This window comes from Microbacterium sp. NPDC003461 (assembly GCF_053588335.1).
This window is the reverse complement of record NZ_JBSFPT010000001.1, coordinates 224,482-267,322: the sequence shown is the minus strand read 5'-3', so window position 1 is coordinate 267,322 and position 42,841 is coordinate 224,482. Positions and strand designations below refer to the sequence as shown.

General features: G+C 72.9%; 39 protein-coding genes, 2 tRNA genes and 3 pseudogenes (1 of these 44 cut by a window edge). 13 read left to right on the top strand and 31 right to left on the bottom strand.

Features of this window, described 5'->3' with window-relative positions:
- Positions 1-229: pseudogene (locus tag ACWDR7_RS01300) on the bottom strand (IS256 family transposase); the annotation flags it as partial.
- 104 nt (positions 230-333) lie between these two features.
- Here ACWDR7_RS01300 and ACWDR7_RS01295 point away from each other — a divergent pair.
- On the top strand, positions 334-1,401 hold the full coding sequence (locus ACWDR7_RS01295; protein WP_449853119.1) for a tyrosine-type recombinase/integrase: 1,068 nt from the start codon (positions 334-336) through the stop codon (positions 1,399-1,401).
- A gap of 79 nt (positions 1,402-1,480) precedes the next feature.
- Here ACWDR7_RS01295 and ACWDR7_RS01290 read toward each other — a convergent pair.
- The 3 genes from ACWDR7_RS01290 to ACWDR7_RS01280 form a co-directional block, all read right to left on the bottom strand.
- A tRNA-Leu gene (locus tag ACWDR7_RS01290) sits at positions 1,481-1,566 on the bottom strand.
- A gap of 86 nt (positions 1,567-1,652) precedes the next feature.
- Positions 1,653-2,744, bottom strand: a complete 1,092-nt coding sequence (locus tag ACWDR7_RS01285) for a VIT1/CCC1 transporter family protein (protein ID WP_449853118.1) — start codon at positions 2,742-2,744, stop codon at positions 1,653-1,655.
- Between the two features lie 206 nt (positions 2,745-2,950).
- A complete protein-coding gene (locus tag ACWDR7_RS01280) occupies positions 2,951-4,696 on the bottom strand; it encodes a DEAD/DEAH box helicase (protein ID WP_449853117.1) in 1,746 nt (581 codons plus the stop codon).
- Positions 4,697-4,749: 53 nt separating this feature from the next.
- Here ACWDR7_RS01280 and ACWDR7_RS01275 point away from each other — a divergent pair, with 53 nt between their 5' ends.
- Entirely contained in the window at positions 4,750-5,589 is an 840-nt protein-coding gene (locus ACWDR7_RS01275; protein ID WP_449853116.1) for an SGNH/GDSL hydrolase family protein, read from the top strand.
- A 6-nt stretch (positions 5,590-5,595) separates the two neighbouring features.
- On the opposite strand, the pseudogene ACWDR7_RS01270 reads toward ACWDR7_RS01275, so the two are convergent.
- Positions 5,596-5,712, bottom strand: a pseudogene (locus tag ACWDR7_RS01270) (TrmH family RNA methyltransferase); the annotation flags it as partial.
- Positions 5,713-5,751: 39 nt separating this feature from the next.
- A pseudogene (locus ACWDR7_RS01265) lies at positions 5,752-5,976 on the bottom strand (MarR family transcriptional regulator); the annotation flags it as partial.
- Between the two features lie 279 nt (positions 5,977-6,255).
- Between ACWDR7_RS01265 and ACWDR7_RS01260 the strand changes: the two are divergent.
- From ACWDR7_RS01260 to poxB, 3 genes are all read left to right on the top strand, one after another.
- Positions 6,256-6,885, top strand: coding sequence for a hypothetical protein (locus tag ACWDR7_RS01260; RefSeq protein WP_449853115.1), 630 nt, complete (start codon positions 6,256-6,258; stop codon positions 6,883-6,885).
- Between the two features lie 70 nt (positions 6,886-6,955).
- Positions 6,956-7,321 (top strand): YchJ family protein, encoded by a 366-nt coding sequence (locus ACWDR7_RS01255; protein ID WP_449853114.1) that lies wholly within the window; start codon positions 6,956-6,958, stop codon positions 7,319-7,321.
- An 85-nt stretch (positions 7,322-7,406) separates the two neighbouring features.
- Positions 7,407-9,131 (top strand): ubiquinone-dependent pyruvate dehydrogenase, encoded by a 1,725-nt coding sequence (gene poxB / locus ACWDR7_RS01250; protein ID WP_449853113.1) that lies wholly within the window; start codon positions 7,407-7,409, stop codon positions 9,129-9,131.
- A gap of 6 nt (positions 9,132-9,137) precedes the next feature.
- On the opposite strand, the gene dcd is transcribed toward poxB, so the two are convergent.
- A complete protein-coding gene (gene dcd, locus ACWDR7_RS01245) occupies positions 9,138-9,731 on the bottom strand; it encodes a dCTP deaminase (protein ID WP_449853112.1) in 594 nt (197 codons plus the stop codon).
- 131 nt (positions 9,732-9,862) lie between these two features.
- Here dcd and ACWDR7_RS01240 point away from each other — a divergent pair, with 131 nt between their 5' ends.
- Positions 9,863-10,351, top strand: a complete 489-nt coding sequence (locus ACWDR7_RS01240) for a hypothetical protein (RefSeq protein ID WP_449853111.1) — start codon at positions 9,863-9,865, stop codon at positions 10,349-10,351.
- Positions 10,352-10,456: 105 nt separating this feature from the next.
- Positions 10,457-10,530 (top strand) — tRNA-Gly (locus tag ACWDR7_RS01235).
- A 39-nt stretch (positions 10,531-10,569) separates the two neighbouring features.
- Here ACWDR7_RS01235 and ACWDR7_RS01230 read toward each other — a convergent pair.
- Positions 10,570-11,967, bottom strand: a complete 1,398-nt coding sequence (locus tag ACWDR7_RS01230) for a GmrSD restriction endonuclease domain-containing protein (protein WP_449853110.1) — start codon at positions 11,965-11,967, stop codon at positions 10,570-10,572.
- Between the two features lie 108 nt (positions 11,968-12,075).
- On the opposite strand from ACWDR7_RS01230, the gene ACWDR7_RS01225 reads away from it, so the two are divergent.
- The 3 genes from ACWDR7_RS01225 (at position 12,076) to ACWDR7_RS01215 (ending at position 13,687) form a co-directional block, all read left to right on the top strand.
- Positions 12,076-12,486, top strand: coding sequence for a nitroreductase/quinone reductase family protein (locus tag ACWDR7_RS01225; protein ID WP_449853109.1), 411 nt, complete (start codon positions 12,076-12,078; stop codon positions 12,484-12,486).
- A gap of 232 nt (positions 12,487-12,718) precedes the next feature.
- Positions 12,719-13,336: a flavodoxin family protein gene (locus ACWDR7_RS01220; RefSeq protein ID WP_449853108.1), complete on the top strand. Its 618-nt coding sequence runs from the start codon at positions 12,719-12,721 to the stop codon at positions 13,334-13,336.
- A 24-nt stretch (positions 13,337-13,360) separates the two neighbouring features.
- Positions 13,361-13,687, top strand: coding sequence for a hypothetical protein (locus ACWDR7_RS01215; protein ID WP_449853107.1), 327 nt, complete (start codon positions 13,361-13,363; stop codon positions 13,685-13,687).
- A gap of 8 nt (positions 13,688-13,695) precedes the next feature.
- Here the strand turns inward: ACWDR7_RS01215 and ACWDR7_RS01210 are convergent, their stop codons facing one another.
- The 4 genes from ACWDR7_RS01210 to ACWDR7_RS01195 all read right to left on the bottom strand — a co-directional run bounded on the left by ACWDR7_RS01210 (position 13,696) and on the right by ACWDR7_RS01195 (position 18,931).
- Entirely contained in the window at positions 13,696-15,189 is a 1,494-nt protein-coding gene (locus ACWDR7_RS01210) for a carboxylesterase/lipase family protein (RefSeq protein WP_449853106.1), read from the bottom strand.
- 44 nt (positions 15,190-15,233) lie between these two features.
- Positions 15,234-16,148, bottom strand: a complete 915-nt coding sequence (locus tag ACWDR7_RS01205) for an EamA family transporter (RefSeq protein WP_449853105.1) — start codon at positions 16,146-16,148, stop codon at positions 15,234-15,236.
- Entirely contained in the window at positions 16,148-17,434 is a 1,287-nt protein-coding gene (locus tag ACWDR7_RS01200) for a serine hydrolase domain-containing protein (protein ID WP_449853104.1), read from the bottom strand. Before ACWDR7_RS01200 ends, ACWDR7_RS01205 begins: the two co-directional genes overlap by 1 nt.
- Positions 17,435-17,560: 126 nt before the next feature.
- Positions 17,561-18,931: an ATP-dependent DNA helicase gene (locus ACWDR7_RS01195; protein ID WP_449853103.1), complete on the bottom strand. Its 1,371-nt coding sequence runs from the start codon at positions 18,929-18,931 to the stop codon at positions 17,561-17,563.
- A gap of 96 nt (positions 18,932-19,027) precedes the next feature.
- On the opposite strand from ACWDR7_RS01195, the gene ACWDR7_RS01190 reads away from it, so the two are divergent.
- Complete coding sequence (locus ACWDR7_RS01190; protein WP_449853102.1) at positions 19,028-20,155, top strand: hypothetical protein; 1,128 nt, start codon at positions 19,028-19,030, stop codon at positions 20,153-20,155.
- Between the two features lie 43 nt (positions 20,156-20,198).
- Here the strand turns inward: ACWDR7_RS01190 and ACWDR7_RS01185 are convergent, their stop codons facing one another.
- The 18 genes from ACWDR7_RS01185 to ACWDR7_RS01100 all read right to left on the bottom strand — a co-directional run bounded on the left by ACWDR7_RS01185 (position 20,199) and on the right by ACWDR7_RS01100 (position 39,213).
- On the bottom strand, positions 20,199-22,166 hold the full coding sequence (locus ACWDR7_RS01185; protein ID WP_449853101.1) for a cytochrome c oxidase assembly protein: 1,968 nt from the start codon (positions 22,164-22,166) through the stop codon (positions 20,199-20,201).
- Between the two features lie 77 nt (positions 22,167-22,243).
- The gene (locus ACWDR7_RS01180; protein ID WP_261166787.1) at positions 22,244-22,531 is read right to left on the bottom strand and encodes an HU family DNA-binding protein; all 288 of its coding nucleotides are present in this window, start codon (positions 22,529-22,531) and stop codon (positions 22,244-22,246) included.
- A gap of 193 nt (positions 22,532-22,724) precedes the next feature.
- Positions 22,725-23,855 (bottom strand): alpha/beta hydrolase, encoded by a 1,131-nt coding sequence (locus ACWDR7_RS01175; protein ID WP_449853100.1) that lies wholly within the window; start codon positions 23,853-23,855, stop codon positions 22,725-22,727.
- Between the two features lie 126 nt (positions 23,856-23,981).
- Entirely contained in the window at positions 23,982-24,287 is a 306-nt protein-coding gene (gene rpsN, locus ACWDR7_RS01170) for a 30S ribosomal protein S14 (RefSeq protein WP_449853099.1), read from the bottom strand.
- 3 nt (positions 24,288-24,290) lie between these two features.
- Positions 24,291-24,461: a 50S ribosomal protein L33 gene (gene rpmG, locus ACWDR7_RS01165; RefSeq protein WP_067026508.1), complete on the bottom strand. Its 171-nt coding sequence runs from the start codon at positions 24,459-24,461 to the stop codon at positions 24,291-24,293.
- Positions 24,461-24,697, bottom strand: coding sequence for a 50S ribosomal protein L28 (gene rpmB, locus ACWDR7_RS01160; protein ID WP_261166782.1), 237 nt, complete (start codon positions 24,695-24,697; stop codon positions 24,461-24,463). Before rpmB ends, rpmG begins: the two co-directional genes overlap by 1 nt.
- Before the next feature lie 550 nt (positions 24,698-25,247).
- A complete protein-coding gene (locus ACWDR7_RS01155; protein WP_449853098.1) occupies positions 25,248-25,922 on the bottom strand; it encodes a DNA-3-methyladenine glycosylase in 675 nt (224 codons plus the stop codon).
- Positions 25,919-27,322 carry a hypothetical protein gene (locus ACWDR7_RS01150; RefSeq protein WP_449853097.1) on the bottom strand — a complete coding sequence of 468 codons (1,404 nt, stop codon included), beginning with the start codon at positions 27,320-27,322 and terminating at the stop codon, positions 25,919-25,921. The genes ACWDR7_RS01155 and ACWDR7_RS01150 overlap by 4 nt, the downstream gene beginning before the upstream one ends.
- Positions 27,312-28,079 carry a TIGR03943 family putative permease subunit gene (locus ACWDR7_RS01145; RefSeq protein ID WP_449853096.1) on the bottom strand — a complete coding sequence of 256 codons (768 nt, stop codon included), beginning with the start codon at positions 28,077-28,079 and terminating at the stop codon, positions 27,312-27,314. Before ACWDR7_RS01145 ends, ACWDR7_RS01150 begins: the two co-directional genes overlap by 11 nt.
- The gene (locus ACWDR7_RS01140) at positions 28,072-29,082 is read right to left on the bottom strand and encodes a permease (protein WP_449853095.1); all 1,011 of its coding nucleotides are present in this window, start codon (positions 29,080-29,082) and stop codon (positions 28,072-28,074) included. The genes ACWDR7_RS01145 and ACWDR7_RS01140 overlap by 8 nt, the downstream gene beginning before the upstream one ends.
- 61 nt (positions 29,083-29,143) lie before the next feature.
- The gene (locus ACWDR7_RS01135) at positions 29,144-29,551 is read right to left on the bottom strand and encodes a Fur family transcriptional regulator (protein WP_449853094.1); all 408 of its coding nucleotides are present in this window, start codon (positions 29,549-29,551) and stop codon (positions 29,144-29,146) included.
- A gap of 10 nt (positions 29,552-29,561) precedes the next feature.
- The gene (locus ACWDR7_RS01130) at positions 29,562-30,449 is read right to left on the bottom strand and encodes a metal ABC transporter permease (RefSeq protein ID WP_449853093.1); all 888 of its coding nucleotides are present in this window, start codon (positions 30,447-30,449) and stop codon (positions 29,562-29,564) included.
- On the bottom strand, positions 30,446-31,261 hold the full coding sequence (locus tag ACWDR7_RS01125) for a metal ABC transporter ATP-binding protein (protein WP_449853092.1): 816 nt from the start codon (positions 31,259-31,261) through the stop codon (positions 30,446-30,448). Before ACWDR7_RS01125 ends, ACWDR7_RS01130 begins: the two co-directional genes overlap by 4 nt.
- Positions 31,262-31,393: 132 nt before the next feature.
- Positions 31,394-32,374 carry a metal ABC transporter solute-binding protein, Zn/Mn family gene (locus ACWDR7_RS01120; RefSeq protein WP_449853091.1) on the bottom strand — a complete coding sequence of 327 codons (981 nt, stop codon included), beginning with the start codon at positions 32,372-32,374 and terminating at the stop codon, positions 31,394-31,396.
- A gap of 48 nt (positions 32,375-32,422) precedes the next feature.
- The gene (locus tag ACWDR7_RS01115) at positions 32,423-35,650 is read right to left on the bottom strand and encodes a DEAD/DEAH box helicase (RefSeq protein ID WP_449853090.1); all 3,228 of its coding nucleotides are present in this window, start codon (positions 35,648-35,650) and stop codon (positions 32,423-32,425) included.
- A gap of 113 nt (positions 35,651-35,763) precedes the next feature.
- Positions 35,764-37,092, bottom strand: a complete 1,329-nt coding sequence (locus ACWDR7_RS01110) for a dihydrolipoamide acetyltransferase family protein (RefSeq protein ID WP_449853132.1) — start codon at positions 37,090-37,092, stop codon at positions 35,764-35,766.
- Positions 37,093-37,096: 4 nt separating this feature from the next.
- A complete protein-coding gene (locus ACWDR7_RS01105) occupies positions 37,097-38,062 on the bottom strand; it encodes an alpha-ketoacid dehydrogenase subunit beta (protein ID WP_449853131.1) in 966 nt (321 codons plus the stop codon).
- 11 nt (positions 38,063-38,073) lie between these two features.
- On the bottom strand, positions 38,074-39,213 hold the full coding sequence (locus tag ACWDR7_RS01100; protein WP_449853089.1) for a thiamine pyrophosphate-dependent dehydrogenase E1 component subunit alpha: 1,140 nt from the start codon (positions 39,211-39,213) through the stop codon (positions 38,074-38,076).
- Between the two features lie 129 nt (positions 39,214-39,342).
- Here ACWDR7_RS01100 and ACWDR7_RS01095 point away from each other — a divergent pair, with 129 nt between their 5' ends.
- Entirely contained in the window at positions 39,343-41,034 is a 1,692-nt protein-coding gene (locus ACWDR7_RS01095; RefSeq protein ID WP_449853088.1) for an AMP-binding protein, read from the top strand.
- Positions 41,035-41,073: 39 nt separating this feature from the next.
- On the opposite strand, the gene ACWDR7_RS01090 is transcribed toward ACWDR7_RS01095, so the two are convergent.
- Entirely contained in the window at positions 41,074-42,135 is a 1,062-nt protein-coding gene (locus ACWDR7_RS01090) for a histidinol-phosphate transaminase (protein WP_449853087.1), read from the bottom strand.
- A gap of 98 nt (positions 42,136-42,233) precedes the next feature.
- Here ACWDR7_RS01090 and ACWDR7_RS01085 point away from each other — a divergent pair, with 98 nt between their 5' ends.
- On the top strand, positions 42,234-42,841 hold the 5' portion of the coding sequence (locus tag ACWDR7_RS01085) for a hypothetical protein (protein WP_449853086.1). 64 nt of this gene lie beyond the right edge of the window; 608 of the gene's 672 nt are visible here — the first part of the coding sequence; it begins with the start codon at positions 42,234-42,236; its stop codon lies beyond the right edge, outside the window.

Genomic DNA, 42,841 nt, shown 5'->3' with positions numbered 1-42,841 from the left:
TTACGGCGCGCTTCACGCGCCTGCTTGTCGATCGCCAATGTGGTGCTTCCTTTCGTAAGGAGACCCACCCCTTACACACACCATTTGACAGGCTCCAGACAGCGTCTGCGTCCGCGGACAGCAGCGCGTTGATCATCGTCTGCAGCAGCTGCCGCATCAGATCCGGCGACGCCTCAGCGAGGGCTTCACCGAGCAGGCCAGCACGGTCGACAATGTGAGGAGCGGTCATCGTGATGACTCCATTCGAGAGGGTTGTAGGAGATTCCTCGAAGGATCACACGGTGACCGCGCCCACGTTCACGACGAGGCCGACCACCGAGCAGTTACACCACTATGCGGGACGCCACTAACGACGCCTTGCAGGAGGCGTTGAAGCAGCGGAAGCAGAACGAGAAGTTCGGCAACAACGTGCCCACGGTGGGCACCTACGCGGATGAATGGGCGGCAGGGCTCAAGCTCGCGGCGTCCACGATCAAGGGATACAAGAAGATCATCCGCAACCACATCCGCCCCCAGTTCGGCAGTATCCGGCTCGACAAGCTCACCGCCACGAGGATCGCGCGCCACTACCGCGACCTCGAAGACCACGGCCGCCGCGACGAGTACGGCAAAGGCGAGCCGCTGTCGGCCAACAGCGTCCACAAGGTGCATGTCGTGCTCGGTGCGATCCTCGACGCGGCGATAGACGACGGGCACCTGACGGTGAACCCGGCGAAGAAGAAGCGCACCGTGAAGCCCCCGAAGTCCAGCGAGGTACGGGCGCAGAAACCCGAGATCGCGACGTGGACGGCCGAGCAGTTGCAGACCTTCCTCACCTGGAACCGCGACACCCTCGAAGACGAACTGTTCCCACTATGGAGACTCATCGCCTACACAGGCATGCGCCGCTCAGAAGCACTCGCCCTCAAGTGGTCGGACATCAACGCGAAGACGATGCGAGTCAGCATCCGCCGCGCCGTCGATACCGACGACTGGACGAAGACGAAGACCACCAAGACCGGACAAGCCCGCGTCATCGACGTGGACGCCGAAACCCTCAAGGTGCTTGCTTCCTACAAGGTCACCCGCGCTGAGGTGTCGTTCGAGCTGGCGAAGGCCGACGCCTACGTCTTCGGAGACGACGACGGGAAGCTCCGCTCACCCGACGCGATGACCAGCCGGTGGGATCGCCGCCTCAAGTGGGCGACCGCGAGGTTCGACTCCCTGCACCGCGTCACGATCAAGGGCCTGCGTCACACCCACGCGACCCTGCTGCTGGAACTCGGGGAGCATCCCAAGGTCGTGCAGGAGCGGTTGGGGCACTCAACGATCACGACGACGATGAACATCTACTCCCACGTCACCCCAACCATGCAACGCTCGGCAGTAGACCGCTTCGCCGCCCACCTCGGCAAGGCCTAGCACTTTTTCTAGCACTTCCGACGCGAAAGACCCCCAACCCGGAGAACTAAATCCCAGGTCAGGGGCCATTTCAGTCGCGTGCGCGAGGGGGGACTTGAACCCCCACGCCCTAATACGGGCACTAGCACCTCAAGCTAGCGCGTCTACCTATTCCGCCACCCGCGCATTGGGTGTGATCCGCACTGCGGACCGAGGAACAACGTTACCACGATCCCCACCCGATCCCCGCACCGGGCCGACGCCCGGGCGCGTCACGCCATGCTCACCCCGAAGAGCAGGCCCAGCAGGTACGTCACGGCGGCGGCACCGAAGCCGATGCCGAGCTGGCGCAGCGCGCGCGGGATCGGCGACGCACCCGACAGCAGACCGACCGTGCCGCCCGTGAGCAGCAGGGCGATCCCCACGAGGACGAGCGCGATGACGACGGCCGGGATGCCGGAGAGGCCGAAGATCCACGGCAGCACGGGGATGATCGCGCCGGAGGCGAAGAACAGGAAGCTCGACCACGCGGCCCGGAAGGCCCCGCCGACCACCTCGTGCGCGTCGATCGCGTGCGGCCCGGTCGGCATCGTGCCGGCGTGCGCGGCCTCGATCACGCGCCGCGCGTGCTCCGCCGCCTCCTGCTCGCTCTGCCCGCGCGTGCGGTAGACGAGGGCGAGCTCGTTGGCGTCGATGTCGAGGTCGGGCAGGTAGCGGTCGCCGAAGTCGCTCGGCTCGGTCGCGTCGAGCATCTCGCGCTGCGAGCGCACCGAGACGAACTCCCCCGCGCCCATCGACAGCGCGCCGGCGAGGAGGCCGGCGATGCCGCTGAAGAGCACGAAGTGCGGCGCGGCGCCGGTCGCGCCGATGCCCATGACGAGCGCGAGATTGCTCACGAGCCCGTCGTTGGCGCCGAAGACGGCGGCGCGGAACGTGCCCGACAGCCGCCGACGGCTGCGGGCCGCAAGCCCCCGCACGACCTCGTGGTGGATCTTCTCGTCCGCGCGCATGGCGGGCGTGGCGAACGGATCCTTGTCGTACGGCGAGCGGCTCTCGGCCATCTGCGCGAGCGCGAGGGTGAAGACGGAGTCGAAGCGCGCGGCCATCCAGCCCGTGAAGCGGTCGGCGAGCCGGGCACGCGGGAGCTTGGGCGGCATGCCGCCCAGCAGCCGCACCCAGTGCTCCTCGTGGCGCTGCTCGGCCCGCTCGAGCTCGAGCAGGATCTCGCGCTCCTCGCCCTCGCGCAGCCGCGCGAGACGGCGGTACACCGCGGCCTCCGCGCGCTCGTCCGCGATGTACTGGGCGAACCGGCGCCGGTCGGCGGCGGTCGGGGCGTTCGGGGTCTGGGATGGGGCGTCGCTCACCGCACAACGCTATCCGCGGGCCGCCGCGCTCCCCGGCCCGGGAGGCCGGATTGACAGCATTTCGGGGATCCGAACGGCGGATCGGCCGCTGACCGCGGGCGCTTCGAGAGGAGATCCCCACTCCCGAGGACCGAACCCCGCCGATCCGTCCTCTCGAACCGGGATCCCCTCCCGAACCGAGCCGCACCCCCGCGCCGGACGAGCGACTACGAGTGCACTCGGCGGCGGAGCACCTGGATGCGCTTCTGCAGCTGCGCCACCGTGGCCTGCGCGACCGCGGGGCCGCCGCACGTGCGGCGCAGCTCGGCGTGGATCGCGCCGTGCGGCTGGCCGGTCTGGCGCGCGTAGACGCCGACGAGGCTGTTGAGCAGCTGCCGCTGCTCCTTGAGCGTGCGGTGCAGCGGCTCGGGCAGCGTCGTGGTGACCTCGCCCTCCTGCTCGCGGGACTCGCGCGCCTGGCGGTGCTTGGACTGCCGCTGCACGCGCTGCATGAGCAGCTCGTGCACGTGCTCGGGCTCGAGCAGGCCGGGAAGGCCGATGAACTCCTGCTCCTCCTCGGTGCCGGGCACCGCGAGCTGGCCGAACTCCTTGCCCTCGAACACGACCCGGTCGAAGTGCGCGACCGATCCGAGCGCCTGGAACGACCCCTCCTCCATCAGCGCGTCGGAGGCCTTTTCCTCGCGCTCGGCGGCCTCGAGCAGCGAGTCGTCGAGGCCGTCCTCGTCCTTCTCGCCGCGGTCGAGCACGTGGTCGCGCTGGCGCTCCATCTCGCTCGCGTGCGCCATCAGCACCGGCACGTGGGGCAGGAACACACTCGCGGCCTCGCCGCGGCGGCGAGCGCGCACGAAGCGGCCGATGGCCTGCGCGAAGAACAGCGGGGTCGACGACGACGTGGCGTAGACGCCCACCGCGAGGCGGGGCACGTCCACGCCCTCCGACACCATGCGCACGGCGACCATCCAGCGGTCGTCGCTCTCGCTGAACCGCTCGATCCGCCGCGACGCCTCGACGTCGTCGGAGAGGACGACCGTCGCCCGCTTGCCCGTGATCGAGTGCAGCAGCTTGGCGTAGGCGCGCGCGGCGGTCTGGTCGGTCGCGAGCACGAGGCCGCCCGCGTCGGGCACATGGTGGCGGATCTCCGTGAGCCGCGCATCCGCCGACCGCAGCACCGCCGACATCCACTCGCCGTTCGGATCGAGCGCCGTGCGCCACGCCTGCGCCGTGACGTCCTTGATGTTGTCCTGGCCCAGGTGCGCCTCGAGCTCGTCGCCGGCGCGCGTGCGCCACTTCATGTGCCCCGAGTACACGTGGAACAGCACGGGCCGCACGACGCCGTCGGCGAGCGCGCGGCCGTAGCCGTACGCGTAGTCGGTGACCGAGGTGCGCCGGCCCTGCTCGTCGGGCGCGTACTCGACGAACGGGATCGGCGCGTCGTCGCTGCGGAACGGCGTGCCGCTCAGCAGCAGGCGCCGCGTGGCGGGCTCATACGCCTCGCGGATCGCATCGCCCCAGCTGAGCGCGTCGCCGCCGTGGTGCACCTCGTCGAGGATGACGAGGGTGCGGGCGCGCTCGGTGAGGGCGCGGTGCACGATCGCCTTGGCGGCGACCTGCGCGTAGGTGACGACGACGCCGTGGTACTGGCGGGACGGGGCGGTGTGGCTGTTGCGGAAGGCAGGATCGAGGCGGATGTTCACGCGAGCGGCCGCGTCGGCCCACTGCGTCTTGAGGTGCTCGGTGGGCGCGACGACGATGATCTGGTCGATGACGTCCTCGTGCCGCAGCTTGCGCGCGAGCGTGAGGGCGAACGTCGTCTTGCCGGCGCCGGGCGTGGCGGCCACGAGGAAGTCGCGCTTGCCGGCCGCCTCGTAGGCGTCGAGGGCCTCCTGCTGCCAGGCCCTGAGGCTTCCCGCGGTGCCCCAGGGCGCTCTCTGCGGAAAGGACGGTGACAGCACCCATCCACGATAAGCGAGGCCGCCGACACGGCGCTCCGCGTAGTCTTCCTGTCATGAGCGACACGACTTCCTCCCGGACTCCCGACGTCGCCAACGAGGGCCCGCATCCCTGGCGCCGCTTCGTCGCGGTGGGCGACTCGTTCACCGAGGGCATCGGCGACCCCGAGCCCGACTCGCCCGGCGGGCACCGCGGCTGGGCGGATCGCGTCGCCGACGTGCTCGCGAGCCAGGTCGACGACTTCGCCTACGCCAACCTCGCCGTGCGCGGCAAGCTCATCCGCCAGATCGCCGCCGAGCAGCTCGACGCCGCCGTCGCGCTGCAGCCCGACCTCGTCACGCTCTGCGCCGGCGGCAACGACGTGCTGCGGCCCGGCACCGACCCGGACGAGATCGCCGTGCTCTTCGACGAGGCCGTGGCGAAGCTCGCCGGCACGGGAGCCGCGGTCGTCATCTTCACGGGCTTCGACGTGGGCTGGAACCCCGTCTTCCGTGCGCTGCGCGGCCGGATCGCGATCTACAACGAGAACATGCGGGCGGTCGCCGAGCGCCACGACGCGATCGTCGCGGATCTGTGGGCGCTGAAGGAGATCCAGGACGCGCGGTTCTGGTCGCCCGACCGCCTGCACCTGAACCCGCTGGGGCACCACGAGGTCGCCCGCATGGTGCTGCGCACGCTGAACGTGCCGAACGACCTGCAGCCGATGCAGCCCGACCCCCTGCCCGAGCGCAAGTGGACCGAGGCGCGCCGCGACGACCTCGTGTGGGCGCGCACGCATCTCGTGCCGTGGGTGCTGCGGCGCCTGCGCCACCAGTCCTCGGGCGACCACATCCTGCCCAAGCGCCCCGAGGCGCTGCCGGTGCTCAGCCCCCCGTCGGCCGCGGCCGAGGACTGAACCGGATCAGCGCCGGGCGAAGCGCAGCGCCCACAGGGCGACGGCGGCGGCCGAGGCGACGTTGAGGGAGTCGACGCCGCCGGCCATGGGGATCGTCACGGTCGTGTCGGCCACGGCGTGCGCACCGTGCTCGGTGAGGGCGATGAGGGTGCGGCGCGCGTCGCGCGGGTCGGCCTCGCGGCGGGCCAGGCCCAGGTGCACGGCGGTCTGGATGACGCGGCTCGCGCGCGGCTGATCGATGTGCAGCCGGTCGGCCAGGTCGCCGACCGAGAGCGGCGTGCCCGCGTCCGAGAGCACCTCGAGCATGCGCACGCGGGTGGCCGAGCGGCCGAGGCCCCCGGGACCCTCGGGGCGCGTGCCGCGGCGGCGGGCGAGCTCCTCGCGCATGTCGCCCAGGTCGTCGGGCGTCACGGCGCCCCACGACATCGGGCCGCGCCGGCGCCCGTGCCCGTGCGGCCCGTGCGACGCACCGTCGGGGCCGGGGCGGCCGGCGACGGGACGCAGCCCACGCAGGCGCGCGAGCGCGGCGGCGATCTGGTCAGCGGGATCGGGCGCAGTCACGTCTCCACGATACATGCCACTTGACATGCACTTGAGACGCATGTCATAGTGCATGCATATGCCACGTGACATGAAACTCCCAACCCGATCCCGGAAGGATCTGCCATGAGCACCCACGACACGCACACCCCCGACCACCCCGACCGTCCGCTGGCCTTCTGGCTCAAGGCGGTCGATCGCCTCGTCTCGCGCGAGATCGACGCCGCCTTCGCCGACGAGCCCATCGACCGCCGGCACTGGCGCATCCTGAACCGCATCGACGGATCGGCGCGCGTTCCGGCGATCGACGACCACCCCGAGCTCTTCGCGCACCTGGCGGGGCTGGGCTGGATCGCCCTCGACGACGGCGGCTGGTCCCTCACCGGGGCCGGCCGAGCCGCCAAAGAGCACCTCGCCGAGAAGGTCGCCGCCGTCCGCGCCCGCGTCGCCGGCGCGGCGCCGGCCGAGGACCTCGACACGACCCTGCGCACGCTCGAGGCCATCGCCCGCGCGCTCGGCTGGAGCGAGGAGGACGGGATGCCCGAGCGCCCGCACCGCCACCACCGCGAGCACGACCACGACCACGGCCGTGGCCACGACCACGGCGGCATGCGCCCGCACCCGCGATGGGGCCGCCACCTCGGCGCACCCGACGCCGACCAGCCGGAGCATCCCTTTCGACGCGGGCGGATGAGGGCGCACCGCGCCTTCGAGCGCGGCTTCCTCGCCGGCTTCGACCGCGGCCGCGCCGCCTGATGCGCGGGCACGCACCGCCCGGCGATGCCCCGGACCCTCCCGGCCCGGGGCATCGCCGTACGCTGGATCGGTGAGCTTCGCGCGCGCCTGCCCCTGCGGATCCGGCGATCCGTACCCGTCCTGCTGCGGGGCGCTGCACACCGGGGCGCGGCATGCGCAGACGCCCGAGCAGCTCATGCGCTCGCGCTACAGCGCCTTCGCCGTGGGCGACGCCGACTACCTGCTGCGCACGTGGCACCCGCACACGCGCCCGGCCGCGCTCGACCTGGATGACGGCACGGAATGGACAGGGCTCGAGATCCGCGAGGCGGCGGGCGACGAGGTGCTCTTCACGGCCCGCTACCGCACGCCAGACGGGCCGGGCGCGATGACGGAGCGCAGCCGCTTCGCGGTGCGCGGCGGCCGCTGGGTCTACGTCGACGGCGATACCGCCTGACGCTCGACCCCGCGGCGCCCTGCCGCCCCGCGCCGCCCGCCCCACCCGGGAGTAGCCTCGAAGCAGGCCGATCAGGGGGTTCCGCATGACCACAGTCGCAGAGAACATCGTCGCCACCCTCCGCGCCAACGGCGTGGAGCGCGTGTACGGCATCCCGGGAGATTCGCTCAACGGGTTCACCGACGCGCTGCGCCGGGACGGCACGATCCGATGGATGCACGTGCGCCACGAGGAGTCCGCCGCCTTCGCCGCCGCGGCCGACGCGGCGCTGACGGGCGAGCTGGCGGTCGTGGCGGGATCGTGCGGGCCCGGCAACCTGCACCTCATCAACGGGCTCTTCGACGCGCATCGCTCGCGCGTGCCGGTGCTCGCGATCGCGGCGCACATCCCGACGTCCGAGATCGGCACCAACTATTTCCAGGAGACGCACCCGCAGGAGCTGTTCCGCGAGTGCAGCTCGTATGTGGAGTACGTGGCCGACCCCGCCCAGATGCCGCGCGTGCTCGAGATCGCGATGCGGACGGCCGTCGAGGAGCAGGGGGTCGCGGTCGTCGTGATCCCCGGCGACGTCGCCCTCGCCGACGCCGTGTCGAACCGCACCTCCGTCATCCGGCGCGCGAACCCCACCGTCGTCCCGAGCGACGCCGAACTCGATCGGGCCGCCGAGCTGCTCAACGCCGCCAAGCGCGTGACGATCCTCGCCGGCGCCGGCGCGGCGGGCAGCCACGACGAGGTCATCGCGCTCGCGGATCGCCTGAACGCGCCGATCGTGCACGCCCTGCGCGGCAAGGAGCACATCGAGTACGACAACCCCTTCGACGTGGGCATGACGGGCCTGCTCGGCTTCGCCTCGGGCTACCGCGCCATGGACGCCTCCGACGCCGTGCTCATGCTCGGCACCGACTTCCCGTACCCGCAGTTCTATCCGGATCACGCCAAGACGATCCAGGTCGACATCCGCGGCTCGCAGCTGGGCAGGCGCCACCCGCTCGATCTCGGGCTCGTGGGCGATGTCGGCGCGACCGCCGCCGCGCTCGTGCCGCGCCTGGCCGAGGGCCGCGATCGCTCGCACCTCGACGACGCGCGCGACCACTACCTGCGCACGCGGGCCAAGCTCGACGAGCTGGCCGTGCCGCGGCGCGGATCGGAGCCGATCCACCCGCAGTACCTCACGCGGCTGATCGACGAGGCCGCCGCGGACGACGCCGTCTTCACCGCCGATGTGGGATCGCCCACCGTGTGGGCGGCGCGCTACCTCGCGATGAACGGCCGGCGCCGGCTCATCGGATCGTTCAGCCACGGCTCGATGGCCAACGCGCTGATGCACGGCATCGGCGCGCAGACGGCGGCGCCCGGCCGCCAGGTGGTCGCGCTCGCGGGCGACGGCGGGCTCGCGATGATGCTGGGCGAGCTCATCACGCTCACGCAGAACGAGCTGCCGGTGAAGACCGTCGTCTACAACAACGCGTCGCTCAACTTCGTCGAGCTCGAGATGAAGGCGGCCGGCTTCGTCACCTACGGCACGGGCCTGACCAACCCGAACTTCGCCGACGTGGCCGCGGCGCTCGGCATCCGCGGCATCCGCGTCGAGCGCTCGGACGAGCTGCCGGATGCCGTGGCCGAGTTCCTGGCCCACGACGGGCCGGCCGTGCTCGACGTCGTCACCGAGCGCCAGGAGCTGTCGATGCCGCCGAACGTCACGGCCAAGCAGGTGGGCGGCTTCGCCCTGTATGCGCTGCGCACCGTGATGTCGGGCCGCGGCGACGAGCTGCTCGACCTCGCGCGGGCGAACTGGCGCCAGCTGCTCTGACGCGCCTCAGTCGTGCGCGCCGAGCGAGACGTCGGTGCGGTGGAACGACTGGAACGAGCGCGACGCGGTGGGGCCGCGCTGCCCCTGGTAGCGGTTGCCGTAGGGGCCGGAGCCGTAGGGGTTCTCGGCGGGCGAGGTGAGCCGGAAGAAGCACAGCTGCCCGATCTTCATGCCCGGCCACAGCTTGATCGGCAGCGTCGCGACGTTCGACAGCTCGAGCGTGACGTGACCGGAGAAGCCCGGATCGATGAACCCTGCGGTCGAGTGCGTCAGCAGGCCGAGGCGGCCGAGCGACGACTTGCCCTCCAGCCGCGCAGCGATGTCGTCGGGCAGCGTGACGGTCTCGAACGTCGAGCCGAGCACGAACTCCCCCGGGTGCAGCACGAACGGCTCGTCCGCCGCGACCTCCACGAGGCGCGTGAGGTCGGGCTGGTCCTCGGCCGGATCGATGAACGGGTACTTGTGGTTGTCGAAGAGCCGGAAGAACCGGTCGATCCGCACATCCACGCTCGACGGCTGGACCATCGCGAGATCCAGCGGATCCAGCCCGATCCGGCCCGAGTCGAGTTCGGCCTTGATGTCGCGATCCGAGAGCAGCACGGCACCAGCCTAGACGGCACGCCCGCGCGCTCGCGTGACACATCCGGCCCGGTGCGTCAAGCGGGAGGCGCCCGGCGCCGCGAGCGCGTTACATCGATAGTCGAGCGCCGAACGTCCGGAAGGAGACGCACATGTCGCAGGAGCAGAACCCGACGAGCACCCCGGGTGCGAAGAAGACGCCGAGCACGGTGGACGCCGCGAAGGAGGCGGCCGCGGAGGTCGCGGGCGCGGCGCGCGCCGAGGCCGCCGCCGCGTCGGAGGATGCCGCGGCGAAGGTCGAGGAGGCCAAGGAGCAGGCGAGCGAGACCGCCGCCAAGGCCGAGGCGGGCATGAAGGACCAGGCCGCCACCGGCCAGCACAGGGTGGCCGAGGGCCTGCGCGCGGCCGGCGACAAGGTCGGCTCGCTCGCCGAGGGCGAGGGCGTCGTGAGCGGCGTGGCCGGCAAGGCGTCGCAGGGCCTGAAGCAGGCGTCGGAGTGGGTGTCGAACCGCGACCCCGACACGATGCTCACCCGGGCGAAGTCCTTCGCCCGCCGCAAGCCGTGGGTCGTCGCGGGCATCGGCGCCGCGGCCCTGCTCGTGCTGAACACGCTGCGCAAGGCGGTGTCAGGCAAGCGCTGATCGCCGCGAGGGCCGGCGCCTTCGCGGGCGCCGGCCCTCGGCGTGCGCCCTGCGACCGGCCGGGCGGACGCTGTTATGCTGGCTGACACGCGCTCCGGCGCGTGCGGGGCTGTAGTTCAATGGCAGAACTTCTGCTTCCCAAGCAGACAGCGCGGGTTCGATTCCCGTCAGCCCCTCCACTTCTCAGACGCGATGTCCGGCGGGTCACCTCCGCTGCCTCACTCGCAGCCGATGCCGTCGCCGTCTCGGTCGAGCTTGCGCGAGTAGCCGGGCTGGCCCTCGTAGATGGGCGCCGCCCCGGCCGCGCGCACGGCGTCGCAGTTGGCGTAGGAGACCTCGACCGGCGGGGCCGGTGCGGGCGGGGCGGGCTCCGGAGCCGGCGGGGCCGGCGCAGGCACGGGAGCCGGAGGAGCGGGCGCGGGGGCTGGAGGAGCCGGAGCAGGCTCGACGACGGGCTCGGGTGCCGGCGCCGGCGGCTGGGCCGCGTATGCCGACGTGAGCGCGGGCTCGTCCGGGCAGTCGGCGAGAACCCGCGCGATGGCGTCGTGTTCCGCCTGCGTCACCCACAGGCCGTACGTCGCCTTCACCGACACCTGGCGCGCGACGTAGGCGCAGCGGAACGCCCTGTTCTTCGGCAGCCAGGTCGCCGCGTCGCCGTCGCCCTTCTGGGCATTGGCCGCGCCGTCCACGGCGAGCAGGTTCAAGGGGTCGTTCGCGAACGACGCACGCTGATCCGGCGTCAGCTGCTGGGCGCCCTTCTGCCACGCGTCCGAGAGCGACACGACGTGGTCGATCTGCACCAGCGACGACGTGTCCTGCCCGCGGACGAACGCGATGGTCGAGCCGGTGAACGGATCGGCGAGCACGCCCGACATCACCTTGCACGGCCCCGACCGAACGACGTCCGCGAGGTCCCTCGCCAGAACGTCGTTGCGGGTGTCGCAGCCGTTGCGGTCGACGTCCAGCCACCGCTGCCCGAACTGGTCGCGGTCGTAACCGGTCTTCGGCGCGCGCCCCTTCACCTCGAGCGTCGCCAGAACCGCGAGAGCCGTCCGATCCGCGGTGGCCCCGGCGTCGGCGACCGTCGTGGTCTCCCCCTCGAACGCCACATCGGTGATCTCCTCGTCCACCGGCTCCGCCGTGACACTCGGAGTCGGCGACGGCGTCGGAGCGGCCGTCGCCGACGGCGGGGCGTCCTCGGCCGCCACGGGCTCCGGATCGCTCGGATAGATCGTCGTCGCGACCGTCCCCGTGACCATGAACATCGCCGCCGCGGCCGCGGTCACGGCCAGTGCCGCGCGCCGGGAGCGCAGCCGCAGCCACGTCGGCGTGCCCCTCACCAGCCCGACGATCGCGGTGATCAGCACCACGAGCGAGATGAGGGTGAACAGCGGCGACAGCACGATCCCGATCACCACGCCGACGAGCCCGATGACGACCCACAGCCACACCGGCACGCGTCGGGTTCGCGTCTCGGGCTGCACCGCGGGCGGCGGCATCATCCCGACGGCAGGCGGCGGCGTGACCTCCTCGGTCCATCGGGCGCCATCCCAGAAGCGGCTCCGGTCAGGATCCTGCGGGTCCGGGTACCACCCGGCGGGAGGGTCGAACCCCATCGTCTTTCGCCTTTCGCGCCGATTGCCAGAAAGCCCTATCGGCGGCCCGCGCCAGGGCGTAAGGCGTATCCGCCCGCGCCCACCCCGCGCGGGAGTACCGTGGCGCGCATGGCGGACTTCAACCAGCGGATCATTGACGAGTTCCGGGCGAACGGCGGCAACGTCGCGACCATGGGATTCGGCAGGGGGCTCGTGCTGCTGCACCACATCGGCGCGAAGAGCGGCACGGAGCGCGTCGCGCCCCTCGCGGCGCGGCGGCACGCGCCGGACGTGTGGCACGTCGTCGGATCGAAGGGCGGGGCGCCCGAGCACCCGGCCTGGTACCACAACCTGCTCGCGCACCCCGATGTCGAGATCGAGACGCCCGACGAGGGCGTCGTGCCCGTGCGGGCGCGGGATCTGCCGCGCGAGGAGCGTGACGAGGCGTGGCGGCAGCTCACAGAGATGAACTCGGGCTTCGCCGAGTACGAGCGCCGCACCGACCGCGTCATCCCCGTCGTCGAGCTGCGCCGCCGCTGACGCGGTCGTCGGATCGCCCGCGCCCTCGCCGGAGCCCGGCGCGCTCGGATGACGCATCCGACCCTCGTGGCCACACCCGGCCCAGCGATCCGACGACTGGGCACCGGGATCCGACGACCGAGCAGCACGCGGATCTGCCGGCAACCGCGAACCCGGCCGCGGATGGTAGCGATCACCCGGCCCGCGCGAAAGCGCATGGGCACCCGCGCGCCCGCGGCGTAGCGTCGGGCTCATGGCGGACAACGAGATCACGGCACTCGCACTGAACTGCACCCTCAAGCCGTCGCCGGCGGAGTCGAGCACGCACGTCATGGCGCGCCAGCTGCTCGAGCGGCTCGCGGCGCACGGCATCGACGGGCACGAGCTGCGCCTCGTCGACCACGACATCGCGCCCGGTGTGCAGGCCGACATGGGCGAGGGCGACGCGTGGCCCGAGATCCGGCAGCAGGTGCTCGATGCCGACGTCCTCGTCTTCGTGACGCCGACGTGGCTCGGTCAGCACTCGAGCGTGGCACAGCGGGCGCTCGAGCGGCTGGACGCCGAGCTGTCGGCGACGGACGAGCAGGGGCGGCCGATCCTGTGGGACAAGGTCGCGATCGCCGGCGTCGTGGGCAACGAGGACGGCGCCCACCACATCTCCGCGATCCTGTTCCAGGCGCTGGGCGACATCGGCTTCACGATCCCCGCGCAGGCGGCCGTGTACTGGAACGGCGAGGCGATGAGCACCACCGACTACAAGGACCTGCCCGAGACGCCGCCGTCGGTGGCCTCCACGATGGACGGCGCGGCCCGCAACGCCGCCCACCTCGCCCGCCTGCTGCGCTCCCGCGCGTACCCCGCGGCTTCCTGACCGGCCAGAGGCGAGGAGGATCGGATGAGCACCCCCGGCGGTCCCGACGACCCCACGCTCATGCGCAACCAGCCGGTGCTGCAGTCGCCCAGGCGCCGCTGGTGGCTGATCCCCGGCCTGCTGCTGGCCGCCGCCGGCATCGCGTCGCTCGCGGCCGCGCTGCCGCTCGGCCCGGCGCTGGCCGGCACGGGGATCGGCATCGTCGCGGCGGCGGCGATCGCCATGGTCGTCGTCGCCTTCGCGGTGCGCCGGCCGGTGGTGCGCAATCGCGTGCTGGCCGCACTCATGGCGCTCGCGGCGCTCGTGTCGATCGTGCTGCTCGTCATCCTGCTCGGCGCCACCCGCGTCTGAGCACGGGCTCAGACGAGCGGCATCAGGCCCGCGTAGGCGCGGCGCGAGTCGTGCGTGCCCGCGCCGTCGAACACGCGCGCGACGTCGCCGTCCGACCACCGCCGCCAGTCGACGCGACCCTCGCGGATGAACGACAGCGCCGCCCCGTGGTACGCCCGCGCCAGCGACTCCGGCGGGTTCGGCCCCGCCACCCGATCCACCTGCGGCGCACCGAGCACGTCGAAGAAGAACGGCACGTCGAGGCAGTGCATCGCCCAGTGCCGCGTGGGCGAGACCCACGAGAACGCGTAGACCCACGTGTCGGGCGACGCCGCTCGCGCCCGCGCGGCGCGCACGACGTCGCGGCGCATCGTGGTGTCGCTCACGAACCGGCCGAGCAGCCGCCGCGGGCCGCGGGCGCGCAGCTCGGCGTTTGCCGCCAGGTACGCGCGGCGCCGCTCGCCCCGCAGCCCGAGCACGCGCAGCAGCAGCGGCAGCGGCACGAGCCGCACCGCCCGCGGCAGGTCGTCGGCGATCATCGAGAACTCGTCGTCCATCCCGCCGACGACGAGCGGCTTGTCCGACCCCGTGCCCGCGGCGAGCGACGCGATCGTGGGCCGCACGATCAGCTCGCCGTCGACCGAGGGGCCGATGTTCGGGATCCCGCCGTCCAGCGCGCGGCGCAGCGCGCCCAGCCCGCCGCTGAGGGGATTCGGCAGCAGATCGTGCAGCCGCTCGGGCGGCACGGCGGCGAACGCGGCCGCGGTGGGGCCGGCGACGCCCGCCGCGGCCGCGACCGCGCGCGAGACCGACTGCGCCGCCTCCTCGGGGATCGTCACGGCGGTGGGCGACATGCTCCAGGCGTGGCGGAAGAGGTGCTGCGCGGCGGGCATGCCCAGCAGCGTGAGCACCGCGCCGCCGCCCGCCGACTGCCCCGCGAGCGTCACCCGATCCGGGTCGCCCCCGAACGCCGCGATGTTGCGCTGCACCCACTCCAGCGCCAGCAGCCAGTCGCGCACGCCGCGGTTGGTCGCGCCGTCGCTCACCCAGCCGAAGCCGTCGAAGCCGATCCGGTACGAGATCGCCACCGTCACGACGCCGTCGCGGGCGAACGGCGCGCCGTCGTACCAGGGCGAGGCGGGCGAGCCCGACACGTATCCCCCGCCGTGGATGTACACGAGCACCGGAAGCCGCGCGTCCGGCCCCAGCGACGGCGTGAAGACGTTGAGGTTGAGGATGTCGTCGCCGGGGATCGACGGCTCGGGGATGAGCGTCACACCGGTGTCGCCGCGCTGCGGGGTGGCGCCGGGCCGCGTCGCGTCGCGCACGCCGTCCCAGGCCTCGGCCGGCTCGGGCGCCGCGAACCGCCGCTCCCCCACCGGCGGGCGCCCGTACGGCACGCCGAGGAACACCGCGCACTCGCCGCGCCAGGCCCCGCGCAGACGCCCCATGTCGACGCGCACCTCGGGCGCGCTGCGCTCGGTCGTGGTCCGCGTCGCGTCGTCGGTGTGGGATCCCGTCACACCGCGACGCTACGGGGCGCGGCGACGCCGCCGCAAGGCGGGCGTCAGGCCACCGGCTCCACCGTGGGCGCGCGATCGTCCCTCGCGCGCGCCGCCCACACCGCGCCGGCGCTCGCGACGACGACGAGCGCGATGCCGGCGATCTCGAGCCACTCCAGTCGCTGGCCCAGGATGAGGAAGCCGGCGAGCGCGGCGGTGGCCGGGCCGAGGCTCATGAGCACGCCGAACGCCGACTCGCTGAGGCGCCGCAGCGCCGCCAGCTCGGCCGCGTACGGGATGGTGGACGACAGCAGCGCGACGGCGGCGCCCAGCGCCAGCAGCGAGGGATCGAGCAGCGCGGCGCCCGCATCGACGATGCCGAAGGGCAGGGCGAGCACCGCGCCGACCGCGATCGCGAGCGCGAGCCCGTCGAGCCGCGGGAAAGCGCGGCCCACGGCGGCGCTGCCGCGGATGTAGCCCGCCCAGCTCACGGCCGCCACGAGCGCGAAGGCCACGCCGACCGGGTCGAGCTCGCCCCACCCGCCGGCGCCGAGCGCCGCCACGCCGGCGAGCGCGAGCCCCGCCCACAGCCAGGCCGCGCGGCCGCGGGCCAGCGCGACCGAGAGCGCGAGCGGCCCGAGCACCTCGATCGTGACCGTCACGCCCAGATCCAGGCGCTCGAGCGCGAGGTAGAACGTGCCGTTCATGAGGGCGAGCACGGCGCCGAAGCGCACGACCGCGGCCCAGTCCGACCGCGAGCGCCCGCGCAGCGACGGGCGGGCGATGGCGAGCAGGATGAGCGCCGAGAACACCAGGCGCAGCATCACGATGCCGAGCGGGCCGGCGTGCGGGAACAGCAGCACGGCGATCGACGCGCCGATCTCCTGGCAGGCCAGCCCGAGCACGACGAGGCCGAGTGCGACGGGGGCGCCCTGCCGCGCCGCGGCGCCCCCGTCGTGGTGCACCGGCGGCGCGGCCACTAGCCGATCGGGCAGATCGCGCTGGCGGCGACCGCCTCGTGCATCGACTCCGCCGTCCACGGCAGCCCGAACTCCGGCTGCGTCTGGCCGGAGGCGGCCGGCGCCTTCGAGGCGATGGCCGCCAGCTCGCGACCGAGCAGGCCGACGATCCCGCCCTCCGAGGCCGAGTTGTTCAGCACGACCGCCACTGCCATCCCCGTGGCCGGATCGGCCCACACGCTCGCGGCGTAGCCGGGGATGGACCCCTGCTGCCCGAGGAGCGTGCCGGCCTGGAAGGCGCCCCCGCCGTACTGGAACCAGGTGTCGGCGTCGGGGTTGACGGGGAGGTTGTGGTCGAAGCGGCCGTTGTCCTTCTCCGCGAGCGAGTTCGCGGCCAGGATCTGGCCGTAGCGCCCGAGGTCGCCGATGGTCGAGACGACGCCCGAGTCGGTGAAGCCCACGCTCGCCGAGAGCTCGCTGTAGTCGGCGGGCGCCACGCATCCGGCGTCGCGGTCGGCCTGGGACGAGACATAGCCCGGCAGATGACGGGACGTCGTCGACGGCACGGCGGCCGCGTCGCCCGGCAGCGCCGTCTGCCGCAGCCCGCCCGGCTCGAACACGTACTGGTTCATCAGCGTGGACGCGCGGTGGCCAGACGCGTTCTCCAGCGCCTGACCGAGCAGCAGGTAGGCCACATCCGAGTCGCGGTACGCCGCGCCCGGCACGCCGCGCTCCTGAGCGAGGCCGTAGGAGGCGAGCTCGCGGGGGTTCCACTCCCGGGCGGGGGTGGTGTAGACGGCGTCGGCGGCCGTGCTCCACGACTCACCCAGCCCGCTCGTGCCGTCGCACAGCTGCTGCAGCGTGATGTCGCCCGGATCCTCCGCGGCCAGGTCGGGGACGCTGGGCACGTGCTCGGTGATCGAGTCGCCGAGGTCGAGCGTGCCCTCCTTCGCCAGGTCGTACAGCACGTCGCACGTCATCGCCCGCGTGACGTCGCCGATCCGGAACGACATGTCGGTCGTCACCTCGGATCCGGCGCCCTCCGGCTCGGTCGTGCCCACGCCGGCCACCCACGTGCCGCTCCACGGCACCCAGACGCCGACGATCGCGCCGGTTGCGCCCGAGGCCTGCACGGCATGGTCGACGGCCCCGCGCAGCTGGTCGACGGTCTCGCCCGGCAGCTCGGCCTCGACCTGCGACGGCAGCGCGACGTCTGCGGCCCGCGACTCCGAGCACGCCGTCAGCGCCAGACCGATCGCCATCAGCGCCGAGAGCGCGGCCGCGCCGCGCCGTGCCTTGCTCCGCATTCCACTCCCTCGGTCCGGAAACTCGAGTCTAAGCCGTGGCGGCCGTCCCTCCCCGCGAACCCGCCCTCGATCCGCGAACCCGCCCCGGATCGGGCGCGGGCTCGGCGAGCGGGCGCGGGCTCGGCGTCAGCTCACGCGCATCTGGGCGCCCTGGCGCTCCCACACGCCGCGCATGAAGCGGCGGACGTCCTCGTCGACGCGGATGTCGCTCGGCCGCAGCGGGCGGGTCAGGTAGAGGCCGTCGAGCGAGGTGAGCCGGCTGAGCGCCACATAGGTCTGGCCGGGGGCGAAGGCGCCGGCGCCGAGGTCGACGATGGCGCGATCGTAGGTCTTGCCCTGCGACTTGTGGATCGTCACCGCCCACGCCAGGCGCAGCGGGAACTGGGTGAACTCGGCCACGACCTCGCGCGTGAGCTTGCGGGTGTGCGGGTCGTACGCGTAGCGGTACTTCTCCCACACCGAGGGCTCCACCTCGAACTCCTCGTGGTCCACCTCCACCCGCACCGTGTCGCCCACGATCTTCGTGACGGTGCCGATCGTGCCGTTCACCCAGCGCGGCGGCTCGCCCTTGGCGCCCGCGTCGTTGCGCAGGAACATCACCTGCGCCCCGACCTTCAGCTTCAGCTCCTCGTCGGCCGGGTACGCGTCGCCGCGGCCGAAGTCGCCGCTGATGTCGGCCCGCGCCTTCTGCTCGCGCCCCGGCAGCTGGGCCAGGTGCTTGGCGTTGATCGCGTTCACGCGGTCGTTGCGCGTGGCGAGCGTGATGACCGGATCGTGCGGATCGTCCGGCGGCGTGCGCGCGCCCGTGGCGTTCAGGACGTCGGCGATCTCCTTCGTCACCCGCCCATAGCGCACGGCGTTCAGCATCGCCTTGAATCCGTCGTCCGACTGGCGGTGGATATGGGTGAGCTCGCGGATGTGCAGATCGGCCCCGTGCCTGCCGAGGTCGATCAGCCCGTCGGACGCCGGCGCCTGCCCCGCCCACACGTGCGCGTCGAAGAACCAGAACGAGCGGTAGTGATCGGCGATGTACCGCGCCTCGTCGCCGCGCGGCGGCACGGGCGCCAGCTGGTACGGGTCGCCGAACATCACGATCTGCACGCCGCCGAACGGCTCCGCCCGCCGCCCCCGCGCCTGCCGCAGGGCCCGGTCGATCCCGTCCATGAGATCCGCGTTCACCATCGAGATCTCGTCGATCACGAGCGTGTCGATCGCGTTCAGGATCTTGCGGGTGGCCTCGTTCTGATCCAGGTCGCTGTCGGCGATCAGGCCGATCGGCAGGCGGAAGAGCGAGTGGATCGTCTGCCCCTCCACGTTGAGCGCGGCCACGCCGGTGGGCGCGCAGATCGCGATCTGCTTGCTCGTGTTCCACGTGAGATGGCGCAGGAGGGTGGACTTGCCGGTGCCGGCGCGACCCGTGATGAAGACGTGCTCGCGCGTGTCCTCGATGAGGCGGAACAGGGCTTCCTGCTCCGCGGACAGGACGGGCGCGCTCACCCGTCCATGCTAGGGCGCGCGGGCGGCGCATCTCGGTCGCATATCGACCGGGGCGATGCCCAGGCGTCGCGCAAGCGGCGTTCATAGACTGTCGCCATGCAGCAGGGGGAGCGGGGCGAGACGGCACTGGCCGACCCGCCGGCGGGCGCCGTCGCCGCCCCCGCGGCACCGTCACCCCGCAGGTGGACGGGCCTGGAGATCGCGATGACGGTCGTGATCGGCGCGCTGCTGATCGCGGCGATCGCCGCCGGGTTCGCCTCGCTGTACCGCGGCTTCTGGGGCCCGAGCGCGTTCGCCGAGCGATACGTGCAGCTGATCGCCGAGGGCCGGGCGGCCGACGCGCTGGCCGTCGACGGCGTGGCCGTCGACACCGCCGAGCTCGAGGCGGCGGGCCTGCCCGCCTCCGCGCACGACGCCCTGCTGCGCTCCACCGCGCTCGGCTACGACCTCACCGACATCCACGCGGTCGAGGAGCGACAGGTCGACGGCGACACCGAGGTCACGGTCGCGTACCGGATCGACGGCACGACGGCCGAGTCCACCTTCCGGATCTCCCCGTCCGGCTGGAGCGGCCTCGTGCCGGCGTGGAGCTTCGCCCGCAGCCCCCTCGCCGTCGTGCAGGTGGGGGTGCACGGCTCCATGAGCTTCGCCGTGAACGGGTTCGAGATCGACAAGCGCCAGGTCTCCCCCGACGGCGTCGACGCGGATCCGCTCGCGCCCGTGTCGCTGCTCGCCTTCGCGCCGGGCATCTACGAGGTCTCCGTCGACACGCCCACCACCGCCGCCGAGCCGCAGCGCGCCCTGGTGGACGAGCCGCTCACGGCGACCGCCTTCGACCTGCAGGCCGCGCCGACGCCCGAGTTCCTCGACGTCGTCGCGGAGCAGGTGAGCAGCTTCCTCACCGCGCAGTGCGCCTCGCAGCAGGTGCTGCAGCCGGCCGGGTGCCCCTTCTGGGTGTCGCTGGAGAACCGCCTGGCCGCCGGCACCCTGCCCACCTGGTCGGTCGTGCAGGAGCCGCCGATCGAGCTGGTCCCGGACGGCGCGTACTGGCGCATCGCCGAGGCGAGCGGCCTCGCCCACATCGAGATGGACGTGCAGTCCATCGCCACCGGCCGCATCACCCACGTCTCGGAGGACGTGCCGTTCACGATCGACGGCACCGTCGAGATCCTCGCCGACGGCACGGCGCAGATCCGGATCGGCGCCCCGCTGCTCGAGGGCTGACGCCCCACGCCCGGCCCGGGGCGTCGCGGCTGGATGCCCGCGGCTAGATGCCCGCGCGCTGGTCGCGCTCCGCGAGCGCCGCGAGCCGGGCGTTGTACGCCTCGAGCTCGGCGTCGCCCGTGCGGTCGGCGTGACGGTCGCTGCGCCGCTGCTGCCGCTCGTCGCTGCGGCTCCACTGGATCGCGACCGTGATGGCCGTGATGAGCGTGGGTATCTCGCCGATCGACCACGCGATCCCGCCGCCGATGTACTGGTCCTCCAGCGGCGTGGGGCCCCAGGTGCGGCCCATCGCGCCGTACCACTCGGCCACCATGAGGCCCGTCTGGCTCATGATGGCGATGCCGAAGAAGGCGTGCATCGCCATCACGACGATGAGCGTGACGAGCCGGCCCGCGTAGGGCAGTCGGTACGGCACGGGATCGATGCCGACGAGCGACAGCACGAACAGATAGCCCGAGATGAGGAAGTGCGCGACCATCCACTCGTGGCCGAGGTGGTCGTACAGGCTCCACCGGAACAGGTCGCTGAAGTAGAACAGCCACAGCGATCCGATGAAGATGCCCGCCGCCACGAGCGGATGCGTCAGCACGCGCGCGACGGGGCTGTGCACAGCCCACAGGATCCACTCGCGCGCACCACGCGATCCGTCCTCGCGACGATGGATGGCGCGGGCCGCAAGCGTGACGGGCGCGCCGGGCACGAGCAGCAGCGGGATCGCCATGCTCAGCAGCATGTGCAGCAGCATGTGCGCGCTGAACAGGTAGTGGCCGTACGCGTTGAGCGGCCCGTTGGTCACCCAGATGAGCAGCAGCATGCCCAGCACCCACAGCGCCGTGCGGTACAGCGACCACGCGTCGCCGCGGCGGCGCAGCCGCCACACGCCGGCCAGGTAGAACGCGATGCCGAAGACGCCCACGAGCAGCCACAGCGGGTCGAGCTCCCACTCGGTGAGCAGCCGCGCGGGGGTGAGCTCGGGGGGCAGCGGCGCCTCGGAGAGGATCTCGGCGGGCGTCTGCGCGAGCGGCGCGTCCTCGCCGACGGGCGGGGCGGATCGGGCGAGGGCGGCGGCGGCGCCCGAGGCGATGCCCATGAGCGCGAGCTCGAGGGCGATCACCCACCAGAACGCGCCGCGGCGCTCGCGGGCGATGAGCCGCGCGCGGTACCAGGCGCCGAGCGCGCCCATCGCGAGCAGCGCGACGATCTTGACGCTCATGACGATGCCGTAGGGCGTCGTGACGAGCTGAACCGGCGAGGTGAGCGCGGCGAACGAGCGGATGACGCCGCTGGCCGCGACGAGCAGGAACGCCACGAGCGCGATCGACGAGTAGCGCTCCAGCACCGTGCGCACGCGGTCGGCCTCGAGGAGCGGCCGCACCACGACGAGCAGCAGCAGGCCGCCGAGCCACGCCGCGGCGCCGAGGATGTGGATCGCCATGGTCGTGACGACGAGCCCGTGCGTGGCGAGGTCGCCCGAGTGCCCCTGGGTGGCCATCGGCAGGAGCGAGACCGCGGCCAGCGCGGCCGTGAGGAGGGTGGGGATCCAGCCCCGCACCGCGAAGGCGAGGACCGTGACGAGCGCGGCGACGACCGTCGTGATCAGCCACGTGCGGCCGAGCTCGGTGTCGACGAGGAACCGGCCCAGCTGCGCGCCGAACTCCGGACCGGCGCTCAGCTGCGCGTTGAACACGTCGAGGAAGGTGAGGAAGGCCACCGTGCCCGACGCCACGGTGAACACGGCGGCGCCGATCGAGGCGGTGTCGAGCGAGGCGTCGAACTCCCGCTCGCCCTGACGCATGGCGAACAGCGCCAGCACGAGCGAGCCGAGCATCGCCGCGGCCGAGAGGTTCACGAGCAGCTTGGCCACCGGCAGGCCCCACCGCACGAGGGGCCCGGCGTCGCCGATCGCCAGGGGATCCGCCCCGCCCGCGAAGGCGAGCGCCCACGCGACGGCCGCGACGGCGGCGAGGAGCAGGATCGCCGGGCCGGCGACGCGCAGGAGGCGGGGAGTCACCCGATCAGCCTATTTCGCGCCGCCTGAACGAAGACGCGAAAAGGGCCGCCCCGGAGGGCGGCCCTGGGAACGCGGTCTTACTTGACGGCGCTCTTCAGCTTCGAGCCGGCGGTCACCTTGACGCGCTTGCCGGCCGGGATCTTGATCTCGGCGCCGGTCTGCGGGTTGCGGCCGGTGCGAGCGGCGGTCTCGACCTGCTCGAAGGCGATCCAGCCGGGGATCGAGACCTTCGAGCCCTTGGCGACGGCCTCGGACACGGTCGTGAAGAGCGCGTCGAGCACGCCCGAGACGGCGGCCTGGCTCTGACCGGTCGCGCTCGCGATGCTCGCAACGAGCTCGGTCTTGGTGATGTTCTTGTCGGCCATGTCATCCTCCAGCGGCGAAGGACGCCGCAGAACGTGGTGTTATCGGCCGGGAGCGGTTGCCCCCGGGTGGTCGTTCGACCGCCTTGAATGTATCAACGAGCCCCGGCATTCCGCGGATTTTCGCGGCTTTTGCCGCAATCCGGGCGGCGTGTCGCCCCCGCGGCGTGACGGATGTGACGGATGAGGCCGCCCGTCAGTCGTGCAGCAGACGCAGCGCGGCCACGACGTCGCGGTGCCAGCGGCGCGCGGCGGGCAGCACCCCGGCGTACACCGCGGCGTCGTGCGGCACGCCCAGGTACTGCACCGCGCTGGCCTCGACGCCGGCCTCGCGCAGCGCCGCCGCGTACGCCGCGCCGTCGCCCCGCAGCGGGTCGTACTCGGCCGTGAAGACCACGGCGGGCGGCAGCCCGGCCAGCGACGCGGCCCGGATCGGCGAGGCCAGCGGGTTCTTCGCGTCGCGCCGGTGCGGCAGGTACGTGCGCGCGACGGAGAGGAGCTCGCGCGCCATGATGATGGTCGGGATGCCGAGCGCGCGCGTGGCGGCGAAGTCGATGTGGCGGCCGGTGAGATCGACCACCGGCACCTCGAGCAGCTGGCCGCGCAGGGGCAGGGCGTCCCTGTCGCGGTTGGCCAGGGCCACGGCGGCGGCGATGTTGCCACCGGCCGACGTGCCCTGCAGGGCGACCCGGCCCGCGTCGAACCCGAGCTCGTCGGCCCGGTCGAAGAGCCAGCGCAGCGCGGCGAGCCCCTGCTCCACCTGGGTGGGGAACCTCTGCTCGGGAGCGAGCGCGTAGTCGACCGCCACCATCGCCACGCGGGCCTCGGCCGCGCGCCGCCGGTTCACGGCGTCGGTCGTGGGGAAATCGATCCCGCCGATCCGGAACGCGCCTCCGAAGAACGTCAGGCAGGCGGGGATCGGCCCCTCGGCGGCGATGTCCCAGTCGGCCGTCGGGTAGTAGACGCGCACCCGCACATCGGGGTAGCCCTCGACCGGCACGACGTGCTCGGCCGTGCGCACCTCCGGGCCCGGCACGCCCGACTTCGCGAGCTCCTTGCGATCCCAGTTCCTCGCCTGGCGCCGGTGCGCTGCGCGCCGTTGCGAGGCGTGCGGGCGGTGCTCCCTGATGGCCTTCTGCGTCTCGGCGCGGGCGGCACGGCGCGCGACGTCCTTCTCGGCGGGGCTGGCCGCCTCCACGCCCTGCTCGGCCGTCGGCCGCATGAACCAGGGCCAGCCCAGACGCGTCTTCAGGCGGCGCAGCGCCTGGGAGACCCAGTACTTGCGCTCGCGCCTCAGTCGCTCGGCGAAGAGCGGATCCAGCTGCATACGCCGATGCTATCGGCGCGGCGATGGGGCCGCCGACGCGAAAGGGCGGGACCTCCCGGAGGAGATCCCGCCCTTGTCGCTGCTCTGGTGCTTACCAGGACGACGGTGCCGCCAAAGTCGAGCTGATTACCAGCTCGACTTGGTCACGCCGGGCAGCTCGCCACGGTGCGCCATGTCGCGGAAGCGCACACGCGAGATGCCGAACTTCGTCAGCACACCGCGGGGGCGGCCGTCGATGGCGTCACGCGAACGCACGCGCACCGGCGAGGCGTTGCGGGGCAGCTTCTGCAGGCCGACGCGGGCGGCCTCGCGCTCGTCGTCCGACGCGTTCGGGTCGACGAGCGTCTTCTTCAGCTGCGCGCGCTGCTCGGCGTAGCGGGCCACGATGACCTTGCGCTGCTCGTTACGCGCGATCTTGCTCTTCTTGGCCATGGATCAACGCTCCTCTCGGAACTCGACGTGCTTGCGGACGACCGGGTCGTACTTCTTCAGCACGAGGCGATCGGGGTTGTTGCGGCGGTTCTTCTTGGTCACGTAGGTGTAGCCCGTGCCCGCGGTCGAACGCAGCTTGATGATCGGACGGATGTCCTGAGCCTTCTTGGCCATTAGAGCTTCACACCCTTCGCGATCAGGTCCTTGACGACCGACTCGATGCCGCGGGCGTCGATGACCTTGATGCCCTTGGCCGAGACGTTCAGCGTGACCTTACGGCCGAGCGACGGAACGTAGTACGTCTTCTTCTGCACGTTCGGGTCGAAGCGACGCTTCGTCCGTCGGTGCGAGTGCGAAATGTTGTGACCGAATCCAGGCGTGGCGCCGGTCACCTGGCACACAGCAGCCATGGTTCACTCTCCTTCAATACCGTGACCCCGGACGGGACCACCCAAGATCTCTTGTCTGCACATGCCGCACCCGCCCTCGCGGGCTGTGTTCAGGTGGGGAATGCACGAACTACGCGCAGGAGTGCGCGCAGACAGTGTTCTACACTACCAGAACTCTCGCCCTCGTCGGACCCCGCTTCGCGGGGCCGCTCCTCGGGCTCGGGCTGTCGCGGGGGCCGCGTCAGCCGCGCACGCGGGACTCGCCCGCTGCGCGCACGCCTTCGGCGTGCACTTGCGGGCTCGGACCGTCGCGTCGCGACGGCCGCGCGTGGGGCGGGCGCAATGGCGCCCGCACGCTCGGGCGCCGCTTCGCGGCGCCCATCGCAGAGTGAGCGGTCGGGCCGCACAGAGCGTGTCCGCAGTTCGGCCCGTGGGCTCGGTTGCGGTGGTCGCTTCATCTCCGCGGCTCCGCCGCTCCGTTCAGCAACCGATCACGTCGAACCGATCACTGTGCGAGCGAAGCGACCATGGCAGTTGCGGTGGTCGCTTCGACCGGGGGGGGTCGACCGCCTCACACAGCTCCTCGGCCGGGGCGGAAGGGGGAGACCGTGGGGTCGTCCGGGATCCAGAAGCGCCAGGGGTAGGCAGACGTGCCGGCGATGCCGGCAACGCCCACGCGCGGCCCGGTGGCGTACTCCGCCAGCGGCGTGACGGGCAGCTCGAGGCGGGCCACCGCCCCTCCGAGCTCGCCACCGGCGACCGCGTCGATGCCATCGTGCAGGGGGTGGCGCAGGCCGACGGCGTCGCCGAGACGGCCGGGGCCGCGGGCGAGGTCGCGATCGGTCCTGGCCACGCCTCGCACGTGCCGGCGGCGGCGGGCGATGTCGGCGCCGCGCACGATCTCACCGGCGCGCAGCAGGCAGCCGTCGCCGCGGCCGGCGGGCCCGCACACGACGTTGACGCACGAGTGGATGCCGTGGCTGAGGTACACGTAGAGATGCCCGGGCTCGCCCCACATCGTCGCGTTGCGCGCCGTGCGCCCCATGCGCGCGTGCGATCCGGGATCCGGCACGTCACCCGATCCGGCGCCGTGGTACGCCTCCACCTCGGTGATGCGCACCGCCACCGTCTCGGGGCCCGACCCCGCGTCGACCACCGTGGTGAGCACGGCGCCGAGCAGACGGGGCGCCACCTCCACCGCGAGCGGCAGCAGGTCGTCGCGGGTGGCAGGCCGCAGCCCGCTCACCAGGGCCCCACCTGGCACCACGAGATGTCGAAGCCGCGCAGCGCGCCCACCTGCTCGCCGGAGTCGACCTCGACGATCCGCGTCTCGAGCGTGCGGGGCATCGGCTGGGCGGCCATATCGTACGGGTTGTCGATGAGGTCGGGGGCGACGAGCACGGCGACGTACTGGCCGCTCGGCGAGACGCACACCTGCTGCACGACGTCGGGCGCCGCCACGTGCAGCAGCTCGCGCGCCTGCCCCTCGGCGGTCACGTGCGCGATCGAGGCCGCGGCCGGCAGGCCGTCGTCGCCGAGCACGGCGTAGCGGCGCACCGAGTCGCCGTCGGGGAGGGGCGCGATGAAGCCGAGCGTGCCCGGCTCGGGATCGGCCTCGGTGATCGGCGTCTCCTCGCCCGTGGCCAGGTCGAGGGTGACGAGCCCGGCGTCGATCCGCTCCACCACCGCCGTGTAGGTGCCGCGCGTGACGGCGTCGATCGTCACGGCCGTGCCGAGGAAGGCCGGATCGGCGCCGTCCGGCTCGACGAGGATGAGCTCGCCGTCGAAGTCGATCATGAGCAGCGCCGACGAGTCGGGCACGAACCGCCAGCGGTCCACGCTCGGAGCCTCGTCGCCCACCTCGACGGGCACGGCATCCGCCCCCGGATCGCGCAGCGACGACAAGTGCAGCACCGACTGCATGCCGGTGGCGGCGTCGAGGTCGGTGTAGGTGTATCCGATGGTGCCGCCCCGCTCGGACACCTGCAGGCTCGCGATGATCCCATCGCCCGGCAGCGCGACGTCGCGCGGGTCCCCGCCGTCCCGATCCGTCACGATCAGCCGCGCGCGACCGCCCTCCCGCACCGACACGACGATGGCGTCGCTCGTGGCACGGAAGTCGTCGATCTCGGGGTGGCTCACCACCGCCACGCGCTCGCCGTCCAGGCCGGCGCGGTAGATGGTGTCGTCCCCGTCCTCGCTGCGCTCCAGGATGAGCACCTCGGCGGGCGGCGTGCGGAAGGTGGTCTCGAGCGTGGCCGCGGGCCCGCCGCCGACCCCGCGCACCCCCTCGACGGAGACGCGGTACTCGGTGTCGGCGTCGAGCGGCGCCGTGAAGCGCACGCCCACGGCACGGCCGGCCGCCTCGACGGTGTGCGCCGCCTCCGGTTCCACGACCACCTGGGCGGGATCGATCGGGGCGAGCGCCTGATTGGCGGTGAGGATCGCCCGGGCGCCGGCCACCTCGATGGCGGCGGCCGGATCGACCTGCGCGTCGCTCACGCGCGGCCCCTGCGACAGGCTCACGGCGGCGCCCGCGCCGGCGAGCACGGCGAGCGCCGCGACGACGGCGGCGAAGGCCGCGGCGAAGTGGCGCCGCGCGGACCGCAGGCGTGCGGCGCGGCGCGGGATGCGGTCAGTACTCATACGGATCCTCGGGCTCGGGCACCTCGGTCACCGATGCCGGCTCCACGACCAGCTCCCCCTCGGCGGTGGCGGAGACGACGCCCTCGACCTCGATCCATCCGCCCACGGGGAACTCGCCCTCGACGGGCGCGACGGGGAGCGAGGCGGGCTGCGCGTCGATGACGCAGTGGGTGATGACGAGGCGTCCCAGGCGGATGCCGTCCTCCCCCTCGCCCGCGGGCGTGACGAAGCCCGTGAGGGTCACCTCGGCGCCGTCGAACGCGTCGGGGCTCGTCGCGCGCGCGAACACCGCCGCCCAGTCGCCCACCCCGAAGCCGCTCGTGTCCGAGCCGGCCGCGAGCACGACGTCGTCGGCGCCCGCGAACAGCGGCGCCGTGCCGGTGTCGCGCTCCATCGCCAGGTCGACCGACAGCGACGCAGGCGGCAGCAGGATGGCGCCGGCCGCCACGCCCGTCGCGAGCACGCCGCCCACCGCGCCGACGGCGAGCGCGACGCGCGGCGACCGCTCGCCGTGCGCGTGGTCGTCGTCGCCGTGGTCGTGCCCGTGGTCGGCCTCGGCGCCCAGGGGCAGCGCGAACGACGCGACGGCGCCGATCAGCACGATCACCGCCATCCCGACGGCGAACCACGTCTGGGCAGGGTTGATGTACAGGGCCAGGCGGTCGGTCCACGCGAGGCCGATCGTGACGACGGCGAGCACCGCCGCGAGGCCCACGCCGAGCCAGCGCGTGCCGAGGGATCCGAGGCGGCTACGCAAGGAGGTTCACCCCGATCCCGATCGCGAATGCCGACAGGACGACGACGACGACGATCCCCGAGAGCACGCGCCACGTGAACGTCGTGCGCATCAGCGCGAGCATCTTGACGTCGACGATCGGCCCGACGAGCAGGAAGGCCACGAGCGACCCGGGCGAGAACGTCGAGGCGAACGAGAGCGCGAAGAATGCGTCGACGTTCGAGCAGATCGCCACGGTCACGGCCAGCAGCATCATCGCGACGATCGACAGCACGGGGTTGGAGCCGATCGCGACGAGCGCGTTGCGCGGCACGAGCACCTGCACGGCGCCGGCGAGGGCCGATCCGATGACGAGGGCCGGCATCACCGCGCGCAGCTCGACCACCAGCTGCGCGATGCTGCGCCGCGCGCGCGATCCGGGCTCGTTCGCGACGACCTCGCACGTCTGCGCGAACCGCTCCGTGAGCATGCGCTGCGGGTCGGGGTGGCGGCTGTACAGCCAGGCGACGAGGTTGGCGATGGCGTAGCCGCCGAGCAGCCGCGCCACGAGGATGCCGTCGCTCCAGCCGAAGGCCTGGTGGGTGGTGAGGATGACGATCGGGTTGACGATCGGCGCCGCCACGAGGAGCGCCAGGGCGTCGCTCGGTCCGACGCCGCGCATGAGCAGGCCGCGCGCGAAGGGAACGTTCCCGCACTCGCACACGGGGATGAACATGCCCAGCAGCGACAGCACGGCCCGGCGCGCCCAGCCCGCGCGCGGCAGGATCCGCTCGATCACGCCGTCGGGCAGCCACACCTGCACCGCGATGGAGAGGACGACGCCGAGCGTCACGAAGGGCAGCGCCTCGATGAGCACGCTCAGCGCGAGGGTGAGCCCATCCTGCGCGCGCGAGGGCAGCTCGGCCTCGAACAGCGCGGGCGCGAAGGCGTCGAACGCGAACAGCGCCGCCACGACGACGAGGCCGATGCACAAAGAAGGAAGAACGCGCGCGCGACGGCGAACGGGCGCCTGAATCGTGGTCATCGTGCTCGATCTGCCTTCGTTGTGCGGCGGGTGCGCGGCTCCGGACGACGGCCGGCTCGGGTCACGCCCCGGCCGCGGCCTTCTTGGCCGAGCATTCCTCGCACAGCCCGAAGATGTCGACGACGTGCTCGGCCTCGGTGAAGCCGTGCGCGGCGGCGGTGTCGCGCGCCCACTGCTCCACGGCGTGCGCCTCGATCTCGACGGCGCGGCCGCACGAGCGGCAGATGAGGTGGTGGTGGTGGCCGGTGCTGCGGCATGCGCGGTAGAGCGCCTCGCCGTCGGGGCTCTGCAGGGAGTCCGCCTCGCCCGCGGCCGTCAGGCCCGCGAGGGCGCGGTAGACCGTGGCCAGGCCGATGCCCGTCTCGGCCTCGCGCAGTGACTGATGCAGGGTCTGCGCGCTCACGAAGCCGGCGGCCTCGCCCAGCGCGTCGCGCACCCGCTCGCGCTGCCATGTGTTCCGCTGCGCCATGATCCCGATCCTATGCCGCGCTCCTCGACGCCGCCTGGGCATGGGAGCGCTGGGCCCGGTCCCGCCGCCACGCGATCAGCCGGCACACGGCGTAGATGAGGAACGAGATGGTCGTGATGTACGGGCTCACCGGCAGGGTGCCCGCGATGGCGAGCAGGATGCCGCCGACGGCCGATACGAACCCGAACAGCGCCGACAGCAGCGGCACCGAGAGCGGGCCGTGCACGACCTTCATCGCCGCGGCGGCCGGCGTGACGAGCAGCGCCATGACGAGCAGCGCGCCGATGATGTGCACGGCCACGGCGACGACGAGGCCCATGAGGAGCATGAACAGCATGCTGATCGCGGTGCTCGGCACGCCCCGCGCGGCGGCGGAATCGGGATCGAGCGAGTCGAAGCGCAGCGGGTTCCACACGAGCACGAGCACCACGAGCACCGCCGCCGAGATGCCGATGAGCCAGCCGAGGTCGGGGGTCGTGACCGAGATGATCTGCCCCGTGAGCAGGCTGAACCGGTTGGCGCTGCGCCCCTCGTAGAGCGAGAGGAAGAGGATGCCCAGGCCCAGCCCGAACGGCATCAGCACGCCGACGATCGAGTTGCGGTCGCGCGCCCTGGCCCCGAGCAGCCCGATGAGCAGCGCCGCCGCGATGGCGCCGAGCAGCGATCCCGCGACGACCGAGCCGCCGAACAGCAGCGCGGCCGCCGCGCCGGCGAACGACAGCTCGCTCACGCCGTGCACGGCGAAGGCCATGTCGCGCTGCATGATGAAGATGCCGATCAGGCCGCCCACGATGCCGAGCACCGCGCCGGCGACGAGCGAGTTCGACACGAGCTGCAGCAGCGCGCCGTAGTCCTGGAACGAGAACACGTCGCTCCACTCGAGGGCGGGGCGGATCATGCGTGGGCCTCGTGGTCGTGCTCGTGCTCGTGCGCGTGGTGCGGATCGGCGTCGGGGATGCCGACGACGACGAGCCGGTCGCCCGCGCGCAGCACGTGCACGGGCGCGCCGTACAGATCGGAGAGCACGTGCGTCTGCAGCACCTCCTCCGGGGTGCCGAGCGTGAACCGCCCGCCCGCGATGTAGAGGATGCGATCCACGCGATCCAGGATCGGGTTCACGTCGTGCGTGACGAAGAGCACGGCCGTGCCGCTCGCGCGCTGCCGGTCGATGATCTCGGTGATCGCCTGCTGGTTGGCCAGGTCGAGGCTCGACAGCGGCTCGTCGCACAGCAGCAGGGCGGGGTCGTCGGCGAGCGCCTGGCCCACGCGCAGCCGCTGCTGCTCGCCGCCGCTGAGGCGCCCGACCGGGTGGTCGGCGTACGCGGTGGCGCCCACGGCCTCCAGCAGCGCGTCGACGCGGGCGCGGGCGCCGCGCGGCGGGATCGGCAGGCCGAAGCGGGCGCCGTTCACGCCGAGGGCGACGAGGTCGCGGGCGCGCAGGCTCGTGTCGGCCGGGAACGGCAGCTGCTGGGGGATGTACCCCACGCGCGGATTGCCGCGCCGCACGGGCTCGCCCGCCACGCGGATGCCGCCCTCGCTCAGCTCGCGCAGGCCCAGGATCGCCCGCATCAGCGTGGTCTTGCCCGATCCGCTCGGTCCCAGCACGGCGACGAACTCCCCGGGCTCGACCCGCAGATCGAGGCCGGCCCACAGCTCGCGCCCGCGCAGGCGCAGCGCGGCGCCGTCGATCTCGAGAACGGGCGCGGTCATCCCCTCAGCCTATCGCTGATCCTGATAACGGTTCTCGGCATGCTTACATCCGCGAACCCGCCCTCGATCCGCGAACCCGCCCCGGATGGAGCGCGGGTTCGGCGAACGAGGGCGGGTTCGCGGGAGAGAGGATCAGGCCAGGGCGTCGGCGAGCGCGTCGATGTTGGCCTGCATCCAGGTGACGTAGGTCTCGCCGTCGGGCAGGGTCTCGCTGTACTCCACCACCGGCACGCCGGCGGTCTCGGCCGCGTCGAGCACGGCCTGCGTCTCGGGGCCGCCGGTCTGGGTGTTCGTCACGAGCACGTCGACCTCGCCGCCCTCGATCGCGGTCGTCGCCGCGAGCAGCGTGGCCGGGGCGACGTCCTGCCCCTCCTCCACGGCCTCGGCGAATCCCTCCGTCGTGACATCCGTCAGGCCCGCCTCGGCCGCGAGGTAGCCGCCCACCGGCTCGGTGAAGAACACGGTGCCGCCCTCGTGCGCGGCGGCGATCTCGCCCAGGCCCGTCTCGAGGCCCTCGATCTGCGCGATCAGCTCCTCGGCGTTCGCGTGGATCGTCTCGGCGTCGTCGGGCAGCAGCGCCTCGGCCTCCTCGGCGATCGCCTCGACCGCGTGCGCGATCGTGTGCGGGTCGTACCAGACGTGCTCGTTGAAGCCCTCGATGTGGTGGTGCTCGTGCCCCTCCTCGGACTCGCCCTCGTGGGCGTGCTCGTCCTCGGCGTGCTCGTGCTCGTCCTCGGCGTGCTCATCCTCGGCGTGGTTGTACTCCACGACCGTGACGACGTGCTCGATGCCGGCGGCCGCGACGAGATCCTCGGCGAAGTGGTCGTAGCCGCCGCCGTTGAGGATCACGAGATCGGCCTCCTGCACCGCGAGCTGGTCGCGCGCCGTGGCCTCGTACTCGTGCGGGTCCTGCGTGGGCGAGTCGATGATGGCCGTGACCTCGGCGGCGTCGCCCACGATCGCCTGGGCCAGGTCGGCGTACACGCTCGTCGACGCGACGATCGACACGCCGCCCTCGTCCGCGGCCGCGTCGCCGGGGCTCGAGGCGCAGCCCGCGAGGGCGAGCGCCGAGACGGCGGCGAGGGACAGGACGGGCAGCATGCGACGGGTCATGCGCATACCCTACGCAGAACGATAACGGTTCTCAAAATCGACGAAGGCTCAGGCGAGCAGCTCCCGGAAGTCGTCCGCCGTCAGGGCCGCGGCGCCGGAGACGTCGTCCGATCCGAGCACGTCCTCGAAGAGGCGGCGCTTGCGGCCCTGCAGCTCGACGACCTTCTGCTCGATCGTGCCGGCGGCGATGAGCCGGTAGACCATGACGGGCCGGTCCTGGCCGATCCGGTGCGTGCGGTCCACCGCCTGCGCCTCGGCCGCCGGGTTCCACCATGGGTCCAGCAGCACGCAGTAGTCGGCGGCCGTGAGGTTCAGGCCCACGCCGCCGGCCTTCAGCGAGACGAAGAACACGGGCACCTCGCCGCCGACGAAGCGGTCGATCATGGCGGATCGGCGACGCGGGGACGTCGATCCGTCGAGGTACGCGTACGGCACGCCGCGCTCCTCGGCGACCGTCGCGGCGAGCCCGAGGAACTCGGTGAACTGGCTGAACACGAGCACGCGATGCCCCTCGGCGACGACCTCGTCGATCAGCGCGCCGAGCGCCTCGAGCTTGGCCGAGGGCCCGGCCGCGCCGGCGAACGAGGGGTCGAGCGCGTGGCGGCGCAGGGTCGTGAGCGCGGCGAGGATCTGCACGCGGTTGCGGTTCACGTCGTCGAGCAGCCCCAGCAGCTTCTGCTGCTCGCGCCGGAACCGCTTCTCGTACGCCCTGCGGTGCTCGGGGTGCAGCACGACCTCGAGCGTCTGCTCGGTCTTGGGCGGCAGCTCGGGCGCGACGGTCTCCTTCGTGCGGCGCAGCAGGAAGGGACGGATCCGCGAGCGCAGGCGGGCGAGGCGGCCGCGGTCGTTCTCGCGCTCGATCGTGCGCTGGTACTCCTCGCGGAAGTGCGCGCGCGTTCCGAACAGCCCCGGCGCGACGAGCGTGGCGAGCGCGAACAGCTCGAGCAGGTCGTTCTCCATCGGCGTGCCGGTGAGGGCGAACTTCGACGGCGCGTCGAGCAGCCGCGCGCACGCGTAGCCGCGCGACGCGGAGTTCTTGATCTGCTGCGCCTCGTCGAACATCGCCACGCGGAACCCGAGGGCCTGGAACTGCTCGATGTCGAGCCGGAAGATCGCGTAGCTCGTCACGACGAGCCGGGCGTCCCCCGCGGCGTCGGCCACGGTCGTGCCGCGCTTGGCGGCCGTCTCGGTCAGCGCGACGGCGCCCAGCTCGGGCGCGAAGCGCCGGGCCTCGGCGAGCCAGTGCCCCACGACGCTCGTGGGCGTGACGACGAGGAACCGCGCGTCCGGCTCGTCGAGGCGGGCCTGGTCGAGCGCGGCGAGCGCCTGCACCGTCTTGCCGAGGCCCATGTCGTCGGCGAGCACGCCGCCCAGCCGGTGCCGGCGCAGGAAGTCGAGCCAGCTGAACCCGGCGCGCTGGTAGTCGCGCATCTCGGCGCCGAACGACGGCGGCGGATCGCGCGGCTCGACGCGCGCGTCGGCGAGCGCGCGCAGGGCGTCGAACCACTCGCTGCGCTGCGCCTCGACGATGCCGAGCTCCGACAGCTCGCCCCACAGGTCGATCTGGTGGCGGCTGATCCGCACCGTCTCCGACGTCTCGTCGGCGAGCGCCCGCGCCTCGGCGAGGATGTCGCGCAGCCGCGCGAACAGCGGGCTCGTGAGGGGGAAGACCGTGCCGCTCAGCAGCGTGAAGTACGTCTGCCCGCGCGAGAGCGCGGTCAGCAGCGCGCCCGTGCTCACCGGCTCGCCCTGGATCGTGACGACGATCCGCAGCTCGAACCAGTCGTTCCCGCTCGGATCGGCGCCGATCCGCACCCGCGGATCCTCCGTCGCGAAGCTGTATCGCGGCAGCTCGTCGTGCGCCTCGACGCGCAGCCGCTCGACGGATCCGAGCGCCGGCAGCACGGAGGCGAGGAACTCGATCGTCTCGTCGCGGCCGAGGTCGCGCGAGACGAACGGCTCCTCGCGCCCGCGCTCGCCCAGCAGGTGCGCGAAGCGGCCGGCGGCGGCCGCCACCTCGTCGAGGATGCGCCGCTCGGCCTCGGGCAGCCGGGGCGCGTTGTCGTCGTACTCCCATTCCCAGTAGAGCCGCGCCACGGGGTGGGCGTGCCGGATCGCGAGCACGAGCGTGGGCAGCGCCGGCTCGGGCACGTCGAACGATCCGTCGCTCGAGACGAGCGGTGCCACGGCGCGCAGCGCCGGGAGGTAGTCGCGCACGAAGCCCTCGATGCCCGCGGCGGGCACCGACACCCGTCCGGTGCGCTGCAGCCGGTCGAACTCGGCGCCCACCGGCCGCTCCAGCGGCACGAGCGCGGCCACGCGGCCCTCCGCCACGCGGGCCATCGCCACCGTCGGCGCGCCGAGCGGCAGCATCCGCTCGCCCGGCTCGCCGCCCAGCGCCGGCTCCACCCAGAGCCGGCCGCGCACCGCGCGCAGGTCGAGCGCCGCCGCGATCGCCTCGCGCTCCAGCCCCACCGCGCGCTGCAGCCGCTCGTCCGCCACGAACGGCACCCCGGCCTCGTGCGCCTCGCGGAGCAGCGCCCAGAGCCCGCGCGACGGCACGGCGTCGAGCCGGATCCACTCCGGGCTGCCCCAGCCGCCGTAGTACGTGCGGTGCCCGCGGCTCGGCCGCAGCCGCGCCCCGACCGCCGCGAAGTTCTCGCGCGAGGCGTGCAGCGCGCGCAGGTCGGCCAGCGCCCGGGTGGCGCGGTCCGGCGCGCCGCGGTCGCCGATCGCCTCCCACGAGACGCCCGAGCGGATCCACGATCCGCTGCGGCCGCGCACGGCGGGGCGGATCGCGACGCCCTCCCCGGGCGGATCGCCCTGCTCGGCCGGGCGCACGGCGAACAGCAGCGCCAGCTCGGGCTCGTCGCTCTCGGCCGCGGGCTCCAGGATGCCCCGTAGCGCGCGCTCCCACGGCTCGATCCCGCCCCTCGGGCGAGCAGTCTCGGCGCCCGCGCGGGCCGCGATCCGGCCCACGCCGAACGGCTCGTCGCCCTCGGCGAGCGCGTACAGCGCCGCGGCGGCGTGCGGGCAGCCGCCGGCCCCGTCGTCCGCGCACCAGCAGCGCACGAGCCCCTCGCCGGCCGCGTCGAACTCCGCCTCGACCTCGACGCTCGCGGTTCCCACCGCCACGAGCGCGCCCGAGAAGTCCCGCCCGGTCTCGATCCGCAGGATCCGGATCGGCACCCGATCCGCGAGCATCCGCCCCGCCTCGGCATTGCCGGGCGCGCACAGCGCATCCACGAGCGCGGGAGTCAGGACGAGCGAGGCCACCCGCCGAGCCTACGGACACCCACCCCCATTCCCGCGAGACAGCACGTGCGCGCCGAGACAGCGTGCAGACGCCACGGTCTCGGCGCGCAGATGCTGTTTCGCTGGAGCCCCGCTCAGTCGAGCAGCAGCGCGGGCTCCTCGAGCACGGCCGCGATGTCGGCGAGGAAGCGGCTGATCTTGTCGCCGTCGACGATGCGGTGGTCGAACGATCCCGACACCGTCGTCACCCACGCCGGGCGCACCTCGCCGTCGACCACCCAGGGCTTCTGCCGGATCGCGCCCATCGCGACGATGCCCGCCTCGCCCGGGTTGATGATCGGTGTGCCGGCGTCCATCCCGAACACGCCGATGTTCGTGATCGTGATGGTGCCGCCCTGCTGGTCCTCCGGGCGGGTCTTGCCCTCGCGCGCGGTCTGCGTGAGGTTCTGCAGCGCGACGGCGAGCTCGCGCGTCGACATCGCGTGCGCGTCCTTGATGTTGGGCACGAGCAGGCCGCGCGGGGTCGCGGCCGCGATGCCCAGGTTCACGTAGCCGCGCACCTGGATCTCGGCGCCGTCCTCGGTCTCGATCCACGCCGAGTTGATCTCGGGCGTGCGCTGCACGGCCCACATCAGCGCCTTGGCGAAGACGAGCAGCGGCGAGATGCGCACGTCGGCGAACTGCGGCTGCTGCTTGAGCCGCTGCACGAACTCCATGGTGCGGCTGGCGTTGACGTCGGTCCACACCGAGACGTGCGGGGCCGTGTACGCGGATCCGACGATCGCGTTGGCGGTCGCCTTGCGCACGCCCTTGACGGGGATCGCCTCGTAGCGGTCGTCGGCGGGGCGCGGGGGCGTCGCCCGCGGCGGGGCGGGGATGCGTCGCTCGCGCTCCTCGGGCCACTGCGGCGTCTCGAGGTTGCGGAACACCTTGGCCTGCTCGGCGTGCCGCAGCACGTCGTCGCGCGTCACCTCGCCGGCGGCTCCCGTTGCGGTCACGTCCGACAGCTCGATGCCGAGGTCGCGCGCGAGCTTGCGGATCGGCGGCTTGGCGACCACGCCCACGGCGGCCGCGACGGTCTTCTCGCGCGGGGCCTTGCGCCGGCGGGTCTGCACCTCGCCGCCCGTGCCGTAGCCGACGAGCACCGAGCCGCCGGCGTCCGACGCCCCGGTGGAAGACTCGGCGGCCGGCGCCTGCGGCGCCTCGGGCGCGGGCACGTCCGACTCGCCCGACACGGCCAGGATCGGCGTGCCGACGGCGACGGTCTCGCCCTCCGCCACGAGCAGCTCCGACACCGTTCCGGCGAACGGCGAGGGCAGCTCCACGAGCGACTTGGCCGTCTCGATCTCGGCGACCACGTCGTTCACCGCCACGGCGTCGCCCGGCTTCACGTGCCACTGCACGATCTCGGCCTCGGTCAGTCCCTCGCCGACGTCGGGCAGGTTGTAGGTCTGCATCGGGATCCTCCTAGTAGGCCAGCGCGCGGTCGACGGCCTCGAGCACGCGGTCCGCGTCGGGCAGGTACGACCCCTCCAGCTTGGCCGGGGGGAAGGGCACATCGAAGCCCGAGACGCGCAGCACGGGCGCCTCGAGCGAGTAGAACGCCCGCTCGGTCACGGTCGCGGCGATCTCGCTGCCCACGCTCGCGAAGCCCTGCGCCTCCTGCGCCACGACCATGCGGCCCGTGGCGCGCACCGAGTCGAGCAGGGGGCCGTAGTCGACCGGCGACAGCGAGCGCAGGTCGATGACCTCGCAGCTCGTGCCCTCGGCCTCGGCCAGCACGGCGGCCTGCAGCAGCGTGGTCACCATGGCGCCGTGGCCCACGAGCGTCACATCGGTGCCCTTGCGCACCACGCGGCTGCCGTGCAGCGGCATGGCGCGCTCGCCCAGATCCACCTCGCCCTTGTGCCAGTACCGCGACTTGGGCTCCATGAAGATCACCGGATCGTTCGACGCGATCGCGTCCTGGATCATCCAGTACGCGTCGTTCGGCGTCGACGGGCTCACGACCCGCAGGCCCGGCGTGTGGGCGAAGTACGCCTCCGGGCTCTCCTGGTGGTGCTCGACGGCGCCGATGTGCCCGCCGTACGGGATGCGGATGACGACGGGCAGCGACAGCGCGCCCTCGTGCCGATTGGTGAGCTTGGCCAGCTGCGTGGTGATCTGGTCGAAGGCGGGGAAGACGAACCCGTCGAACTGGATCTCGACCACGGGGCGGAACCCGCCCATCGCCAGACCGATCGCGGTGCCGACGATGCCGGACTCGGCCAGCGGCGTGTCGAGCACGCGGCGGTCGCCGAACGACGCCAGCAGGCCCTCCGTCACACGGAACACGCCGCCGAGGCGGCCGATGTCCTCGCCCATCATGAGCACGCGGTCGCTGTCGGCCATGGCCTTGCGCAGGCCGGCGTTCAGCGCCTTGCCGAACGTCATCACCTCGACGGTCACTCGCCTGCCTCCTCGAACGACGCCTCGTACTCGGCCAGCCACGCGGCCTGCTCCCGCATGAGCGGGTGCGGCTCGGAGTACACGTGGGCGAACATCGACTCCGGGGCCGGGCCCTCCAGCTGCAGCGTCCGCACGCGCACGTCCTCCGCATAGGCGGCCGCGTCGGCGTCCACGCCCGCGAAGAACGCGTCCGAGGCGCCGCGCGAGCGCAGGTAGGTGCGCATCCGCTCGATCGGATCGCGCTGCGCCCAGCGCTGCTCCTCGTCGCTCGTGCGGTACTTCGTCGGATCGTCGCTCGTCGTGTGCGCGCCCATCCGGTACGTGACCGCCTCGATCGCGCGCGGCCCCGCTCCGGAGCGCGCCTCGTCGAGCGCGAGCTTCGTCACGGCGTAGCCGGCGAGCACGTCGTTGCCGTCGATCCGGATGCTCTCCATGCCGTACCCGCGGGCCCGATCCGCCAGCGGCACGGGCGACTGCGTCGACACGGGCACCGAGATGGCCCACTGGTTGTTCTGGAGGAAGAAGACCTGCGGCGCGCGGTAGCTGTTGGCGAACACCATGGCCTCGTGCACGTCGCCCTGGCTCGAGGCGCCGTCGCCGTAGTAGACCATCACGGCCTCGTCGGTCTCGGCGTCGCCCGTGCCCGCCTTGCCGTCGAAGCTCAGGCCCATCGCGAAGCCCGTGGCGTGCAGCGTCTGCGAGCCGAGCACGAGCGTGTAGAGGCGGGTGCGGCCGTTCTTCGGGTCGGTGGGGTCCCAGCCGCCGTGGCTGACGCCGCGCATGAGCTTGATGATGTCGACGGGATCGACGCCGCGGATCGTGCACACGACGTGCTCGCGGTACGAGGGGAAGATGTGGTCCTGCGGGCGCGCGGCGCGGGCCGACCCCACCTGCGCGGCCTCCTGCCCCTGCGAGGGCGGCCACAGCGCGAGCTGTCCCTGCCGCTGCAGCAGCGTGGCCTGCCGGTCGAATGCGCGCACCACCGCCATGTCGCGGTAGAACGTCTCGAGCGTGCCGTCGTCGAGCGCGTCGATCACCGGCAGGTAGCGCTCCGCCGCCTCGGTGGGCGCGATCGCGCCGTCGGCGCCGAGAATGCGCACCAGGCCGTCGTCCGTCTCATTCCACGCCGAAGTCACCGTTCCACGCTAGGGCCGCCCCGGCGGATCGGCGGTGCGGCACTCCCGACAACGCCTTCGCGAATCCGATGGCGGGATCCCACAGTCGTATGCGGCGCCGCGAATGCCCGGCGGGAATAGGGTCGTCGAATGGGCGTCACCGAGATCTACCGCGCCGCGCGCGACCACCTGCTCAGCCTGGCGGGCGATCACGCCGCCGCCAGCGAGTTCCGCTGGCCCGACCTGGGCGACGAGTTCAACTGGGCGGTCGACTGGTTCGACCGCATCGCCGAGGGCAACGACACCCCCGCGCTCGTCATCGTGGAGGAGGACGGATCGTCGCTCGAGCGCTCCTTCGCCGAGCTCTCGCGCGACTCGGACGTGCTCGCCGCCTGGCTCGCGGAGCAGGGCGTGCGCGCGGGCGACCCCGTGATGCTCATGCTCGGCAACCAGGTGGAGATGTGGGAGTCGATGCTCGCGCTCATGAAGCTCGGCGCCGTCATCCTGCCCACCACCGTCGCGATCGGTGCCGCCGACCTCGCCGACCGCGTGACGCGCGGCGACGTGCGCGCCGTCATCTGCAACGCCGCCGACACGGGCAAGTTCGAGGATCTGAGCGGGTTCGCGCGCTTCAGCGTGGGCGCGGCCGACGGCTGGACCGATCTGCACGAGGCCGCCGAGCGGCCGTGGGCGCCGCTGCCGCACCCGCGCACGAGGACGACCGATCCGCTGCTGCGCTACTTCACGTCGGGCACGACGTCGAAGCCCAAGCTCGTCGAGCACTCGCAGGTGTCGTATCCCGTCGGGCACCTGTCGACGATGTACTGGATCGGCGTGCGCCCCGGCGACACGCACCTGAACATCTCGTCGCCCGGCTGGGGCAAGCACGCCTGGAGCAGCTTCTTCGCCCCGTGGATCGCCGAGGCGACGATCTTCGTCTACAACTACGCGCGCTTCGACGCCGCGGCCCTGCTGGCCGAGCTGCGCCGCCGCGAGGTGAACACGTTCTGCGGGCCGCCCACCGTGTGGCGCATGCTCATCGGCGCCGACCTCGGCGAGCGCCCGCCGGCGCTGCGCGAGCTGCTCTCGGCGGGCGAGCCCCTGAACCCCGAGGTCATCTCGCGCGTGGAGCGGGCGTGGGGGCTGACGATCCGCGACGGCTTCGGGCAGACCGAGACCACGGCGCAGATCGGCAACACTCCCGGGTCGCCGCTCAAGCCCGGATCGATGGGCCGCCCCCTGCCGGGCTACCCCGTCGTGCTGCTCGACAGCGAGACGGGCCAGCCCGTCGAGGGCGTCGGCGAGGGCGAGCTCGGCCTCGACCTGTCGCGACCGGTGCTGTCGCTCATGACCGGCTACTGGGGCGACCCCGATCGCACGGCGGCGGCGACGCGCGACGGCTACTACCGCACGGGCGACGTGGCGGCGCGGGACGAGGACGGCTACATCACCTACATCGGCCGCACCGACGACGTCTTCAAGGCCAGCGACTACAAGATCAGCCCGTTCGAGCTCGAGTCGGTGCTCATCGCGCACCCCGCGGTCTCCGAGGCGGCCGTCGTTCCGGCGCCCGACCCCGTGCGCCTCGCCGTGCCGAAGGCGTACATCGCCCTCGCGCCGGGGCACGAGCCGAGCGCGGAAGTGGCCGAGAGCATCCTGCGGCACTGCCGCGAGAACCTCGCGCCCTACCTGCGGGTGCGCCGCGTGGAGTTCTTCGAGCTGCCGAAGACGATCTCGGGCAAGATCCGCCGCGTCGAGCTGCGGGCGCGCGAGGAGCACCCCGACACCGACTTCTCGGCCGAGTACCGCGAGGAGCACTTCCCCGGCCTGCGGCGCCGCTGAGGCGTCCGCTGCCGAACGCGCGGGAGGTACTCGCGCGGGTCAGCGCAGGGAGCGCGCCGCGTCGAGGACCGGCGCGAGCGACTCCTCCTCGCCGACCGAGACGCGCACGCCCTCCGGGAAGGGCCGCACGATGAGCCCGGCGTCGTCGAACGCGCGCGCCACGGCGGGGTCGGCGGTCGGCAGCCACACGAAGTTCGCCTGCGAGTCGGGCACGTCCCAGCCGGCGGCGCGCAGGCCGGAGACGAGCCGGTCTCGCCGCTCCGCGATCACGGCGACGCGCTCGGCGATCTCGGCCTCGTGCCGCAGGCTGGCGACGGCCGCCGCCTCGGCCTGCGCCGTGACGGAGAGCGGGATGAGGGTCGCGCGCGCCGCGTCGAGCACGCGCGGGTGCCCGATCGCGTAGCCGACGCGCAGCGCCGCGAGTCCGTACGCCTTCGAGAACGTGCGCAGCACGACGACGTTCGGGTGCCGCTCGAACACCCGCTCCCCCAGACCGTCGACGGCCGCGTCGTCGGTGACGAACTCGGCGTACGCCTCGTCGAGCAGGATCAGCACCTCGCTCGGCACGCGCGCGACGAAGTCCGCGAACTGCGCGCTCGTGATGACGGGACCGGTCGGGTTGTTGGGCGTGCACAGCAGGATGCAGCGCGTGCGCTCGGTCACGGCGGCTGCCATGGCGTCGAGGTCGTGTCCGCCGTCGGCGCGGTTCGGCACCTCCACGCCGGTCGCCCCCGCCACGAGCACGAGGCCCGGGTAGGCCTCGAACGAGCGCCACGCGTAGAGCACCTCGTCGCCGGACGAGGCGGCGGCCTGGATGAACGCCGCCAGCAGCGAGACGCTGCCGGCGCCCACGAGCACCTGCCCGGGGTCCACCCCGTGCTTCGCCCCCAGCGCCTCCCGCAGGCGCGCCGCGGTCGCGTCGGGGTAGCGATTGAGCGTCGCCTCGGCCCGCACGGCCTCGACCACCCCGGGCAGCGGCTCGAACGGGTTCTCGTTGCTCGAGAGCTTGAACCCGCCCGCTCCGGCGGCCCGCCCTTGCTTGTAGGGCGGCAGCGCCGCGATCTCGGGCCGGATGCGGGGGAGGACGGGCTCGCTGGTCACCCGACGATCCTATGGCGGCGCCCGCGGTGGGCAGATCTGCCCAGATCTGTCCGCCGGCGGCCGCGCCCCTGGGCGCTACCGTTCCTCCAGGAGGCCTCATGTACTTCAACCGCTTGAACGACGCCGCGATCCGGCTCAACGCCGGCGCCCAGCTCGCCGTCTGGCTCGTCCTCGGCTCGCAGTTCGCCGGCCTGGCCGGCGCCGACTACCGGATCGTCCTGCCGCTCGTGCTCGTCGCGTGCCTCCTCGCGCTGGCGAGCCTGGCGATCGGCCTGCCCCTCTTCTTCCGCGCGAACCGGCGCCTGCTGCGGGAGCTGGCCGACGCATCCGGCGCCTACGTCGCGCGGGGCGTCGAGGGCGAGTTCGCTCCCGCGCGGGTCGTGCGCAGCAGGTCGGCCGCGGGCGTGCCCGGATTCCTGGCCGGCTACCCCACCCCCGTGGAGCCCACGGCCCGCATCGTGGTGCTGCACGCGCTGGCCGCGCAGGGCCCGCGCCGGGTGCTCGCGCTCGTGCCCGCGTCGTGGCAGCCGCACCTGCCCAATCGCGCCCTCGCCGCCGTGCGCCTCGCCTCCCCCGACACCGACGTCGCCGTGCTGGACGGCCGGGTCGACGCCGCCACGCTCGGGCAGATCGCGGCCGATCCCCGCTGGCGGACGTCGCTGCCCCACGGTCCCATCGGCCGCGAGCTCGGATGGATCGGCGCCGC

Excerpts from the sequence above, each read along its gene's own strand:
- ACWDR7_RS01175 (WP_449853100.1), bottom strand. The coding sequence starts at position 23,855 with ATGCAGCTGGATCCGCTCTTCGCCGAGCGACTGAGGCGCGAGCGCAAG.
- ACWDR7_RS01130 (WP_449853093.1), bottom strand. The coding sequence starts at position 30,449 with ATGATCCGCCCCGCCCTCGAGTGGAGCGACGTGTTCTCGTTCCAGGAC.
- ACWDR7_RS01105 (WP_449853131.1), bottom strand. The coding sequence starts at position 38,062 with ATGACGTTCGGCAAGGCGCTGAACGCCGGCCTGCGCAAGGCCATGGCC.
- ACWDR7_RS01120 (WP_449853091.1), bottom strand. The coding sequence starts at position 32,374 with ATGACCCGTCGCATGCTGCCCGTCCTGTCCCTCGCCGCCGTCTCGGCG.
- ACWDR7_RS01150 (WP_449853097.1), bottom strand. The coding sequence starts at position 27,322 with ATGAGTACTGACCGCATCCCGCGCCGCGCCGCACGCCTGCGGTCCGCG.
- ACWDR7_RS01230 (WP_449853110.1), bottom strand. The coding sequence starts at position 11,967 with ATGGGGTTCGACCCTCCCGCCGGGTGGTACCCGGACCCGCAGGATCCT.
- ACWDR7_RS01125 (WP_449853092.1), bottom strand. The coding sequence starts at position 31,261 with ATGACCGCGCCCGTTCTCGAGATCGACGGCGCCGCGCTGCGCCTGCGC.
- ACWDR7_RS01220 (WP_449853108.1), top strand. The coding sequence starts at position 12,719 with ATGGCGGACAACGAGATCACGGCACTCGCACTGAACTGCACCCTCAAG.
- ACWDR7_RS01225 (WP_449853109.1), top strand. The coding sequence starts at position 12,076 with ATGGCGGACTTCAACCAGCGGATCATTGACGAGTTCCGGGCGAACGGC.
- rpmG (WP_067026508.1), bottom strand. The coding sequence starts at position 24,461 with ATGGCCAAGAAGGCTCAGGACATCCGTCCGATCATCAAGCTGCGTTCG.
- ACWDR7_RS01095 (WP_449853088.1), top strand. The coding sequence starts at position 39,343 with ATGGGCGTCACCGAGATCTACCGCGCCGCGCGCGACCACCTGCTCAGC.
- rpmB (WP_261166782.1), bottom strand. The coding sequence starts at position 24,697 with ATGGCTGCTGTGTGCCAGGTGACCGGCGCCACGCCTGGATTCGGTCAC.
- ACWDR7_RS01200 (WP_449853104.1), bottom strand. The coding sequence starts at position 17,434 with ATGCGGAGCAAGGCACGGCGCGGCGCGGCCGCGCTCTCGGCGCTGATG.
- ACWDR7_RS01135 (WP_449853094.1), bottom strand. The coding sequence starts at position 29,551 with ATGGCGCAGCGGAACACATGGCAGCGCGAGCGGGTGCGCGACGCGCTG.
- ACWDR7_RS01190 (WP_449853102.1), top strand. The coding sequence starts at position 19,028 with ATGCAGCAGGGGGAGCGGGGCGAGACGGCACTGGCCGACCCGCCGGCG.
- ACWDR7_RS01140 (WP_449853095.1), bottom strand. The coding sequence starts at position 29,082 with ATGACCACGATTCAGGCGCCCGTTCGCCGTCGCGCGCGCGTTCTTCCT.
- ACWDR7_RS01275 (WP_449853116.1), top strand. The coding sequence starts at position 4,750 with ATGAGCGACACGACTTCCTCCCGGACTCCCGACGTCGCCAACGAGGGC.
- ACWDR7_RS01240 (WP_449853111.1), top strand. The coding sequence starts at position 9,863 with ATGTCGCAGGAGCAGAACCCGACGAGCACCCCGGGTGCGAAGAAGACG.
- ACWDR7_RS01260 (WP_449853115.1), top strand. The coding sequence starts at position 6,256 with ATGAGCACCCACGACACGCACACCCCCGACCACCCCGACCGTCCGCTG.
- ACWDR7_RS01215 (WP_449853107.1), top strand. The coding sequence starts at position 13,361 with ATGAGCACCCCCGGCGGTCCCGACGACCCCACGCTCATGCGCAACCAG.
- ACWDR7_RS01180 (WP_261166787.1), bottom strand. The coding sequence starts at position 22,531 with ATGGCCGACAAGAACATCACCAAGACCGAGCTCGTTGCGAGCATCGCG.
- ACWDR7_RS01295 (WP_449853119.1), top strand. The coding sequence starts at position 334 with ATGCGGGACGCCACTAACGACGCCTTGCAGGAGGCGTTGAAGCAGCGG.
- rpsN (WP_449853099.1), bottom strand. The coding sequence starts at position 24,287 with ATGGCCAAGAAGAGCAAGATCGCGCGTAACGAGCAGCGCAAGGTCATC.
- poxB (WP_449853113.1), top strand. The coding sequence starts at position 7,407 with ATGACCACAGTCGCAGAGAACATCGTCGCCACCCTCCGCGCCAACGGC.